The organism is Mesorhizobium sp. ANAO-SY3R2, assembly GCF_042466635.1.
GTDB lineage: Bacteria > Pseudomonadota > Alphaproteobacteria > Rhizobiales > Rhizobiaceae > Aminobacter.
Genome location: NZ_CP159955.1, coordinates 3832501 through 3890171, shown reverse-complemented (window position 1 = coordinate 3890171; position 57671 = coordinate 3832501). Strand labels below are relative to the sequence as shown.

Genomic DNA, 57671 nt, shown 5'->3' with positions numbered 1-57671 from the left:
CGGCGACAGGCGACACGCACCAGATAGCCGCGCTTGGCCAGCGACCGCACGACATGGCGGCCGAGGAAGCCGGACCCGCCGAAAACGGTGACGAGTTGCGGGGTCTGGAGGATTTCGGTCATCGCTGGCTCCGGTGGCGCCTGAAGGGCTCTTTGGTCAGCGTTTCTTAGCCCGTTTCGCGAAAAAGGCAATCATCGAGCGGCCGCCCGGCAGCGGCCCGCGCCGATCTGGCGCGGGCGGGTCGGTCGCCTTGGGAGGCAATGGGGAGGGTGTTCAGAACTCGCGGCCGAGGCGCGCGTCGACCGAGTGGCGGTTGCCGCCGCGAACGGCGAAGAACAGGAAGATCGCCGCCCACAGGATCGACTTTTCCGCGCCCGAATAGCCCTGGCCCATGGTGACCCAGTGGAACCAGACGGTGACCAGAAGCACGATCATGGCGGCGAAGGCAGCCGGACGGGTGAACAGGCCGATGGCGATCAGGATGCCACCGAAGAATTCGGTGCAGGAGAGCATGAACGACCAGAAGGCGCCGGGATAGAAGCCGAGGCTCTCGACCATGCCGGTCGCGCCGAACGGATCGGAAATCTTGCCCAGGCCGTGGGTGACGAGTGCCACGCCGGCGACGACACGCAGGATCGTCTCGGCGGAATCGTGCAGGCTGGCATAGAGCCCGCTGAGCGCGGGGATGAAAAGGCGGCGGCCGGATTTTTCGGTCGTCAGGGGCAAGGGGAAGTCTCCGTTGGCAGGGCGATGCCTGGTTGGTGTTGCAACGCACCAACGCCCGAACGGTTGCCTCGTCGTCAAGTCAACAAGGTTTGATGGAAAGTTGATCGAAAAGGTATTCTTTTGAGAAATTTTGGAACCTGGCCCTGATCGGGACGTTCCCATTCCAGTGCGGCGGTCCCGTCGCGCCCGATTGGAAAGGAGAACAGCGATGAATTGGAACCAGATCGAAGGCCATTGGGAACAGTTCAAGGGCAAGATCCAGAGCCATTGGGGCAAGCTGACCGACGACGACCTCGATGTCATCAAGGGCCAGCGCAAGGAACTCGCCGGCAAGATCCAGGCCCGCTACGGCAAGGCGCAGGAGGAAGCCGAGAAGGAAATCGACACCTGGCTGAAGCACCATTAGAGCGCCGCGCGTCCATTCGGACGCGCAAAGGACGCTCTAACACTTGAATTTGCGCCGACCGAATTCGGATGCGGCGGGCCTGAGAAACTGGCCCACCATAGGAAGCCCCGATCGATGCGGGGCTTCTTGTTCAATATAGCTCGTCGGCTTGATGCCGCGCCGCAAACTCCGCGATGCGAGCGTGGACGGTTGCCGGGACCGTGACGCCTTCGGCTTCGGAGCGGGCGCGGGCGGCGACTTTGATGGCGCCGGGTATGTGGACGCCGAAATCTCGTGACAGCCGGTCGAGCTGCTCCCGCATGCGCTGCTCGAAACCGGGATCGAACAGTTTCGGGTCGAACGCGAGAACGAACAGCCCGGCTCCGGGCGACTGATTTCCCTGGCTGAACGAGGGCGCATCGAGCGACCAGTTGGCGCCCGATACGCCGGCGGCAAGCACCTCGACCATCAGCGCGATGTTGGCGCCGCGCTGCCCCCCGAAGGCGAGCAGTGCGCCCTTCATCGCCTCGCTTGGGTCGGTGGTGGGATTGCCTTGCGCGTCGAGCGCCCAGCCCTCGGGGATCGCCTCGCCCGCCTGTGCTGCCTTGCGGATGTTGACGAAGGCGGTGGCGCTGGACGACTGGTCGATGACAAGTGGCGGGCCGCTAGCGGCCGGGGCGGCAAGCGATATCGGATTGGTGCAATAGACTGGCCTGGTCGAGCCGGAGCCGGCAAGAAGGGCGGGGCCATTGGCGGCGGCGAACGCCACGAGCCCTGCCTCCGCAAGGCGGCCAGTGAAATAGCCGAGCGCGCCGCAGGTGTAGGAATTCCTCTGCGAAAAGATTGTGACGCCGAACAGCCGTGCTGCCTTGGCGATGTCGTCGAAGACGCGGTCGAAGCCGGTGTGGGCGGCACCGCTCTGAGCGTCCGCCAGGTAGATCGCCAGCGCCGGCCGGGTGATCGCCGGCTCTGCCTTGCCGTCGATGCGGCCGGCCTCGAGCGCCTCCAGATAGTCGATATAGTGACAAAGCCCGACGCTCGGCTGGCCGTCGGCCTCGGCCTCGGCGGCGACGGCGGCAAGGGCGATGGCGCGCGCAGTCTCTTCGCTGGCGCCGGCGCCGAGGGCGGCGGCGATGCACAGAGCCCGCGCCTCGTCGAGGCTGAGGGTGACGGTTTCGGCTTCGGTTTCTGTCATGGGCGTCATCCCAGCCTGGCCGGAATCCGCGCCTCCAGCTTGCGGAAGCCAAGCACGAGGATGCCGGTGATGATCAGATAGACGAGCGCCAATAGCAGCAGCGGCTCGTAGACGATGAAGGTGTCCTGCCGCACGCGCGAGGCGACCGCGTAGATATCAACGACGGTGATGGTGGCGACCAGCGGGGTCGACTTGAGCTGCAGCACCGTTTCGCCCGCGAGCGTGGGCAAGGCGCGGTGTATGGCCTGCGGCAGCCAGATGCGGCGGAAGCGCTTCCAGCGGCTCATGCCGAAGGCGCGCGCGGCCTCCAGCTGCCCCTTCGGCACGCCGGCAAAGGCGCCGCGCATGACCTCGCCCTCGTAAGCCGCGAAAGACAGTGTCAGCGCCACCACCGCATAGGGCCAGGCCTGGCGCAGATAGGGCCACAGTTCGGATTGCCTGACCCACGGGTATTGCGGAAACAGCGAGCCAAGACCGAAATACAACAGCCACAGTTGCAGCAGCAGCGGCGTGCCGCGGATGACGGTGCAGAAGGCCTTTGCCGGCCAGGCGAGCCAGAACGGGCCCGCCGCCTGGGCAAGACCGAGCGGGACGGCAAACGTGAAGCCGATCGCGCAGGTGACGACCAGAATCCAGATGGTGCGCCAGAGCCCGGCCAGGATCAGGCTGTAATAGTCGGGCAGCCAACTCCAGCGCATGAACACCGCCGCTGAAACGAAGAGCGCGAGCCCGACGGCGATCAGGCCGATGCGGTGCGGCAGCAGCCAGTCCTGCAGGCGCTGTCGGGTGGTTGGTGCGTCGGCAAGGCTGATGGTCATGAGCCGCCCTCCGCGATCTCAGGCATGCCGCGTCGCGCCCAGCGCTCGATGCGGCCGATGATGACGTTGGAAAACAGCGTCAGCAGCAGATAGAGCACGCCCGCCGCGACAAAGAAGGTGAAATAAGCCTTGGTGGCGCCCGCCGCCTGCCGGGTTTCGAGCGTCAATTCGTTGAAGCCGACCACGGCCAGCAATGCCGTGTCCTTGGTGGCGATGAGCCAGAGATTGGCGAGGCCGGGGATGGCGAAGGGCAGCATCGCCGGAAGCGTGATGCGGCGCAGCATCTTGCCGGGCGCCATGCCATAGGCGCGCGCGGCCTCGATCTGACCCTGCGGGATTGCGAGGATGGCACCGCGGATGACCTCCGTGGCGTAGGCGCCTTGCACGAAGCCGAGCACGATGATGCCCGCCATCAGCCCGTTGATGTCGATGCGGGTGTAGCCGGCTGCTTCAAGCGCGCGATTGATGAGGTCGGTTCCAGCGTAATAGAGCAGCAGGATCAGCACCAGCTCGGGCACGGCACGCACGACGGTGGTGTAGATTTCCATCAGGTCGCGGACGACCGGGCCGCCGTAGAGCTTGCCATAGGCGCCGGCGGTCCCGATCAGTAATCCGAGCCCGAAGGCGCCGATGGCGATCTGCACGGAATTGGCGAGGCCACGCAGCAGATTGCCGCCCCAGCCGGGCGGCGTGGGCGACAGGAGCTCTATCGCGCTCGATTGCAGCAGCGGGCTCAGCAGGGGTTCGATATCAGTGGTCCTTTGGAGTGCCGCGGATGTCGGGTCCCCCTCCCCCCTTGTGGGGTGGGGTTAGGGGTGGGGGTAGCTGCCTGCCTCAAGGAACCGAGATGTGCGGCCAGCGAGCGGCCATGGACCTCCACCCTCTATCCCTCCCCACAAGGGGGAGGGAGGGTGTCGCCGCCGCGTCTCGTGTCCGTCCGCTCGCGGATCCCCTGGTTGGGTTCGGCGCTTCGGTGCCGTGATCAGCCACCATAGATGTCGAAATCGAAGTAACCCTTCGAGATTTCGTCATACTTGCCGCTGGCGCGGATGCCCTTGATGGCCGCGTTGATCTTTTCCCTGAGATCGCTGTCTTCCTTGCGCAGGCCCACGCCTACACCCTTGCCGAGCACCTCCGGATCGTCGGCGACGTTGCCCTTGAGGTCGCAGCATTGCTTGCCCTGGTCGGTGTTCAGGAAATCTATCAGCGCAATCGAATCGGCCTGCACGGCGTCGACGCGGCCGGCTGCGAGGTCGGCATTGGCCTCGTCCTGGGTCTGATAGATCTTGATCTCCGCCGCGGTCGGCCCAAAGTGCTTCTTGGCGTAGGCCTCGTGGATGGTCGAAACCTGGACACCAATGATCTTGCCCTTCAGTCCCTCGGGCGTGGCGTCGAACGTCTCGCCCTTGGGGCCGATGATGCCCGTGGGGGTGTTGTAGTACTTGTCGGAGAAGGCGATGGTCTTTTCGCGCTCGGCGGTGATCGACATCGAGGCGGCAATCAGGTCGATCTTCTTGGTGGTCAGCGCGGGAATGATGCCGTCCCACGAGATCGGCGTGATCTCGCATTCGAGCTTGGCCTCGTCGCAGAGCGCCTTGGCGATCTTGACCTCCCAGCCGTCCCAGTTGCCCGAAGCGTCGGGCGAAGCGAATGGCGGGTAGGGCTCGGCGGCGATGCCGACCTTGAGCGCCTGGGCTTGGGCGCTTCCCGCGCCCAGGCCGAGGACCAGTGCCAGGGCCGCAGTTGTAAGCAGTGCTTTCATGCTGTCACTCCCGTTGTCGTTGTTTGGATGTTCCCCTGATTTCCTCCGCTCGTCGGGACCTAGCCGATGCTGCGGATGAACTGCCTGAGGCGCTCCGACTTCGGGGCGCCGAAAATCTGCTCGGGCGGGCCTTCCTCCTCGACCTGGCCGTTGCAGAGATAGATCACGTGGGTCGCCACCTCGCGGGCGAACTTCATCTCGTGGGTGACCAGCACCATGGTGCGCCCCTCGCGGGCGAGATCGCCGATCACCTTGAGCACCTCGCCGACCAGCTCGGGGTCGAGTGCCGAGGTCGGCTCGTCGAACAGCATGACGCGCGGCTGGACGGCGAGGGCGCGGGCGATTGCGGCGCGCTGCTGCTGGCCGCCGGACAGGAAGGCGGGGTAGACGTCGCGCTTTTCGGCCAGGCCGACCCGCGCCAGCAGCCTTTCTGCCTCGGCGATGGCATCAGTGCGCCTTATGCCCAGCACATGCACCGGCACCTCGATGACGTTTTCCAGCAGCGTCATGTGGGTCCACAAATTGAAGCTCTGGAACACCATGCCGAGCCGCGAGCGGATGTGCTCGATCTGGCGCCGGTCGGCGGGAATGCAGTCGCCGCGGCCGTTCGGCTTCAGGCGGATTTCTGCGCCATTGATGCGGATGACGCCGCTGGTCGGGTTTTCCAGGCAGTTGATGCAGCGCAGCAGCGTCGACTTGCCCGAACCCGAGCCGCCGATAATCGCCACCACCTCGCCGTCGCGCGCCGACAGCGACACGCCCTTGAGCACATGAAGCTGGCCGAACTTCTTGTGCAGGTTCTCGATGTGGATGGCTTCGGCGGCAGTGCCGCTGGCATGGGCGTGAGGCGTGGCTGCATCCACGGCAGCCATCAGCAACGGCCCCGGCGCGTACACGTCTTCCCGTCAGCTGGCGATCGGCTGCTCATGGTGGCGTCGCGATGTTCCCCTGGCGGTGAAGATGATCGTTGGGCCTTGCGGCGTCAACGGGGCCATTTCCCGCTTATTTTTGTGCGCCCATTACGGCACTTGCGACGTTTTTATGCAAGCCTAAGATTGTGCGGCGAGAGGGAGGTGGCATGACGACAACAGGCGAAGCCCTGATCCAGTTGCTCGAGGCGCATGGCATCGACACCGTGTTCGGCATTCCTGGCGTGCATACCATCGAGCTCTATCGCGGGCTGGCGCGGTCGAAGATCCGCCATGTCACCCCACGCCACGAGCAGGGCGCGGGCCTCATGGCCGACGGTTATGCGCGCGCATCGGGGCGGCCGGGTGTCGCCTTCGTCATCACCGGGCCGGGGCTCACCAATACGATCACGGCGATGGCCCAGGCGCGCGCCGATTCGGTGCCGATGCTGGTGATCTCGGGCGTCAACGCCCTGCCTTCGCTGGGCAAGGGGCTCGGCTATCTGCATGAGCTGCCTGACCAGCTCGGCATGATGCAAAAGGTGGCGCTGTCGTCGCGGCGGGTGACCGAGGCATCGGAGCTGCCTGGCGCGATAGCCGAAGCTTTTGAAATTTTCGCGACCCGGCGACCGGGTCCGGTTCACATCGAAATCCCGCTTGACGTGATGCCGCTGCCGGCGGGCGGGCTGAGACCGGTGCCGATCCGCGCCGCAACGCAGGTTCCCGACGAGGCGGCGGTGGCCGAGGCGGTCAAGCTGGTCCAGGCGTCGCAGCGGCCGCTGATCCTGGCGGGTGGTGGGGCCAAGCGGGCCGAGACGGCGCTGCTGGCGGTGGCCGAAGCACTCGATGCCCCTGTCGTCACCACCGCCAACGGGCGCGGCCTGATGCACCTCCATCCGCTCGGCGTGCCGGCGAGCCCCAGTCTCAAGGCTGTGCGGGCGCTGATGGCCGAGGCCGATCTGGTGATCGCCGCCGGCACCGAATTCGGCCCAACCGACTACGACATGTATGGCGACGGCGGCTTCGTGGTGCCGGACAAGTTGATCCGCATCGACATCGATGCCGCACAGCTCGAGCGGCGGCCGGCGACGGTTGCGCTTCAGTGCGATGCGGCCGCCGGGCTCGCGGCTCTGCATGCCGCCATGGCGGGCGAGCAGCGTTCGGGCGAAGGCGCGGCAAGGGCCGGGAGTACGCGCGACGCGGCATGGGAAGAAATCGGACCCGCAATGCAGGCACAGGTGCAGGCGGTCGAGGCGATCCGCGACGCGCTGCCAGGGTCGCTGATCGTCGGCGATTCGACCCAGCCGGTCTATGCCGCCAATCTCTACTACGACCACGACCGGCATGGCGGCTGGTTCAATGCCGCCACCGGCTACGGCGCGCTGGGATATGGCCCGCCGGCGGCGATCGGCGCCGCCCTTGCCATGCCGGATGCGCCGGTGGTGTGCCTGAGCGGCGACGGCGGTTTCCAATTCACGCTGCCAGAGCTTGGCGCGGCGGTGGAGGCCGGGGCGCCGGTGATCTTCATCGTCTGGAACAACAGGGGCTACCGCGAGATCGAGACCTCGATGCTGGACGCTGGCGTCGAGCCGGTCGGCGTGTCGCCGGTTCCACCTGACTTCGGCAGGATCGCCGAGGCCTACGGGCTGGCCCATGAGCGCCTGACGGACGTTTCCGGTCTCGGCGCGGCGCTCGAGCGGGCTAGAGGCAAAATGCGTCCGTACCTGATCGAGATCGTGGTGGCGTAAGCGCTACTGGATCAGGCCGGCTTGGGGGACACCCAAAAGCCGGGCCGGCAGGTAAATCACCAGCGAAGCCGCGCCCTGGATGAACGAGCTGCCATTGGCGAGCAGCGTTTCGGCCGGCGCGCCTTCGCCGCGGTTGCCGATGTCGCTCGTGAGCGCGCCCGTCGAGGCGAGCGCCATCAGCGTCGGCGAGCTGGCGAAGACGCCGTGGCTGCCGCCGTCGACATTGGAGGTGTCGAGGACGACGATGTTTTCTTCCTGCAGTGCTGCAATGTCGGCACCGCTGCCGACGCGTGGATGGCCGCCGGTTAGGCGGCCCGAGACGCTGAGCGCACGGTCGCGGCGCGACACCAGGATGGTGAACGGAGTGGGCAGCTTGTCGATGTCGCGCACCTGGCTCTGGAACACGTCGATGTCGACGTCGGGTGCGGCGAGGATGACGCCGTTGAGGCGGTTGAGATACTGGCCGCGGCCGCTGAGCGCGAGGCTGCGGAACGCTTCCATCACCACATAGCTTCCCATCGAATGGCCGACGAGGATGATCCGCCTGGCTTTGGTACGGGCAGCGATCTCGATGGTGTCGGCCAGCCCGTCGCGGCTGTAGACGGCACTGTCGCGGTCGTAGACGTAGAGCGGCAGCGAGCCGCCCGAGGGCCAGGCATAGTGCAGCGCCACCGCCTTGACGTGGTAGTCGTGGACGATCTGGGCGTTGCGGAAGATGCTGTCGGCGAAGTTGTTGTTGTAGCCGTGGACGAAGATGAAGATTTCCTGCTCGTCCGGCGGGCGCTTGGCCAGTGCTGCGTTGAGGTCGTCGATGAATTTCTGCTTGGTGTCGATCGGCTGGAAGCTGACGGCGACGAAGTTGCGGGCGGGATCGGGCGTGCGGCCGGTGCTTTCGACCTTGCCCACGACATGGGTCTTGGGGATGCCGATCTCGAACTTGGCGAAGTTGAGATGAGGCGATCGCTCCGCCGAGAAGGGGAGCGAAAGATTGTCCGAGCGCGCGCGCATCGTCGCCACATAGATCGGCACGACGGCGGCTGATTCTCCTTCCCTGCCATCAAGGCCAAGCACGGCACGCCCGGCGCAGCCGGAAAGCACCAGCAGCACGAAGAAGAAGGCGAGAAAACGCGGCTTGGTCATGGCTGGGCTCGGCATGCGGGCAGTAGTCGGGCAATTAAAGAGCAGCAATCCGCACCGGCGGCAACTGCCAAGGTGCTGGAACAGCTTGGCGGCGGTGGATTCTGTTTCCGTCTTGCAGCATTGCGGCATCACCTCGCTGCCAGGCGGCCGCGTTGTCGATGAGGTGGACAAGAAAAAGCCCCGCCGGATCGCTCCGGCGGGGCCTTGATTTTAGCTTTGCTGAAGCCGGGGCTTAGTTGCCGCGGTTCTTCAGTGCCGCGCCGAGGATGTCGCCGAGCGAAGCGCCGGAGTCGGTCGAGCCGTACTGGGCAACCGCTTCCTTCTCTTCGGCGATTTCCAGCGCCTTGATGGAGACCTGCAGCTTGCGGGTCTTCTTGTCGAAGGCGATGACGCGGGCGTCGACCTTCTGGCCGACGACGAAGCGCTCGGGGCGCTGCTCGTCACGGTCGCGCGACAGGTCGGCGCGCTTGATGAAGGAGTCGATGCCGCTCTCGATGAGACGAACTTCGAGGCCGCCATCCTTGATGCCGGTGACTTCGCAGGTGACGACGGCGTTCTTGCGCAGCTCGCCCGAGGTCGCGGCTTCGCCGACCGAGTCACGGCCGAGCTGCTTGATGCCGAGCGAAATGCGTTCCTTCTCGATGTCGACGTCGAGCACCTGAGCCTTGACCATGTCGCCACGGTTGTACTCTTCGATGACCTGCTCGCCCGGACGGTTCCAGTCGAGGTCGGACAGGTGAACCATGCCGTCCACATCGCCGTCGAGGCCGATGAACAGGCCGAACTCGGTCTTGTTCTTGACCTCGCCCTCGACCTGCGAACCAACTGGGTGGTTGCGGGCGAAAGCTTCCCACGGGTTCTCGAGCGTCTGCTTGAGGCCGAGCGAGATGCGGCGCTTTGCCGGATCGACCTCGAGCACGACCACGTCGACCTGCTGCGAGGTCGACAGGATCTTGCCCGGGTGCACGTTCTTCTTGGTCCACGACATTTCGGAAACGTGGATGAGGCCTTCGATGCCCGGCTCGAGCTCGACGAACGCACCGTAGTCGGTGATGTTCGTGACGGTGCCGGTGATCTTCTTGCCGATCGGGAACTTGGTGCCGATGTCGGACCACGGATCGCTCTCGAGCTGCTTCATGCCGAGCGAGATGCGGTGGGTTTCCTGGTTGATGCGGATGATCTGCACCTTGACCGTCTGACCGATGTTGAGGATCTCGGTCGGATGGTTGACGCGGCGCCAGGCCATGTCGGTGACGTGCAGCAGGCCGTCGATGCCGCCGAGGTCAACGAACGCACCGTAGTCGGTGATGTTCTTGACCACGCCCTCGACAACCTGACCCTCTTCGAGGTTCTGTACGATTTCCGAACGCTGCTCTGCACGGCTCTCTTCGAGAACGGTGCGGCGCGAAACCACGATGTTGCCGCGACGGCGATCCATCTTGAGGATCTCGAAGGGCTGCGGGTTGTGCATGAGCGGGGTGACGTCGCGGATCGGACGGATGTCGACCTGCGAGCGCGGCAGGAAGGCAACGGCGCCGTCGAGATCGACGGTGAAGCCGCCCTTGACCTGGTTGAAGATGACGCCTTCGACGCGCTCACCCTTGGTGAACTTCTCCTCGAGGCGGACCCAGCTCTCCTCGCGGCGAGCCTTGTCGCGCGACAGCATGGCTTCGCCCAGCGCGTTTTCGATGCGCTCGACATAGACTTCGACGGTGTCGCCGACCTTGAGCTGGCCGTCCTTGGCCTTGGCGCCGAATTCCTTCAGCGGCACGCGACCTTCGACCTTCAGACCGACGTCGATGATCGCCATGTCCTTTTCGATGGCGGTGACGATACCGCGAACGACCTGGCCTTCGCCCGAATGACCGTCCGAGAAGGACTCTTCGAGCAGGCTCGCGAAATCGTCGCGGGAGGGATTAGCTTGTGACATTGGATCTCCTGGAGCGTCCCGGCTTGCGGGAGCGGCGCCGTGGGTTTGTGTTGCGTTAACCTGACTGCATCCCGGGCTGGAAGCCCTTGACCGCGGGAAGCGGCAATCGGCGCAAGAAGAATGCAGACAGGTCGGTTTGGTTGCCTGATTGGTGGGCTCAAGCCTTGTTTTCGTCCGCAAGGACCCGATCGACGATGTCCCGAGCGGCCGAAAACGCCGCTTCTATATCCATTTCCGAAGTGTCGAGCAAGAGCGCGTCGGCGGCGGGCCTGAGTGGCGAATCGGCCCGGCCGGTGTCGCGCTCGTCGCGGCGCTCGATGTCGGCGAGGATGGTGGCAAACTCGGCCGAGCCGCCATTGGCCTCGATCTCGGCCAACCGGCGACCGGCGCGCACCTCGGCGCTGGCCGTCACATAGAGCTTAACCTCGGCGTCGGGGCAGACAACGGTGCCGATGTCGCGGCCGTCGAGTACCGCGCCTTGCGGTGCGCGGGCGAATTCGCGCTGCTTGTCGACCAGGATTTTCCTGACCTCGGGGATGACCGCCACCTTCGATGCTGCCTCGCCGACGGCATGGACCGACAGCACCTTGCGGTCGAGGTGACCGAGTTCGACCAGCCTGGCCGCCTCGATGGCATGGGTGGCATCGTCGAGCGGCCAGCCCTTTTCGATCAGCATATGAGCAACCGCGCGGTAGGTCAGGCCGGTGTCGAGAAGCGCGAGGTGGTAATAATCGGCCAGCCGGCGGGCCAGCGTGCCCTTGCCGGCCCCGGCGGGGCCGTCGATGGCGATGGTGATGCGTTTCTGCATTGTTCGCGCGTTCTAGTCTTTCTCAGATGCTGCGCATGAGGCCGCCATCGACCCTGAGGCTCTGGCCGGTGATGTAGGCGGCGCCATCGGAGGCCAGGAATGAGATGGTCGCGGCGACCTCTTCGGCCTTGCCGTAGCGTCCCATCGGCACGCCGGCGCGGCGCTCGTCGGTCTGCGGCAGGCTGTCGATCCAGCCCGGGAGCACGTTGTTCATGCGGACGTTGTGCGGGGCATACTGGTCGGCGAACAGCTTGGTGTAGGCGTTGAGGCCCGCGCGTGCCACGGCCGAGGTCGGGAACATCGCCGCCGGCTCGCTGACCCAGGCGGTCGAGATGTTGACGATGGCGCCGCCTTTCTGGGCGACCATGATCGGCGCGACGAGACGCGTAGCGCGCACGACATTCATGAAATAGACGTCGAAGCCCTTGTGCCACTGCTCGTCGGTGATCTCCAGCAGCGGCGCGCGTGGCCCATGGCCGGCGCCGTTGACGAGAGCGTCGATGCGGCCCCACTTGTCCATGGTCAGGTCTACGAAGCGCTTGAGGTCCTCGTTCGACTGGTTGGAGCCGGTGAAGCCGAGGCCGCCGAGTTCCTTGCCGAGCGCCTCACCCTTGCCGGAGGAGGACAGGATGGCGACGCTGAAGCCGTCTGCTGCCAGCTTTTTCGCCGCCGCAGCCCCCATGCCGCTGCCGCCGCCGACGATCACCGCCACTTTATTGGTCATGATATTGCTCCTCCGATTGCCCGATCCGCGCCGGAAATCGGTTGCCCGCCGCGGCGCACGCAAGACAGCACGTCAAAGGCCGCAGCCGCAAGCCGTTACGGCTGCCTGTTGCGCAATTAGGCCCGGTTTGCGTCCGCCTGCTCGATGACGGCTCCGAGATCGGCCATCAGCCCCATGAATTCGGGGAAGCTGGTGGCGATCATCGCCTGGTCGTCGACGGTGACCGGCTTTTCCGAAGCCAGCCCCATGACCAGGAAGCTCATGGCGATGCGGTGGTCGAGATGGGTTTTCACCACGCCGCCGCCGAGGCTCTTGCCGCCGGGGGTGCCGCGCACCGAAAGGGTGGCCGCACCCTCGGTGCAGTCGACGCCATTGACTTCCAGGCCGCGGGCGACGGCCGCCAGGCGGTCGGATTCCTTGACGCGGAGCTCTTCCAGGCCCTGCATCAGCGTTTCGCCCTCGGCGAAAGAGGCGGCGACCGCGAGCACCGGATATTCGTCGATCATCGACGGCGCGCGCTCGGCGGGCACGGTAACGCCCTTGAGTTCGGAGCCGCGCACGCGCAGGTCGGCGACATCCTCGCCGCCGGCGTTGCGGCGGTTCAGGATCTCGATCGAGCCACCCATTTCGATCAGCGTGGTGATGACGCCGGTGCGGGTCGGATTCATCAGCACGTTTTCGATTGTGATGTCCGATCCCGGCACGATCAGTGCCGCCACCAGCGGGAAAGCGGCCGAGGACGGATCGCCCGGCACGGCGATGACCTGGCCGGTCAGCTTGCCCTGGCCCTCGATGAAGATGTGGCGCACGCCCTGCTCGTCGGTCTCGACCTCGATGTTGGCGCCAAAGCCCTTGAGCATCTTTTCGGTGTGGTCGCGCGTCATCACGGGTTCGATGACGGTGGTGATGCCTGGTGTGTTGAGGCCGGCGAGCAGCACGGCCGACTTGACCTGAGCGGAGGGCATCGGCACGCGGTAGGTGATGGGGGCTGCCTGGCGCGGTCCGCGCAGGGTCAGCGGCATGCGGTCGCCGGGAGCGGCGTCGATGACCTGTACGCCCATCTGGCGCAGCGGATCGAGCACGCGGCCCATCGGCCGGCCAGACAGCGACGCGTCGCCGATGAAGGTGGTTTCCATGTCGTAGGTGCCGACCAGGCCCATGGTCAGGCGCGAGCCGGTGCCGGCATTGCCGAAATCGAGCGGTGCTGCGGCCTGCAGCAAGGCACCGTTGCCAGTGCCCTTGATGATCCATTCGCCGTCGCGCTTCTCGATATGCGCGCCCATTGCCTTCATCGCCTCGCCGGTGCGCATCACGTCCTCGCCCTCGAGCAGTCCGGTGATGCGGGTTTCGCCCGAGGCCAGCCCGCCGAACATGAAGGAGCGGTGCGAAATCGACTTGTCGCCGGGTACGCGGGCGGTGCCGGACAGGGCGGGAGACTTACGGGCGACGGCCGGCTGCGGCGCGGCATGATGCGACATGATGGATCCTCGTTCGGGATGCCTGACGAAACCGGGCTTTCCCAATGATTGCGGCGGTGTGGTAGCATCGATCGTGGCAGCGGTCATCCCTATTTGGCCGGGCGCCTTGCAGGCTGGGCGGAAACGCCGGGATTTGGCTTTGACAGCGCACCAAACTGCCGCTAAGGGGACCGAAAAGCGAACAAGACGAGGCCTGACGTGGCAAAATCCGAGCTTGGCACAAAGCGTATCGACCCGGAGACGGGCCGTAAGTTCTACGACCTGAACAAGGATCCGATTGTCTCCCCCTACACGGGCAAGAGCTATGCGCGTTCCTATTTCGACGACGGCAAGGCGTCGTCGATCGTCGACGACGAGGACGAGGTCGAGCAGAAGGAGCTCGACGCCGAGGATGAAGGCGCCGATGTCGTATCCTTGGAAGACGCCGACGACGAAGCCAAGGGCGGCGCCGACGACCTGCCGGACCTGGACGACGACGATGTCGACCTGGGCGACGATGACGACGACACCTTCCTGGCCGACGAGGAAGAGGACGACGACGACGTCTCCGACATGATCGGTGTGGGCGACGACGAAGACGAGATCTGACGCGCCTGTGGAAGAAACCGAAAAAAGGTTTCGAACAAGGCTTGCCATAGAGCAAATGCGGCGCTAGAAGCCGCCCAACAAACACGGCGCGGGTCACCAAAATTCGCGCCGACCTCTTCGCCGGAAACGGCGCCGGCTGACTGCCGGGTGTGGGGCCATAGCTCAGTTGGGAGAGCGCTTGAATGGCATTCAAGAGGTCGTCGGTTCGATTCCGATTGGCTCCACCAAATCAGTCTCCAGCAAAGCTGGTTTTTAGTTTTCCGAAGATAGCATCGGTTTTTTCCCTTGGGATGGCGCTAGCTCCGGTTGGCCTGGCCCAGAGACGACGATGTCCGATTCGGGCGCTTCGATTCAGTCGACCGCTCCTGTTCCCATTCACTTTCCGAATCAGGTGATCGCGCGAGGCGCGGTGCCTGCTGAAGTGGCACTTGATTCGTGCGAAGGGCTTCTGGACGCGTGGAATCATGGTTGCGCGGCGCTGCGGTTGTATCTACCGCGAGGGCTACCGGCTTCTACGGCTGCCAATCCCTCATCTGCAGAACGTTGCCGCCGAGCTTGGCAAAGGCGCGCTGGCGGCAAGAGAAGACGATGATCTGCTGATTTGTCGACTGGCGGTGGAGCGCGTCGAACATCCGCTCGATGCGGTCGTCGTCGGAATAGACAAGCGCATCGTCGAGGATGACAGGCGCCGGCCGTCCGTCGCGGGCGAGCAGCCTGGCGAAGGCGAGGCGCGTCAGCACCGAAAGCTGTTCCCGCATGCCCCCGCTGAGGCGCTCGACGTCCTCCTCCTGGCCGTTGCGCAGGATCGTCTGGGGCAGGAGGGTCTTGTCGTCGAAGGTGATCGAAACGTCGTCGAACAACAACCCGAGCAGCGGCCTGAGCTCCGTCATGACGGGTTTCAGATAGAGTTCGCGGGCTTCGGATCGGGCGCTCTCCAGCGCCGAGGACAACCGTTGCAGGACCGCCACCTCCTTGGCGAAGGCCTCCACGCGGGAGGTGGCGGCGGACAGCGCTTCGGCCGTCTCGCGCCATTTCTCCTCGACGGCCTCGTCGGAGAAGGTCCCGATCTGGCCGTTGAGTTCCGCGATCGCCTGCCGCAGAGCATTCGCTTCCTTTTCGGCGGCTTCCTCGACCGAACGCGCCCGCTTCAGCACCGCTCCTGCGGATTCCAGATCGATGGTCGTGGCGCGGAGCTTGGCCGTATGCGCTTCAGCCATGGCACGGCTCGCGTCGATGTCGTCCAGGTTTCTCGCCAGGACACCTTCGCGTTCAATACGCCCCTCTTCCAGACCGAGGATCGCGTCCAACTGCGCGCCTTCGGCCTTGAGCGCGGCAATCGCCGTCTCGGCCTGGACGAAAGCCTCGTCAGCGCTCTTGCGCAGGGGCTCGACCTCGCGCAGGGCGTGCTTTGCTACGGTGCGTCTCTTTTCGGCTTCGGCCAGGGCCGTCCGGACCTGTGCCGGGTCCTCCTTGAGTTCGAGCACCTCGACGCTGACTGCGCTGCGCGCGGCGACCTCTTCGCGCAGCTTCGGCAGGCCGTGCGGCGCCAAGAGCGACAGGCGGCTGCGCAGTTCGCGCAGGTCGGCGTCCATTTGCTGGGCCCTGACCTGTCGCGCCCGTGCCGCTGCGAGATTGTCGACCCCCATCGACGCCAGGAGCGCGCGCCGCTTCTCGTCGGCCTGTCCCAGGCGGTCGTCGGTCCGGGCAGGGCGGTTCGAACGCAGCGTGATCGTGCCTATGCCGGGAATGGCAAGCTGCGCTTGCCCGTCATAGCCGCGCTCCTGCCCGGCCGTAAGCGCAGTCCCGTCCATCAGGATGCGCGTGGCCGTGTCCTGCTCGTAGGCGATCGCGACCGAAGGGCGGGCCGCCTCTTCGATCGCCCGGAGCTTCGCGATCTCGACTTCCAGCGTCTGGAGCTCGTCGATGGCGCTTGGCGGTATCTGCACGAGCGCCCGTTCGGCCTCGCCTTCCTCGATTCGCTGACGGGCTGCCTCCGCCTGCGTTAACCGATCCTTCAATTCGGCGATGCGTTCCGCCGCTTCCCTGGCGTTCATTGCCGCCTGGAGACGATCGAGGAGATTGCGGGTCTCACGCTCCTCGGTCTCAGCTGCATCTGCGGCCGTTGTGGCCTGTTCGATCGCCTCGGCCGCGCCATGGCGTCTGCCGATGGCTTCGCCTCGCCGCTGCTCGGCCTCCCGGAGACTGTCGCGTAGCGCTGCCGATCGCTCCAGGGCTGTTCGAAACGCCTTGAGATCGCGATCGGCGGTATCGCGTCTTTCGACAACAAGCTTGAGTTCGGCTTCCGCGGTTTTCAGCGCCTCGCCCTGGGCCTTCGCGGCATCGAAGGCAGTTTGCGCCCGGTCGATCGCCGTCCGCCGCTCCTGCTTGTCTTCGGCGTTGTCGATTTCGGTGAGACGCTTTTGGGCAGCCGCACGTTTGTCGAGCGCTTCCCGCAAGGAGGCGACTTCGCCCGAAAGCTCCTTCTCTTCGGCATCGAGCTTGTCGCGTTCGCCGATCGCCGTCGCATAGCGCCCGCCGGTCTTCGGTCGACCTGTGGCGGTGACCAATTCGGCAAGTGCCTCTTCCGTGGCGGCCATGATCTCGGCCATGCGCCGCCCGCCGGTGACGGCTTCCACCTCGCCTTGCACGGATTCAAGCAGGCTCGCGCGGACCTGCTTTTCGCTGTCCTCTTCCGACCGGCTGCGCCTTTCGATGCCGGTGATGCCCTGGCGCACCCAGAGCAGCCCGGCAGGACCCGCGGTGCCGCCCCGGATCAGCGAAGAGATGAAGTTCTCCGCCTCGTCGGCCTGGGCAATCAGGCGTCCCGAGGCAAGATCGGTCACCCGCGCCGATCGGCCCCCATAATACTGCTTGGTGATGCGGAAGCTGCCGTCCGCGGTCGAGATGTCGGCCTCGAGCAGCGGGTTGCCGCCGCTGTAGGGGCGCAGCCTCTGCACATCGCCGGGGGTTCCGGAATGCTGCTGGAAGAACAGCGCATGCAATGCTTCGAAGCTCGTCGACTTGCCGAACTCGTTGGCGGCGCAAAGCACGTTGACGCCGTCGCCGATGCCCTCGATGGCGACACCGCGGCCGGCAAAGCGCTTCACGTTGAAGAGACGCAGTGCTGAAATCTTCATGGCGCGACCTTCTGGGCATAGGAGAACAGACGCGCAAGGGCGGCCCGTGCGATCTCGCGATCGACTGCGGCCCGGCTTTCGTCACCGGCCTCGGCGAGCAGGGCGTTCGCGGCCTCGCGAAGGGCGCCGGCTTGATCGATCTGGTCGAGGTCCGCCACTTCGCATTCCGTCGCGAGATCGGTGTCGTCCAAAGTGAGATAGGCGAAGTCCGGGACCGCGTCGTGAATGGCGGCGGAGAGCGCTGTGCGCATTGCCAGGCGGCTGCGTCCCGTCGCCACCACGCGGGCGAGCGTCTGCCGGCGGCGGCTTTCCTCCGGCATCAGCGTATCGAGGGCCTGCAAGGGATCGTCGCCGTCCAGCAGGTGCATCTGCAAAGTGCTCCAGGCGAAGCTGCCGGTTTCCAGCGACGTCACCTCCGGCAGGGCGGTCGGGGCGGCAATGCTGACGAGCAGGGCGGCGCCGGGGCGGTCGTGCTTGAACCGGTCGGGTTCCGGCGTGCCGCTGTAGTGCGTGCGCGGATCGACGGCGACCGCGCCATGCCAGTCTCCGAGCGCAAGATAGTCGAGGCCCGCCTGCCGCGCCCTGTCCGGCGCGATGACATCGGTGACGGCCGCTTCCTCCGAAAAACTCTGGATCGCCCCATGCGCAAGCCCGACACGAATGGTTCCCTCTGGCGTCGATTCTGTGTTGAACCACGCGCTGAGGTCGCGGCCGGGGCGCCGTGTCGTGCAGGGTGCGGGCAGCAGAACGACGTTCGTTGCCAAGGTGATCGGGCGAGGTTCGGTCGCCAGGATGACATTTTCGGGCGCCTCTGCCTTCAATGTCGTCCAGAGCTGCGTCGCCTGCAGCGAATCGTGATTGCCCGGAAGGATCACCCATTGGATCGGCGCATGACGCCGCATCTCGGCGAGCGCCTGCCGGCGGACATCCGGTGCGGGCGTCTCGGTATCGAACGTGTCGCCTGCGAGCAGGACCGTCGTCGCCCCATGCTCGCGCGCATGTTGCGCCAGGCGCGCAATGACCGCGTGCCGCGCTTCGCGCAGCCTGCTCGGCAGGTCGCCGCTGAAATTGCCGAAGCGCTTGCCGAGGTGCAGGTCGCTGGAATGGATGAAGCGGAACATGGCTATCCGGATGACTGACTGGTTGCGATGCGGTCCCTGGGGGGCGATCGCCGCTTCATACACGATTGGATGCGATGGTGCTGGCGCCAATATGCGCCGGCAGCGAGGCACCTAAATGTAGTGGCAGCGGAAGCTCTCCTGTTCAGGGGCGATTTCTTCCGCTTGCCCATGCATTCGTCAATCCATTGCCGGACTGACAGTCGAAACCGGAGAGGTGCACGGCGACGGCTTTGGTGCGAGGGCTTTCGCTCGCACCAAGTTCAATCAATGCCATCGAAGATAGCCGGGGCGCGTCAGTCGCCCAGCAGTTCGGACATGGCGCGCACCGCGGTCGGATAACCGTTAGGCCCCAGCCCGGCGATCACCGCCGTGGCGATCTTGGAGACGAAGGAATTGTGGTAGTAGGCCTCGCGCCGGTGGATGTTGGAGATGTGCAGCTCGATGATCGGGCCGGCCGACATCTTCAGGGCGTCGAGAATGGCGATCGAGGTGAAGGTCAAAGCGGCTGGATTGATGACGATGCCCGCCTTCTCGTCGATCGCCTCGTGGATCCAGTTGATGATTTCGCCTTCGAAATTCGACTGGTGAAAGCGGAGTGGCCGCCCGCTTGCGGCCGCCCGGCACATGGCCTCGACCTCGGCGAGCGTGGTGGTTCCGTAGATCTCCGGCTCGCGCTTGCCGAGCCGGTTGAGATTGGGGCCGTTGAGAACGAAGATCGGCTTGGACAAGTTGCTCTCCATCGAATTCAGCCCTGGTAGCCGAGCAGCCGGGGCAGCCACAGCACCAGCGAGGGGAAGAAGGTGATCAGCCCGAGCGAAGCGATCATCGCCCAGAGGAACGGCAGCACGTCGCGGACGATGTCCCTGAGCGGCACCTCGGCGATGCGCGTCATGATGAACAGAAGCAGGCCGTAGGGCGGCGTCACCAGCCCGAGCATGATGTTGACCACGATCACGACGCCGAGATGCACCATGTCGATGCCGAGTGCTTGCGCGGTCGGAATGAGTACCGGCACGATGACGAGCAGGATGGTCGTCCCTTCCAGAACGCAGCCGAGCAGCAAAAGCAGGATGTTGACGAGGATCAGGAAGCCCGTTGGCGACAGATCCCAGCTGGTAAGGATGACCTTCAGCGAATCGGGGATGTTTTCGACCGTCACGACATAGTTAAACACGAGCGCCCCGGCGATCAGCATGCCGATCGAGGCGGTGGTGCGCGCACTGGCCAGCACCGAGCGGTAGAAATCGGCAAAACTGACGCTGCGATAGAGGATCACCGAAATGATCAGCGCATAGGCTGCGGCAACGGCCGCCGCCTCGGTCGGCGTGGTGATGCCCGAATAGATGCCGCCCAGAAGAACGACGGGCATCATCAGCGACGGGAATGCCCGCCAGGTGATGCCCGGCAGTTCGCGCAGCGGTGTCGGTGCCTCGACCGGGAAATCGTGGCGATTGGCCTGGTAGGCGACGATCGCCATCTGCGATGCCGCCATCAGAAGGCCCGGTATCATGCCGCCCAAAAACAGATAGCCGATCGAGGCGTCCGAGACGAGCGCGTAGATGACCATCGGGATCGATGGCGGAATGATCGGACCGATGACGGCCGTCGCCGCCGTCAGCGCCGCCGCATAGCTTGGCGTGTATTTGCCGTCCTTGGTCATCATCATCTGCATCATCTTGCCGGTGCCGGCGGCATCGGCGATGGCCGAGCCCGACATGCCGGCGAAGATGATGCTTTGGACGATGTTGACATGGGCGAGACCGCCGCGGAAACGGCCAACGAACGCATCACAGAAGCGCAGCAGCCGTTCGGTCATCGAGCCGATGTTCATCAGTTCGGCTGCCAGAATGAACAGCGGCACCGCCAGGATGATGTAGTTGGAATACATGCCGTTGAGGAACTGCTCGGCGGCGGTTCCCATGTCGAGGCCGGCAAGCAGCAGATACAGGATCGAGCCGGCGATCATCGAGTGCCCGATGGGCAGTCCAAGGAATGCAAGGGCGGTGATCGCGACGACGGAAACGGAAAATGGACTTGCGAGGTTCATACGCCCGATCCTGCCTTGATGGGGTCGAACTCCTGTGGCGCCTTGCCGAACATGGCTTGCCAGGAGAGCCAGAGATAGCGGGCGATGATGGCTATGACGAAGACGATATAGATCGAAAACAGCCAGTCCATGCGGATCTTGAGATACGCGGTCTTTTCGACCTTCATGAACATCACATAGTCGAGCACGGCCGGAAACGAGATCGTGTAGAGCGCCAGCAGCGACAATGCCGCGACAAGGAACATGATGCGCCGTACCCGCGGCCTGGCTGCGGCATAAAAGAGGTCGAAGCGGATTTCCTCTTCCTCGCGCACGACGAAGGCCGCACCCCACAGCACCAGCCATATCCATAAGACGACGCTGATCTCATTCGCCCAGCCGATCGGCAGGTTGAGCATGTAGCGGAACACGATCTGCACAAGGAAGGCGGCGAACATGGCGACAAGCATCGCGGCAAGCACGTTTTCCGCACGGCGATAGAGCCAGCCGCCGAGGCTGCGATATGAAGAGGGCAAGGCGATCCTCCCGCGAAAGCTGATTTTTGCCCGGGGAAAGGGCGGTGGGCGGCGGGCTGTGTGCCCGCCGCGATCGCCGGCTCAAAGCGCGTTGATCTTGTCGACCATCCCGGCCGGCCAGTCCTTGGCCAGATCGGAAGCCAGGTACTTTTCCTGCGCGAATTTGCGGAACGCGGCGACGTCGGGCTCATAGACCTTGAGCCCCTTGCCCTTGAACAGTTCCACCAGTTCCTTCTCGCGGGTGAGGTGGGCTTCGGTGCTGAAGTCGATGGCAGCGTCAGCTGCGGCCTGGAACTTGGCCTGCTGCTCGGGGTTCATCGCGTCCCACACCTTGTTCGAGACGACCAGCAGGTCGAAGCCGACGAGATGCGAGGTCAGCACGATCTGCGACATGACTTCGTAGAACTTCATGTTCTCGACGTTGGGCAGCGGGTTGTCCTGGCCGTCGATCGCGCCGGTCTGCAGGCCGGTGTAGACCTCGGCATAGGCCATGGCCGTCGGATTGGCGCCGAGTGCTGTGCCGAGGAACTGCCACGAGTCGCCGCCCGGCATGCGCAGCTTGATGCCAGCCATGTCGGCGGGCGTGGTGATCTTCGTGTCGGGCTTGAGGCCGACCTGGCGGGCGCCGAAATAGGTCGGGCCGAGAACATGGATGCCGAGCTGGTCGGAGGCCATCTTCTTCAGCTCCGCGCCGAGGTCGCTGGCAAAGAACGCCTTGAGGTGGGCCGCGTCGCGGAACAGATAGGCGGCGGTCACGATCGACCAGGCCGGGACCTGCTTGGCAATGTCCTGCGGTGCGATGTTGCCCATCTCGAGGTTGCCGCGCTGCAGGGCGACGAGTTCGGTGCCCTGCTTGAACAGGTTGCCGCCGTAGTAGCCCTCGAAGGTGAAGTTCTCGGCCGTGGCGTCCGAGAACTTCTTCATCATTTGGGCGCGGATGTCCTGCTCCGAAAACACCGCCGAAAAGCGTAGCTTGGGCTTGTCCTGCGCCAGCGCCGGCCACGTCGTGGCCACGGCCGTGGCGGCAAGTGCCGTACCGATCAGAAATTGCCTGCGTGTTGCATTCAGTGTCATGGTTTTCCTCCCTTGAATTCCATCCCGTTGCTCAAGCGCCATCAGAGCGCATTGATTCTTTCAATCATCCCCTCCGGCCATCCCTCGGAGAGTGACGATTCCAGACACTCCTTGTTCGAAACGGCGCGGAAAGCGCCGATATCGGGCGTGCAGGGATCAAGCCCAGCGCCCTTGAAGAGGCATCCCGATGGCCGGGCGCCCCGGTCATGACGCAGCCTTGAAATGGCCGACCATCGCCGCGCGGTCGGGCGCCCTGCCGGTGAACAGCTCGAAGGCGCGAACTGCCTGGTAGACGGCCATGCCGGTTCCGGCGAGCGTGCGGCAGCCCAGCGCACCGGCCTGCTTGAGAAGTTCGGTTTCCTGCGGGAAGTAGATGATCTCGGCGACCCAGTGGCGCGCAGTCAGCAAGCTGGAAGGAAACGGCATGCCGGGATACTTGGCCATCCCCACGGGTGTGGTGTTGACGATGCCGTCTGCGGCCGCCAGCGCGGCGGCGACGTCTGTCTCGGCGCGGACGCGCGTGCCGAAGCGCGCCGTCATCCTGTCTGCCAGCTGGCGCGCCCGCTCTGGGGCGCTGTCGATGATCTGCAATTCGTCGACGCCGAGTTCGATCAGCGCATAGGCGACGGCGGCACCCGCACCGCCGGCGCCGAACTGCACGACGCGGTTCAGCGAACATTGCCCCATCCCGTCGCGAAAACTCTCGGCAAAGCCCCAGCTGTCGGTATTGTGGCCCTGGCGCACGCCGCCTGACAAGACCACCGTGTTGACCGCGCCGATCGCCGATGCCTCGGGCGCCAGTCCGTCAAGATGCTGGATTACGCTCTGCTTGAACGGGTGGGTGACGTTCAGCCCGGCAAAGCCTATCTCCTCGGCCGCCGAAATGATGCCGCCCAGCGCGTCGTCATCCAGGCCGAGCTTGTCGAAATCGATGAGGATGTAGCTGTAGCTCATGCCGAGGCGGGCGCCTTCGCGCTCGTGCATGATCGGCGAACGCGACAACTGGATACCACGCCCCACCAGTCCGATCAGCACGGCGCCCGACGCAACACTTGCATCGCAGGGCCTCGCTACGAGACGCCCGAGCATGTCGACGAACGAATCGTCCGTAAGCTGCAACATTCCCTCCCACCCCGCATGTTCCTGCGGTTCGGCAGCACCTTGGCACCGCTCTTGTCTTTGTACGGGCTTGGCCGGTAAATGGCTTCGCCTGATGTGAAGAACAATGTACGAACTGGTTAGTTTAGTCAACGACCGGAGCCGAGGGGCGCAATGGACAGTGAAATGAAGGCGGGCCCGGCCAGGAGCCGGCGCAAGGCCAGGGGTGAGGCGACGCGCCACCAGGACCCCGAAGGCACCCGCCAGAACATCCTCGAAATCGCCTCCGAGGAGTTCGCGCTGAACGGGCTGTCGGGCGCGCGGATCGACGAGATTGCAGCGCGCACGCGCTCGAGCAAGCGGATGATCTATTATTACTTCGGCGACAAGGAAGGCCTGTACCTCTCCGCGCTGGAGAACGCCTACCGCATGGTCCGCGAGGGCGAGGCCAAGCTCGACATCGAGGGTCTGCCTCCCGTCGAGGCGCTGTCGCGGCTGGTCGAATTCACCTTCGACCACCATCACCAGCATGAAGAATTCATTCGCATGGTGATGATCGAGAACATTCACCACGGCCAGTATCTCGAGCGCTCCGAAGCCATCCGCGAGTTGAACGTCACGGCCATCGACCACATCGCGCGGATCTATGCGCGTGGCGTCGCCGAGGGTGTGTTTCGCGAAGGGATCGACCCGGTCGAACTGCACTGGCAGGTCAGCGCGCTGTGCTTTTTCAACGTTTCCAACCGGGCGACATTCTCCAAGATCTTCGGCCGTGATTTCGGCACCGAAGAGCAATTGGCGCGGCTGCGGCGCAATTCGGTCGACATGGTGGTTCGCTTCGTGATGCGAAACGAGGGGCCGACGCGGGGCTGACTGCGCCACCTTGATACCTGCCGGGCGCTGGCATAGTGTAAACGAACTAGTTCGTACATTATGCGCACCGGGAGGGGGCAGGTGAAGACTTCGATCGCTACGGTCTCGATAAGCGGGGATTTCGCGGAGAAGCTGGCGGCCATCGCCGCGGCGGGGTTCGACGGCATCGAGATTTTCGAGAACGACCTGGTCGCCTTCGACGGTTCGCCTCGCGATGCCGGAAAGATGGCGCGCGATGCCGGACTGGAAGTCACGCTGTTCCAGCCGTTCCGCGATTTCGAGGGTTTACCCGAGCCGCAGCGGGCCCGCGCGTTCGATCGCGCCGAGCGCAAGTTCGACGTCATGCACGAGCTCGGCACCGACCTGATGCTGGTATGTTCGAGCGTCTCGCCCGTCTCGCTGGGCGGCATCGACCGTGCGGCGGCCGATTTTCGCGAACTTGGCGAGCGAGCCGCCAAACGCGGCCTGCGCGTCGGCTACGAGGCGCTGGCCTGGGGCAAGCACGTCAACGACCACCGTGACGCCTGGGAGATCGTGCGCCGGGCCGATCACCCCAACATCGGCCTGATCCTCGATTCATTTCACACGCTGGCGCGCCGTATCGAGGTCTCGTCGATACGTTCGATACCCAAGGACAAGATCTTCATCGTTCAGCTTGCCGATGCGCCGGCGATCGACATGGACCTGCTCTACTGGAGCCGCCATTACCGCAACATGCCGGGCGAGGGCGACCTGCCGGTGCGCGAATTCATGCAGGCGGTTTCCGCCACCGGCTACGACGGCTACCTGTCGCTGGAGATTTTCAACGACGCGTTTCGTGGCGGCTCGGCGAGGTCGATCGCACTCGATGGCAAGCGCTCGCTGGTCAACCTGATGGACCAGGTGCGCCGCGCCGAGCTCGCCCTGCGCGTTTCGATGCCCGAAATGCCCGATCGCATCGCCGTTCACGGCGTCGAGTTCGTCGAATTCGCCGCCGACCGGTCCGGTGCGGACGAGATCGATCAGCTGTTGCAGTGCCTGGGTTTCAGCAAGGTCGGCCGCCACGTCTCCAAGGACGTCTCGCTGTACCGGCAAGGCGGCATCAACATCGTGGTCAACACCCAGAAGGAAGGCTTCGCTCACTCCTCCTTCGTGGTTCACGGCACGTCCGTCTGTGCCATCGGCCTCAAGGTCGAGGATGCGCAGGCGACCGTCGATCGGGCCCGCCAGCTTGGCGCCGAGCCGTTCGAGCAGCCCGTGGGCCAGGGCGAGTTGCGCATCCCGGCCATTCGCGGCGTCGGCGGCAGCGTCATCTACTTCATCGACGACAAGTCGCAGCTGTCCCGGGTTTGGGAGGTCGAATTCCCAGCGGTCGAAGTCGGCGCAGCCCCCCAGGTAGGCGGCCTGACCCGCATCGATCACGTCGGACAGACGATGGACCATGGCGAGATGCTGACCTGGCTGTTGTTCTACACCTCGATCTTCCAGACGCACAAAGCCCCGCTCGTCGACGTCATCGACCCCTCCGGCATCGTGCGCAGCCAGGCCATCGAGAACGGGGACGGCTCGCTGCGGCTCACCCTCAACGGTGCCGAGAACCGGCGCACGCTCGCCGGCCGCTTCATCGCCGAGAATTTCGGCTCGAGCGTGCAGCATCTGGCCTTTGCCTGCGACGACATTTTCGAAACCGCCGCGGCACTCAAGGCGCGCGGCTTTGCGCCGCTGTCGATTTCCGCCAACTACTATGACGACGTCGAGGCCCGTTTCGGCCTTGAGCCCGATCTGGCCGACAGGCTGCGGGACGAAAACATCCTCTATGACCGCGACGAACACAGCGAATATTTCCAGCTCTACGCCCCGACCTGGGGTGAGGGCTTCATCTTCGAGATTGTCGAGCGGCGTGGCGGCTACAGGGGTTACGGCGCCCCCAACGCGCCGTTCCGCATCGCCGCGCAGAAGCGGCAGTTGCGTCCGAAGGGCATGCCGCGACTGTAGTGGTCCAAAGTCACCGCCGGTCCCGACGTGGACGTCACTGTGCCGTGATCGGGCTGCTGATCGGCCCCCGCAGGATAGGCGGCGGGTTCCATTTGCCGGTGAGCGCATTGCTTGCCGGTGCATAGAGCCGCATGGTGAGATTGAACGGGCCCTTGGGGGCGAGAAGCCAGTTGTTCTCGAGCCCCTGGCCCGGCGGCTCGTTTTGGAAATACAGGTCGAGCGAGCCGTCGGCATTGTAGGTGAAGGGCATCCAGCTGCTCAGCGCGTAGCGGTCCAGTTCATTGGCGACCTGGAAACCCTCGTTGTCGTAGAGCGTGATCGACCAGAACGCCATGGCCGGGGGTATCTGGCTCTTGTCGAAGTGAATGCGATAGGTGTTGCCACCCTCGAGCGGCTGGCCTTCGCTATCGGTCAGATTGAGGGGATAGATCGCGTCTTCCGGCAGGTTGGCGCCAAGGCCCTGCTGGGCGATCATGGCCCGCTTGAGATAGTAGTTGCCGTAGACGCCCATCGTGTCGGTGTTCATCGACCAGCCATTTGCCACGCGCGCGAGGCTCGGACCCTTCCACTTCATCAGACTTTGCCCGGCAGTCGGCGCTCCGGCAAAGGCCTTCTGGACCTGCGGGTCCAGCTTGGCAAAGTCCAGGGGCTCGCCTGCCACAAAGCCGAGACGTTCAAGCTGGGCGATGATCGGCGCATCCGTCACATGCGGCGGGATGTCCTTCAGCAGGTCCGCGGCATAGGTGAAATAGTTCTCGCCCGACATCGTGTCGACGATCAGCCGCGGCGGCGTCGTCATGTCGATGTTGGGATCGATCTTGACGGGTGGCGGGGTGTAGTCGGTGCCGAATTTCGACAGCGGCGCGACACGATATCCCGCCTGGATCTTGTGGACCGCGTCGTAGTCCTGGGGGCCGTCGGTCTTGGTGCGACCGATGATCCAGACATAGGGCGTGGGCGCCTCGATGACCTGCGCGCCGTCGGGCAGGCCATCTACTTCCCAACCTTGCGGGGCAATGACGAAGGTGCCGGCACCCGTTCCCGTGGTTCGCCAGCCGGGTGACGCGAACACGTCGCTCCACATGTCGAGCATCGGCATCAGATAGTAGCGGCCATTGGTGTCGGGTACCGACAGCACCATCGGCTCCTCCGTGAGGTCCAGCCACGCAATGGAATACAGCGTGTCGAAATTGGGCCGCACCACGCCCTTGAAGTTGGCCGGCGGATATTCCGGGATGTTGGTGATCGTATTCATCGGTCCCTTGCCGAACTCCTTGCCCGCCTCGACGTTGGTGAACTGCTTTCGCGTCACATCGATGGAGATCAGCGGGTAGAAATAGAGATAGGCCGACATGGCGATGTCGTTGATTTCGCTTTCGGTCAGCGGCGTGTCGGCGAAGGCGAATGCAGGCGCAAACGGCCAAAGGCTTGCCGCCGACAGCGTGAGCTTGATCACCAGGCGACGACTGACCAGAGCAACCACGGTTCTTCTCCTTCGCTTTAAATCTTGCGGTTGAGGTGCGGGGGGACCGACAGTGCCTGCGACGCTAGCGACTTTGACTTAGGCCCGCCCGTAGGTTCGGGTAGCATCTGTATCTAGGCTGTCTTCGTCGTTACGGTTTGGCTGCGATTGCGTCGCCAGGCCGGCATGTGCCTATTGCCGGGGCCGCTGCGAAAACCAAGCGCGAACGAACAGCAGGCCAAGCACCGCATGGATCGCCACCGCCGGCCACAACAGTTTTCCAACCAGCGCACCGTCGAGCCCGAGATAAAGCAGATAGATGGCCGCAAGGACGTTGTAGACGAGCATCGCTGCTGATGTCGCGGTCCTGCCATCTTCCAGCCGGCCGACCCAGGCGCCGATGCCGAGCGCAAGCAGCGCGATCCCGGTGAGACGACCGACGGCCAGCCCGGTCCCCGTCAGCCCCTGGCCAAGAAGCAACTGCACCACCGCATCTGGAATTGCGATCAGAGCGATGCCGGTGACGGCCTCGACAAGGGCGGCGATCGCAAGCAACCATGCGAACGGCATGATCATCCCTGTCCGGTTGACAATCGGCGCACTTGATCGTGTCACGCCGCTCAGCGGGCCTGGTGGGGGCCTGGCGCCGCCCATTCAGCTCTCGAAGGCAAACACCTTGTTCCAGTCGTTCTTCATGTCGACGACGGTCCACTTGTTGACCGCCGCCGCGTCGAGCGCCTTGTCGAGCCGGCCGACGTCGGAGTGGCGGTCATATGCCCATTCGCGCTCGGCATCGGTGTGGTGGACGATGAGGCCGAAGCGCGGACTTTGCCCTACCGTGGTCCACTGAAGCATTTGCAGGTCGCCGTCCGAATTGCCGAAGGCAGCGATCGGGCGCCGGCCAATGAACTGGTGGATGCCAACCGGCTTGCCGCCCTTGTCATCGATGAAGTTGATCTCCGGCAAGCGCATCAGGACCGGAATGCCGTCACGCATCTCGAATTTGGTCTTGCCGCTGGAGCCGAAGACCTGGTCGGGCGGGATGCCATAGATCCTCTCCGTCCACGGCCGCATGAAATCGCTGCCGCCGCCGGAGACGATGAAGGTCTTGAAGTCGTTGGAGCGCATATAGGCCAGCAGCTCCAGCATCGGCACATAGACCATGTCGGTAAAGAGCTGCTTCTTCGCCGGGTTCCTGGCGGTGGCGATCCAGTCCTTGACGATCAGGTTGAACTCTTCGGTGGTCATGCCTGAGTGTGTGGCCATGACGATCTTCATGATCGCCGGTTCGCCGCCGCCGAGCGCGGCCTTGACGTTACCCTTGAGCAGCGAGGCGAAGGGTTCTTCGGCCTGCCATTCGGGATGGTACCTGGCGATCGTCTTGACGCGGTCGAGCGCAAACAGCAACTGGACATAGAGCGGCTTTTCGGCCCACAGCGTTCCATCATTGTCGAAGGTGGCAATGCGCTCGTCGACCGGCACGAAGTCGGGCGAGCCTTCCTTCGCCACCTTCTCAACGAACTTTATGATCGACTGCTTGGTGGCGCCGTCATTCCACGACGGCAAGGGATCGGCGGCCGGAGTCGCGGCGGCTTGAGGGGACGTCCTTGCCGGTGTCGTCTCGACCTTGGCTGAGGAGGCAGTGGCTGCGGCGAATGCCGACACGGCCGAAAGCTTGAGCATTGCGCGTCGTGAAAACCTGGCCATGCGCCTTCTCCCATCGCTTCGATGTGGCGTGTTCGGCGACGTGCGCCCCAGTGGGGGCGCACGCCATTTCATCCAAGCCCCGGAACCGCCCTAGTCGCCCATGTGGCCGGACTTGGTCTTTTCGACCATCGCATTGATCTGCGCCTTCAATGCCGAGAGGTTGAACGACGCCGGGTCCTGCATCGGTGGGAAGTCGATCGCCGTCTGGGCCAGCTTCAAAGCCGCCTTCTGGACAGAGACGAAGCGCCAGAACTCACGGGCGAAGAAGTCGTTGCCGTAGCCGAAGGCGCCGTTCGCTGCGGTTTCGCCCGATATCATCGGGGTGCGTTCGAACGGATCCTGACGGATGTTGATGATCGTTGGCATGTCGGTCGTGGTCTTCTGCCCCGGCCATCCGGCCGGCTGCTGGTAGAAGATGTACTTGAAGTCGTCGAGACGGATTGCGCCCAGTTCCGCGCCGCCGAAGTAGAAGAGTTCATGCCGCGCCGAAGGTCCCGTGCCGGTAAGCAAGGCCATCTGATCGAAGCCGTCCAGATGGTTCTTGTAGGAGGTGCCGCCAAGATCCACGCCCTGCAGCAATTGTTCGGTGATTTTCGGATTGCCGGCAGCGTTCATCAGCGTCGGAAACCAGTCGAGGCCGGAAAAGATGCCGTTCTCGATGGTGCCGGGCTTTACGTGGCCTGGCCAGCGAATGATCGCCGGCACCCGGAAACCGCCTTCGGAGACGGTGCCCTTGGTGGCCCTGAACGGGGTCATGCCGCCATCCGGCCAGGTGAAGACTTCCGCGCCGTTGTCGGTGGTGAAGATGACGATGGTGTTGTCGGCTTCGCCCATATCCTCGACGTGCTTCAGCAGCGCGCCGACGCTGTCATCCAGTTGCGCCATGCCGCCCTCTTCCAGGCCGTAGTTGGTCGTGCTGTTCATCAGCGCCTGGTACTTGGGCGACAGGAACGTCCAGACATGCATCCGCGTGGTGTTGTGCCAGACGAAGAACGGCTTGCCGTCCTTCTTGGCCTTGTCCATGAAGTCGCTCGACGCCTTGACCAGAACCTCGTCGAAGGTCGTCATGTCGTACTTCGCCTTGGGCGAGATGTCGTGCATGTTCTGCACGTTCGACATGTCAGGGAAAGGTGCCAGCGGACCTTCGTCCTCGATTTTCTGCTTGCCGACCGCGCCCCAGCGCGGCATCACCGTGGGATCGTCGGTGTCGGTCGCCCAGCTATGCACGAGATTGCGCGGGCCCACCTTGTCGCGATAGGCCTGATCCTTCGGGAATGAATACCAGTACGGGTCCGACATGGCATCGAGGTGATAGAGGTAGCCGAAGAACTCGTCGAAGCCATGCACCGTCGGCAGGAACTTGTTCAGGTCGCCTAGGTGGTTCTTGCCGAACTGCCCGGTTGCGTAGCCCTGCGCCTTCAGCGCCGTCGCAAGGGTCACTGCCTGTGCCGGAATGCCCACGTCGGCACCGGCCTGCCCCACGGTCGTCAATCCGGTGCGGATCGGCAACTCGCCGGTGATGAAATTGGCGCGGCCGGCGGTGCAGCTGGCTTCGGCATAATAGTCGGTGAACATCATGCCTTCGGAGGCGAGCTTGTCGAGGTTCGGCGTCTTGCCGGACATGACGCCGCGATGGTAGGCGCCGATGTTGAACCAACCGACGTCGTCACCCATGATGAACAGGATGTTTGGTGGCTTCTCCGCAGCATGTGCCGGCGTGAAGAAACTGCCTGCCACTACGAAACTGCCTGCCAATGCAACGCCGAGCGCAAGGGATTTCAGGCTTCCTAGGTTCATGACGGCTATCCTTCTGGTGGTGGACTGCGCGCCGGCTCCGAGTGGCCGGAAGGGGGGGAAGATAATCTCCGTGGCGTGTTTGGCCGAACCGGACGTCGCGCTCGAACCGCGGGGTGTCGGGCGCTACGGGCCGGGGTCCGGACAGGGCACATGCCCAGCCTATGCACGGTAGGCGTTGTGGCGCCTCGATGCCCGTAACATCACGTATGCTCTGGGTAGCGGCTTGCCAAGCGTGTTGCGTCTTGAGATTCCGCCTGCATGTCAGGGCGGTGATGCGCTGGCCTCGATATCCGAAGGGAGCGGCAGGCCGGCCTTGCGAATGCCGGCAATCATCCGGGTCCGATCCTTGCCCCGGATATTGCGCTTTGCGAGCTCGGTTTCGATGTTGGGCAGGAAGTCCGGGCGCTTGCTGACGAACTGTTGTCCTTCCCGGGTGGCTTCGTCCATCATGCCGCTCTGGGCGTAGATGACCGCCGCAACCAGATGAAAGAGCGGCAACGCATCAAGGCTGGCCTGCCGAATTTCGGCAAGAGCCAATACGTCGTTCTCCAGCATGTAGGCGGAGAATGCGAGCATGGCGTGATGGTAGCCCGATGCGCCGGGATTGCGCGCCAGCGCGTCATGCAGCAGCTGGGCTCCGCGCTGCCATTGTCCGCCCAGGGCGAGTCGGGTGCCGAACTCGGCAATTAACTCGGTATCGTTGGGATTGAGGGCGAGCGCCCGGTCTCCCACCTCGGTCGACTCCAACAGCTGATGATTGAAGAACAAGGCCGTCATCAAGGCCTGAAGGGCGCGGATGTTGCGCGCATCGAGCTCGACGGCGCGTTGCGCTGTGGTGAGCGCACGTTCCAAGGCCGCCGGCGTTCCTGGCCTTGGATTGAAGTCAAACCGGTCCTCGTCGAGGTAGGCGATCGACAGCATCGACCATGCGGTGGCATAGGTCGGAAAGCGGACGATAGCGCGCTCCAGGCAGTCGCGGACCGCTAGATGCCGTGCGGCATTCAAGTCGGCGCGATAGGCGTAGAACTGCAGCGTGCAGCGATAGGCGTCGAGATCGTCAGGCGGCGGATTGGCGGCATCCGCCTGGGCAATGACGCCATAGGGCTGGGCGACGACGGTGGCGACCCTGGCGGCAACATCGGACTGAATGGCAAACAGGTCGCGCGTGCGCAAATCCTCGTCGTAGGTCTGCGACCACAAGATCGCGCCGGTAGCGGTTTCGAGCAGGCGCGCTGTGATGCGAACGCGGCCGCCGGAGACCTGCACGCCGCCGGCGAGCAGGTAGCGGGCTGCGGGCTTCTCGCCGGCATTCGATGCAGCGACCTGTGGAGTCAAAGCGTCAGACGTCTCATGGCCGAATACCGTGATCTCCCTGAAGCGCGGCAGCGCGCTCAAAAGTTCCTCGGTCAGCCCGAGCGCGTAGAGCCTCGATTCCCGTCCCTCGCCGAGATCTTCGAATGGCAGGATCGCAAGTGTCGGCCCTTCAGGGCCGAGTGATGTGGAAGACAAAGGTGCCCCGGACATCGGCAGGCCCGACATCCAGTAAGCAACGACCAAGAAGCCTGCGAGGAACAGGGAGGCTGCCGGGAGGAGCCATCTGGCGCGTTGCCGCGACAGCGCGCCAAGGCTCGAAATCGCCGCCATCGCCGTCGTCTCGGCCAAGGCGGCTTCTTCGGGGTTGTCGGCATTCCAGGTGAACAGGGGAACGTATCCGCCTTTGGGAATGTCGATGCGGATTGGATCGTCTTGTCCGGAAACCAGGTAGTAGCGCTCGAGAGCCCGACGCAGGCGGCCGGCCTCGATGCGCACCACGGGATCGTCCTGGGTAAAGGTCTCGTCGCGGCCGAACACTTCGATGGCTATGGTGTAGCCCTTGATCCAGGCGCTGCGCCCGGCCAGGGTTTCCTCGACGACATAGCGCAGGAAGGCGCAGCCACGCGCCGGAACCGCAAACTCAGGACTTGAGAGAATCCGCTCGAGTTGAACGCGAATTTCTTCCTGCGAGGGAGGCGGTCGCACCGCGGGGGCAGCGGCAAGAGCAGCGGTCTGCGCAAATATTCGCATTGCCGACCCTCGCTGCCCAGACTTGCGGCTCCCACCGCAAGCGTAGGCTACCGTAGTCTACTCCTCAAAGATCGAGCGATCCACCAACATGCCGGGACCGTGCGCGTGCCGTGGCCAATTCCAATTACGGAGCATAGCCGAAGCAGCAGGGACGTCGTTGATATGAATCAAAATTTGGCCGCAGCCAGACGGCACTTTCCTGCGCGCGGCAGGATGATCGAAGAATTGGCAGGGCGCGACGAAGAGTTCCACTCTTTGTGCGCCGATCTTGCCGACGCCGAGGCAGAACTGATGCGGTGGGAAAGTTCGGACCATCCGTTGCGTGAGGAGCGGACCGCAGAATACCGCGCCCTGGTCGGAGAACTGGCCGCAGAGATCGAAGCGGCGCTCGATGCCAGTGCCATCATTCCCTTGCATGGCAGGTATCCGAAACCGCCGATCTAGCGCGCATTTGTTGGCCCGCCGGCCATTTCGCGCTGCTTGCCTCAAGGCGCGCCGAGTGCCTTTTCGATGGCCAGCCTCAACCATTCGTCGCGCGACAGGCCATCGGCCTTGGCCGCGTTGTCGACCTGGCCCAGCACTGCCGGGGCGATCGGCAGGTCGACGAGGATGTCGAGCTCCGCCTCGCTTGCCGGGGCATAGACCATGGCCGCCACCGTGGCGGCGAAGCGGCGCATCCGGGCGGTCTTCTCGGCGTCGGTCAGGGTCTTGTCGTTGGCCACCAATGGGCAGTAGGCCCAGACGAGGTGGTCGACGATCAGCGCCGGCGGCATCTTGGCAATGGCCAGGTCGCCGACCAGTTCGGCGAGGCGTTTGCGGGCTTGGACCTGGGTCATGTCAGCGGTCAGCCCGGTCACCGGAGCCATGTTCTTCGGTGCATTGGGCGCTTCCTTGTAGGCGCAGACAAAGCCGGCGGCATGAGCGCCGTCGACCGCCAGCGGTGCTGCGATCGCGAACGCCAGGGAAACGGCGAATAGCTTTTTGCTGGACATCTCTCTTCCTTCCCGTTGCCGATTGAGGAAAGTCAGTCGTGGACCTGCGCTGGCGCGGGCGCTTGCTCACCGGCGTCTTCGGCTTCTCCGGCCGGGGCTGTCTCCTCATAGAGCGGCTGGCGCAGGATGTGAGCGTGACCCCATTCGCGCACCCGCTCCAGCACTACATAGAGCATCGGAATCAGGAAAATACCGATGGCCGATGCCGCGATCATGCCGCCGAAAACCGACGTGCCGACTGCACGCCGGCTGGCCGCTGCGGCGCCGACCGCGATCACCAGCGGGACCAGGCCCAGTATGAAGGCGAAGCTCGTCATCATCACCGGGCGGAAGCGCTGCCGGGCACCGACGACCGCCGCTTCGAGCAATGACATGCCTTGTTCGCGTCGCTCCTTGGCGAACTCGACGATGAGGATGCCGTTCTTGCTGGCGAGGGCAATCAGGACGACGATGCCGATCTGGGCGTAGACGTCGTTGGCCAGTCCCGTCAGCCGCAACGCCAGAAGCGCGCCAACCAGGCCGACGATGACGGACAACAGCACGCCGAGGGGGATTGTCCAGCTTTCGTAGAGCGCGACCAGGAAGAGATAGGCAAACAGTACCGCCAAGCCCAGGATGATGCCGGTCTGGCCGGCTGCCTGCAGTTCCTGCAGCGCGGTGCCGGTCCATTCATAGCTGTAGCCGGCAGGCAGGGTCGCCTTGGACACGGCGGCCATCGCCGCCAATGCGTCGCCGGAGCTGGCCCCCGGGGCGGCGTTACCGTTGATGGTGACGCTTCGGTAGTTGTTGTAGCGCGTGATGAACAGCGGCCCCAGCCGCTGTTCGACCTCAAGCAGCGAGCGCAGCGGTATCATGTCGCCGTGCGATGACTTGACGAAGATGCGGTAGACGTCCTCGATGGTTCTCCGATCCTGCTGCTCGCCCTGGACCAGGACCTGCCATGTCCGTCCGAACAGATTGAAGTTGTTGACGAAATATCCTCCGAGCGTCGATTGCAGGGAGTTGAAAATGGTAATCGGGGATACGCCAAGGCTAAGCGCCTTGTTGCGATCGATATCCAGATAGAGTTGCGGCGTGTCGGTCGAAAACGTGGTGTACACACGAGACAGCTTCGGGTTCTGATTGGCGGCGATGATCAGCGCGCGGGCGACCGAGGCCAGTTCCTGGGGCGAGCGCCCCTGCTGGTCCTCGAGCTGATACTGGAACCCGCCCGACGAACCGAGGCCGATGATCGGCGGCAGGTTGATGGGGATCACATTGGCTGTGCGCATTGATGCTGTGCGCCGGGCCACTTCACCGATCACATCGAAGACGGTGATCCTTTCCTTGATCCGCTCGTCGAAGGGCTTCAGTGCGACGATCAGGAGGCCGGCATTCGATTCCGACAGCCCGTCGATGAAGCTGAAACCGGTGACGCTGGTAATGTCGGCAACGCCGGGGATGTCGCGCACCATGTTCTCGACATCGGCCACGGCAACTGCGGTGCGGCTTTGCGAGGCTGCCGCGGGCAGGTTGATCTGCACGAAGAACAGCCCCTGGTCCTCTTCGGGCAGGAAGCCGGTCGGGGTGATCTTGTTGAGCACATAGGCCGCGCCTCCGAAGGCGGCGACGAGCAGGACCGACAGAAAGGCGACCCGCACCAACCGACGCACGATGAAGGCATAGCCGTCGCTGATTTTCTCGATGCCCAGCGACAGCTTGTTCATGACGCGGCCATAGAGGCTGTTGCCATGGCCATGTTCCTGCTTGAGCAGGACCCCGCACAATGCCGGGCTCAGCGTCAGCGCGTTGATCGCCGAGATCAGCATGGCCACCGAAACGGTGACCGCAAACTGCTTGTAGAGTTCGCCGGTGATGCCGGGAATGAAGCCCACCGGCACGAACACCGAAAGCAGCACCAGCGTGATCGCAATGATCGGCGCGGTGATCTCGGCCATGGCCTGTTTGGTCGCCTCCTTCGGCGGCAGACCGGTCTCGGCCATGACACGCTCGACATTCTCCACCACGACGATGGCATCGTCGACCACGATGCCAATGGCCAGGATCATGGCGAACAGCGAGACGGTGTTTGCCGAAAAACCCAACACCAGCAGCACGGCGAAGGTGCCGACCAGCGAAACCGGCACGGCGATAGTCGGGATCAGGGTCGCGCGGATGTTGCCGAGGAAGATGAACACGACGATGACGACCAGCACAAAAGCCTCGATCAGCGTCTTGATCACTTCATGGATCGTCGAGGAAACGAAGACAGTGGTGTCGTAGGTGATCTTGTAGTCGAGTCCGGCCGGAAAATTCTGCTTCAGCGCCGCCATGGCCTCACGCACGCCAGCGGCGGCGGCGACGGCGTTGGACCCCGGCGACTGATAGACGGCAATGACGGACGCCGGCTTGCCGTTCAGCCGGCCGATCGTGTCATACGACTGGCCGGCGAGTTCGACGCGCGCGACCTCGCCGAGACGCACGAGCGAGCCGTCGGGATTGGCCCGTACCACGATCTGCTCGAATTCCTTGACGTCGGTCAGCCGCCCCTGTGTCGTCAGGTTGAGCTGCACCTGCTGATTGTCCGACATCGGTGGAGCGCCGAGGCGACCGACGGCGGCCTGTACGTTCTGGCTCGAGACGGCGTTGATGATGTCGGTGGGGGTGAGACGGAGGCTGCTCAACACGTCGGTCTTGAACCATATGCGCATGCTGTAGTTCAGCGTGCCGAAGGATTGCGCGAGGCCGACGCCGGTAACGCGGGCCAGCCTGTCGATGACGTTTATGACGCCGTAGTTGTTGAGGAACAGCTCGTCGTAGCGCCCGTCCGGCGAGTAGAGCGTGATGATCTGCAGGAAGGACGAGGACTGTTTCTTGACGGTCACGCCGAGCCGGGTCACCTCCTCGGGCAGGCTAGTTTCGGCCAGCCTCACGCGATTTTGCACGTTGACGGTGTTGAGGTTCGGATCGGTGCCGACGGCGAAGGTCACGGTCAGCGTGTAGGAACCGTCGCTTCCGCTGATCGAGCTCATGTAGATCATGTCGTCGACGCCGTTGACCTGCGCTTCGATCGGCTGTGCGAGGCTCGCCTCCACCACTTCCGCGCTTGCTCCCGGATAGCGCGCCGTCACCGAAACCTGCGGCGGCACGATGTCGGGGAACTGCGCCACCGGAATGCGCGTGAGTGCGATCAGTCCCGCAAGCGTGATGACGATGGCGATCACGATGGCAAGGCGCGGCCGGTCGACGAAGACGGACGACAGCATCGCTCAATTCCCCGTCGGTTGCTGATGGTCGGAAGCGGGCGGCGACATTGCCTCGGGCGCCACCAGCTGGCCCGGGCGAATGCGCTGCAGCCCTTCGGTGACCACCATGTCGCCGGCCTTGAGCCCCGACTGGACGACGACGTTGCTGCCGAAGGTCTGTCCTTGCGTGATCTGCCGCTGTACGACCTTGTTGTCCGCGCCGACCGTGAACACGAAGTTGCCGCTCTGGTCGGTCAGCACCGCCTTCTGCGGCACCAGCAGCGCCTCGACCGGACTTTTGCTCTCGGTGAAGACCTGGACGAACTGGCCATCCAGCAAGGTGTTCTTCGGGTTGGGAAACTTGGCACGGATTGTCACGGTATCGGTTGCGGGGTCGACCTTGATGCCGGTGAAGTCGATGGTGCCGACTTCAGGATAGGGCAGGTTGCTGGCAAGCCTGAGGTGCACCGCAATGTTTGAGGTGGTCGCACTGGCGCGGTTGCCACCGGTGACTTCGAGTATGGTCCTGTCGCTGACCGGAAAGGTCACATAGATCGGATCCTGGCTGACGATCGTCGCCAGCGGTCCGCTGGTGGGACTGACCAGCGCGCCGACGCTGTAGTTGGACGTTCCTATACGGCCGCCGAAGGGCGCGCGGATTTCGGTGTAGCCGAGGTTGATTTCCGCCTGTTGAAGGGACGCCCTGGCCTGCTGGACCACGGCCTCGGCCTGCTTCTGGGCGGCGACGCGATCGTCGAGCGTTGCTTGGGAAATCGTCCGCTCTTTGACCAGCACCTCGGCGCGTTTGGCCTGGATGGCCAGGTTGTCGGCATCAACTTGCGCCTTTTCGAGATTGGCCTGGGCGGAGTCGACGACGGCCTGGAAATTGTCCTTCTCAAGCACGAACAGCAGATCGCCGCTCTTTACCGCCTGGCCTTCCGTGAACAGGCGCTTGTTGAGGAAGCTTGTCACGCGCGCGATCAGGTTGACGTTGTCGATCGCCTGGACGCGGCCGACGAAGGTCAGGCCGGGATTTGTCGGCTGCTCGGTCACTTCGATGACGGTGACGGGGACCGGCGGCGGCGCCGCGCTCTCGGCCGTCTTGGCCTTTTCGTCGCCGCAGGAGGTCAGCAGCGCGAGTGCGGCCACGCTGGCGACGATGCGGGTCCAGCCAGGTGAGCGCAACGAGGCACGACCGGTCCGAGGCGCGGCGGGTGCGCATATCGGATGACGTTTCTTCGACAAGATGACCATGGGTGGTCTCCCCCGATGCGCAGCGCCGGGCCGCTGAAACGGCCTGGGAAAACGTCGTTGCCGGTCTAGGGAGGCTGCCACTCGGTGGTTGTCGCAACCACGACAGGTGCGGCCCCGAAAGCCAAGGCGGCGATCGCGGCCCTTGCTCCGTCCGCCTCAAGACCTCGATCAGGGGCGATGAACTGGTGGTCTGCCGCCATATGAGATTCCCGGATTGCCGTTGCGAGTAGGCGTTCAACTCCAGCATCTGCGCGAAGGTCTGGGCTCGCCTTCGCCGCTGTTGCGGGCAGTTCAGGTGGCGGCGGGCGTTTCACCCGGGTCGGCGGTGGCCACATGCGCGGAGATGGCGTCGCGCAGGGCTTGCTCCGCCTTCTCATCGAGCGATGTGCGCATGACAGTGCCGCCGATCCCCTTGAGATCGGCCAGGACCTTGTCCGTGGTCATCTTGCGGATGAGCAGGAACAACCCGGCGGTGCCCGGCAGCAAGGCGCTGGCCGCATCCTTCATGAAGTTGTCGTCGATGCCGACGTCGGTGAGCTTGCCGCCGAGCGCTCCGGACGCTGCGCCAACCGCCGCGCCGACAAGCGGCATGAGGAAAATGAAGCCGATCAGCGTGCCCCATAGCGCTCCCGAAGCGGCGCCCATGGCGGTCGAATTGATGAGCTGATTGAGCTTGATCCGGCCATCAGCATCCTTGACGACAACCACGGCGTCCCCGATTTCGATCAGATACTCCCGTTGCAGACCAAGCACTCGCTGGCGAACTTCCTCGGCCTTTTTCTCGTCAGGGAAAGCGATGAAAACGAGGTCACTCATGGGAACCACTCCTTTAGCCAAAGCGGCGTCGAGCCAAGAATTGCTTTGTCAAACTGGCATGCCATGCTGTGCGCGCGCGGAAGGTCTTTTGCCCCGCTTCCAGTCTAACTAGGACCCGGCCCTGTGTTGTCAAATATCCCGGCGGAACAAAATCTTGCGGCGAGGGTGGCACAGGCATTGGGTCTGCCGGTGAGCGCTGGCAGGTTGCGGACCCTTGCCGATCCCTTGGGTGACGGGACGAAGACAAGGCACTGGTTGCTGCGACCACCGCGCTACAGGTGACCGCTGTCATGGATGACGCCTGGAGTTTTACTCCAAGGATGTCATACGACTGAAATAGAACTCCGACATGGTCCCGCCAACTCAAGGAACGGGCCATGACCGCGAACGTAACAATCACCTCCATCGAAAAGCACTACGGCGCGACCAGGACTCTGAAGGGTGTTTCGGTCGATGTCGCAGCCGGCGAGTTTCTGACGCTGGTCGGGCCGTCGGGATGCGGCAAGTCCACCTTGCTTCGCATCCTTGCCGGCCTGGTACCGCAGGATGGCGGCTCGATTTCGATTGATGGCGCGCCCGTCGATCACCTGCCGCCCAAGGCGCGCGACGTCTCGATGGTGTTCCAGAGCTATGCGCTCTATCCGCATATGAGCGTGCGCCAGAACATCGCGACGCCGCTCAACATCCGCCATCTGAGTGGACTTTCCCGCATGCCGCTGGTTGGCAAGCTGGTGCCGGGGCAGGCGCAGGCCCGCGCCGACATCGCCCAGGCCATCGAGCAGGTGGCCGCGCAGGTCGAGATCGAGCCATTGCTCGACCGCCGCCCGGCGCAGCTTTCGGGCGGCCAGCGCCAGCGCGTGGCACTGGCTCGCGCGATGGTGCGCCAGCCGCGCGTGTTCCTGATGGACGAACCGCTGTCCAATCTCGATGCCCGCCTGCGTGTCCACATGCGCGGCGAGTTGACCGAATTGCATCGTCGTCTCGGAGCGACGTTCATCTATGTGACGCATGATCAGGTCGAAGCCATGACCATGTCCTCCCGCGTCGCGCTGATGATGGAAGGCGAGATCGTCCAGGTCGCCACCCCGCACGAGATCTATTCCAACCCGACCGACGTGCGTGTCGCCCGTTTCATCGGCAGCCCCGAAATCAACCTGCTGCAAGGCAAGGCGGACACGCAAGGGCGCGTCATCGTAGGCGGCCGCCAGACCGGGTTGCGCACCCATGTCGAGGGGCAGGTCACGGTCGGTTTGCGGCCGGAAATCCTCAGCATCGACGACGCCTCGGCCGACATTGCGATCAAGGTGCGCCTGCTCCGCAGCGAACGGCTCGGCCATGACGTGCTGCTGCACGCCCGCAACGAGGAGGGCGAGCAGGGCAATCTCATCCTCCGCATCTCGTCTGCCGAGATGGAGGCGTTGCAGATGAGCGGCCGCCTCAACGACGTAATCACAATCGGCGCGCGCGCCAGCGCAGCACTGCTGTTCGGCTCCGACGGCAAAAGGGTGCCGTCTCTCCGCCCCGCCCCCGTCGCCCCGTCGAGAGCGCCTTCTCCAGCGCGTGAACTGCTGTCGGCCTGATCATGACCATGTCGCTTGCACAAACCCAAGGCGCGCCATTGGCGCGCAGCCGTCGCCTCGGCGCGGAAATTTCACCGTCGGTCGCCTATTGGTTCGCCCTGCCGTCGGTCGCCCTGCTGGTCGGCACGCTGCTTTTGCCGATCGTCGTGATGATCGCCATGAGCTTCACCGACTACGAACTCGGCGCGCTGGATTTTTCCTTCATCGGCGTCGAAAACTACGTCGCGCTCGCCAATGACAAGACCTTCTGGCGCTCGCTCGGCAACACGCTTTACTACGTGGCGCTTGTCGTCCCGACCTCTGTCATCATCGGCCTGGTCCTGGCCGTCATGGTCCAGGGGCTCAGGCGCGGACGCGGTTTCTACCAGGTCGCATTTTTCCTGCCGGTCACCTCGACGCTGATCGCCATGGCGACCGTGTGGAAATACCTGCTGCACGGTACGATCGGTCCGGTCAACCACTTGCTGACGGCGATCGGCCTGCCGAGCCTGGAGTTCTTCGGCACGCCGTCGCTGGTCATGCCGGCCCTGGCCATCATCGGCATCTGGTCGCTGGCCGGCTTCAACATGGTGCTCTTCACTTCTGGCCTCACGGCCATCCCCGAGGAGCTCTACGAGGCGGCCTCCGTCGACGGCATCGACAGCCCGGTCGAGCGCTTCTTCACGGTCACCATGCCGATGCTGGGCCCGACCACCATGTTCGTCATCATCACCACCTCGATCACCGCCTTCAAGGTGTTCGACACGGTCGCCGTCCTGACCAAGGGCGGGCCGCAGGGGGCGAGCGACGTGCTGCTCTACACCAACTATCTCGAGGGCTTCCAATACATGCGCATCGGCGTTGCCTCGGCCATCACCGTCGTCTTCCTCGGCATCATCCTGCTGCTGTCGCTGGTTCAGGCCAAGGTGCTCGAGCGGAAGGTTCATTACTGATGTCGCGCTCCGCCTCCCTTCTCGCCCGGTCGGGGTTCACTCCCGGTCAGATCGCCATGCATGGCTTCCTGCTGGCCTGCGCGTTCGCCATGCTGTTTCCCTTCTACTGGATGCTGCTGACCGCCTTCCGTCCCTCGCAGGAAGTGTTCTCACCGACGTTCCATTGGCTGCCGCAGACCTTCGTCGGCTTCGACAACTTCCGCGAGGCCTTCAACAAGGCACCGCTGCTGCGCTTCATGGCCAACGGCGTGGTGATCTGCGCCGGCATCCTTGCCGTGCAACTGCTGACGGCCATTCCCTGCGCCTACGCGCTGGCGAAGTATGAGTTTCGCGGCCGCAACCTGCTGTTTGCGCTGGTGCTGTTCGCACTGTGCGTACCGGTCCAGGTTCCCGCCCTGCCGCTCTACATGGGCCTCGCCTTCACCGGCACGCTCGACAGCTATTTCTCACTGATGCTGCCGTTCTTCCTGTCGGTCTTCGCGATCTTCCTGTTCCGCCAGGTGCTGCGCTCGTTCCCGGACGACATCATCCACGCCGCACGGCTCGATGGCATGGGCGAGATGGAAATCCTCTGGCGGGTCGTCGTGCCGAGCGCGCGCCCGGCAATCGCAGCCTTCGCGGTCTTCTCGATCACCGCCCACTGGAACGACCTCTATTGGCCGCTGATCGTGGTGACCAGCCCGGAGCTCGCCCCTCCGCCGCTCGGCATGATGTATTTCAACGACTCCGATCTCGGCTCCAGCTTCGGCGCCCTGATGGCCGCGGCAACGCTTCTGACTGCGCCGCTGACGATCCTCTTCCTGTTTGCCCAGCGCAGCTTCGTTCGCGGCGTCACCATGACCGGCGTGAAGTGAAGCCCAGCCTTCGCTAGGGATCGGGATGGCCCGGTCCTTGCGCATGTTCCGGCCGCAAGGAGACAGGCTCAATGCCTTCTCGATGCGGTCCATCCATCCCCAAGCAACTCCCAAGGAGACGAAAATGAAATCCCTGATGCAGGCCACTTTGGTCGGCGCAGCCGCGATGCTCGGCGCATCGGCCGCTCATGCCGACCCGATCACCATCGAAGTCACCCACTTCAATGCGTCGCACAATGTCTTCCATGAACAGGTCGCCGAGGCGTTCATGAAGAAGCACCCCGACATCCAGATCAAGTTCCGCAATTCCCTGCCGAGCTACGACGAGCAGCATCAGTCGTTGCTGCGCGAATCGATGACCAACAACCTGCCTGATGTCTATCACTCCGGCTTCCACCTGCTGCCAGAGGTCGTCCACCAGCTCGAGAAGCGCGGCCAGGTCATCGCGCTCGACGACTACATGGCCAAGGAAGGCGAAGCATGGGTCGCCGCCAACTACGAGCCTTCGATCCTCAATCTCGGCAAGGTCGACGGCAAGCAGTACGGCATCGGCTTCAACGCCTCGACGCCGATCGTTTTCTTCAACGCCGATCTGGTCAAGCAGGCCGGCGGCGATCCCGAGAACTTCCCGACCAACTGGGCCGACATGATGGCGCTGGGCGCCAAGATCAAGGCGCTCGGCGGCGGCGTCGATGGCTTTGCCTATGACATCCATGCCTGGCCGGACGACTGGCTGTGGCGTTCGCTCATCCTCGAGCAGGGCGAGCAGATCATGAATGACGACAACAAGACTGTCGCCTTCGACAACGGCTCGGGCCTGCGCGCCCTCAAGCTTGCCCGCCAGTTCGTCACCGATGCAGGCATGGTCATGCGCGATTTCGAGCAGTCGCGTCAGCAGTTTGCCGCCGGCAAGCTCGGCATCATCTTCGCCTCGCCGAACAGCGCCCGCGGCTTCTCCGACTTGATCGGCGACCGTTTCGCGCTGGCGTCCTCGACCTTCCCGGTTTCGAACCTGGAAAAGGGCGTCGTGCCAACCGGCGGCAACGGCATGATGATCCTCGCCAAGGACAAGGCCAAGCAGGACGCGGCCTGGGAATACATCAAGTTCGCAACCAGCGCCGAAGGCCAGACGATCGCCGTCCTCGGTTCCGGCTACATGCCGACCAACAAGGCAGCGCTCGCGCCTGACTATCTCGGCAAGTTCTATGACGAGCATCCGAACTGGTACACCAGCATCAAGCAGATCTCGCGCGCGGCGCCCTGGGGCGGGTATCCCGGCACCAACGGCGTGAAGATCTGGCGCATGCAGCGCGACATCATCGGCACGGTGATGAGCGGCGAGACGACGCCCGAGGACGCGCTGGCGAAGATCGTCGAAGAAACCAACACGCTCATCGCCAAGTAATCCGGGCCAAGTAATCCGGCATCCCCATAACCTGCGCCGCGCGTGGCACCACGCGCGGCCACTTTTCTAGGCTAGCTCCTTGATAGATCTTGTAATCTTCGACTGTGACGGTGTGCTCGTCGACAGCGAAATCCTCGCCGCGCAGGTAACATCGGACACGCTACACAGCCTCGGCTTGACGATGTCCGCCGAAGAAGCGCTCGTCGCCCTGGTTGGCCTCGACGAAGCGGCGGCACGCCGCAAGCTTGAGGAAATCCATGGCGCGGATTTGCCGGCCGCCTTCGAGGCGGAAATGGCGACCCGGCTCGATCACGCCTTCAACACCCAATTGCAGCCCATTGCCGGCATCGCCGACCTGCTCGAGGGCCTCAGACTGCCCTTTTGCGTGGCCTCCAACAGCACGCACGAGCGCCTGCGCCGGACTTTTGCCGTGACCGGGCTCGCGCCGCTGGTCGAGGGCCGTGTGTTCAGCGCCGACGACGTGAAGCGCGGCAAGCCTGCGCCCGATCTGTTCCTGCTCGCGGCTAAGACAATGGGCGGTTTCGACCCGTCGCGCTGCCTCGTCATCGAAGACAGCCTCACGGGCGTCACCGCTGCCCGCGCCGCCGGCATGCATGTCATCGGCTTCTGCGGCGGCGGCCATATCCTGCCCGGCCATGACCAGCGGCTGCGCGCCCTGGGCGCCGATCCGATCCTGACCCACCACCACCAGATTGCCGCCCATCCCTGGCTGGCAGACCCCCTGCCGGCGGTCGCCACCGCCTGAAATCACTCCCCCACACAAAGGGCATTCAAATGAGCAGCATCGCTCCCTTTTCCACCGCCGGCCGCTTCCTGCGCGGCAACATCCACACCCACACCACCCGCTCCGATGGCGCGCTGTCGGTCGAGGACGTCGTCGCGGCCTATCGCAAGTCGGGCTATGATTTCTTGTCGGTCACCGACCATTTCCTGAAGGATTTCGATTTCCCGATCACCGATACGCGCACCTTCAGCGACGACGACTTCACCATGCTGCTCGGCGCCGAGGTCCATGCGCCGCGCACCGAGGTCAGCGACATCTGGCATCTGGTCGCCGTCGGCCTGCCGCTCGATTTCGCACCGACCTCGCCGGCAGAAACCGGCCCTGAGTTGGCGCGCCGCGCCAACGCCGCCGGCGCCTTCGTCGGCATCGCCCATCCGGGCTGGTACAGCCTGTCGCTTGCCGACGCCGAGACGCTGGTGGATGCCGCTCATTCGGTGGAGATCTACAATCACGGCTGCCAGGTCATGCATGACAAGGGCCACGGCGCCTACCTGCTCGACGGCCTGCTCGACAAGGGCTACCGCCTGTCGACCTATGCCTGCGACGACGCGCATTTCAAGGCGGCCGATTTCGGCGGCGGCTGGATCGAGCTCAAGGCCGAGACCAACAGCCCCGAGCATATCCTGGAAGCGCTGAAGGCTGGGCAGTTCTATTCGACGCAGGGCCCGCGCATCGACGACATCGACGTCACCGAGGATCGCGTCGAAGTCCGCTGCTCGCCGGCTTCGCGCGTGCTGGTCGCCGGACAGGGCTATCTGATGAGCCACAGCAGCGGCATTGCGATGACCCGCACCAGCGTGTCGCTGGCGCCGCTCAAGAAGAGCCCATGGCTGCGCGTGATCGTCATCGACGACACCGGCCGCAGCGCCTGGTCGAACCCGATCTGGAAATAGGATGGCGGACCGGAGCACGCCGGCATTTTGCCGCCGGCGTGCTCCAGATGCCGTTTCGCAAGCATGGCCTAGCCAAAGCGAAAGCTTGCATCAGGACACGATAGGGGCAACGTGGGAGATCAGACCTTGCAGGCAAGATGACGGGATGGTTCCAGGTGAGTGAGACGACGTTCCATCGCATGCTTTTCGCAGTGGCCATCCTTGGCCTGGTTGCCGGCAGTGTCGCGCGTTTCGGCCTGGCCTCTCCCGTCGAGGCCGACTGGATCTGGGCGGCGGCGACAGCACCGGTCGTCCTCGGGCTCGGCATCGCCATTGTGCGTGACTTTTTCGTGGGCCGCGTCGGCGTCGATGCGATCGCCTTTGTCTCGATGTCGGCGGCACTTGCGCTGGGCCAGCCCCTCGCCGGTGTCGTCGTCGCCATCATGTATTCGGGCGGCAACATGCTGGAGGATTACGCCCGGGGCCGTGCCGAGCGCGATCTCAAGGCGCTGACCGACCGCACGCCACGCATCGCGCACCGGCGCCAGGGCGGCGAGACGAGGGACATTCCGGTCGAGGACATCGCGATCGGCGATGAACTGTTGGTGCGGGCAGGCGAGGTCCTGCCCGTCGACGGAAGGGTTTTGGGCGCGACCGCGCTGATTGACGAATCCGCGGTTACCGGCGAGCCGCTGCCGGTCAAGCGTGCCGCGGGCGAACTGGCGCGCAGCGGCACGGTCAATGTCGGCGAAACCTTCACAATGCGGGCGAGTGCGGCGGCCTCCGAGAGCACCTATGCCGGCATCATCAGGATGGTCCGCGCCGCCCAGACGGCCAAGGCGCCGTTCATTCGCATGGCCGACCGCTTCGCGCTTCTGCTGTTGCCGGCAACGCTGCTCGTGGCGGCCGCGGCATGGCTCTATTCGGGCGATCCGATCCGGGCGCTTGCCGTGCTCGTCGTGGCGACGCCCTGTCCGCTGATCCTCGCTGCACCCGTCGCCCTCATCGGCGGCGTGTCGCGGGCGGCCCGCATGGGTGTGCTGATGAAGGGCGGCGCGCCGCTTGAGGCGCTGGCCCAGGTCCGTACCGCTATCTTCGACAAGACCGGCACGCTGACCGAGGGCGGCGCCAAGCTGATCGCTGTCGAGACGGGCAACGGCGTGGGAGCCGACGAGGCGCTGCGGCTGGTGGCTTCGCTGGAGCAGGCCTCGCACCATGTCCTCGCCGCCGCACTGGTCGAGACCGCCCGCGCCAAAGGCCTGGCGCTCGCTCACCCGGAAAAGGTCAAGGAAACCAGGGGATCCGGCCTGCAGGGCGTCGTCGAAGGCAAGCTCGTCCGCGCCGGTTCGCGGTCGCTGGTCACGGGCGATACCCACCTGCCGGCATGGGCGCAGCAACTCGTCGCGCAATATCAGGGCCAGCCCGTCCTGACGGTCTTTGTCAGTGTCGACGACGTGCTGGCGGCGATCCTCGTCATGGGCGACGGGATCCGCTGGGATACGCCGCGGGCCATCGCCCGGCTGCGCGCCGCCGGTGTCACAAGGGCCATCATGGTGACCGGCGACGACCACAAGGCGGCGGACGCCGTCGGCGCGGCGCTCGACCTCGACGCCATCCTTGCCGATTGCAGCCCCGCGCAGAAGGTCGAGGCCGTAAACGCCGAAAAGGCGCGCGCGCCGACGATGATGGTCGGCGACGGCATCAACGACGCGCCCGCCCTGGCCGCGGCTACCGTGGGCGTGGCGATGGGCGCGCGCGGCGCGACGGCTTCCTCGGAAGCCGCCGATGTCGTCGTCCTCGCCGACAGGCTGGATCTGGTCGCCGACGCGGTCCTCGTCGCCCACCGCGCGCGGTCGATCGCACTGCAGAGCGTCGTGGTTGGACTGGCGCTGTCGGGCATCGCCATGGTTTTTGCGGCGTTCGGCTACATCCCGCCGGTCGCAGGCGCATTGCTGCAGGAAGTGATCGACGTTGCCGTCATCCTCAATGCGCTGCGGGCCAGGGGCGACGGATGGGGTGCCGTGCCGCTGGGCAAGGTCTCTTCCAGTGATGCCATTGCAGATGGCGTCGCCCGGGGTTGAAATGGTAGCGGCCGACGAGCCGTCGGCATCGATTGGAGCAGAAGATGACCCGCATGCACAAGGAAAGCCATCTCGTATCGCGTATCGGCTGGCTGCGCGCCGCCGTCCTTGGCGCCAATGACGGCATCGTCTCGACCGCCAGCCTGATCGTCGGCGTCGCCTCCGCCTCGGCGGCGACGTCGGAGGTGCTGGTTGCCGGTGTCGCAGGTTTGGTTGCAGGCGCAATGTCGATGGCGGCGGGCGAGTATGTCTCGGTCAGTTCGCAGGCCGACACCGAGAATGCCGACCTTGCCCGCGAGCGCGCGGAACTGGCAAGCCAGCCCGCGTTCGAGCGGGAGGAACTGGCGCAGATCTATGTCAAGCGCGGGCTCGAAGTCGGCCTGGCGCGTCAGGTGGCAGACCAGTTGATGGCGAAGGACGCCCTCGGCGCGCACGCCCATGACGAACTCGGCATTTCGGAGATCACCGCGGCACGGCCGATCCAGGCGGCACTGACATCGGCGGCGACCTTCTCGGTCGGGGCAGCGCTGCCGCTGCTGATGGTGCTGGTGTCCCCCGCCTCGATGCTGGTCTGGACCGTTTCGGCGGCCTCGCTGGTGTTCCTCGCTCTGCTCGGTGCGGTCGGTGCCAGGGCGGGCGGCGCCAACGTCATGAAGGCGACGGCGCGCGTCACCTTCTGGGGCGCCTTCGCCATGGCGCTGACGGCGGGGATCGGCGCGCTGGTCGGCACCGCGGTGTGACCACTGGCGCAGACCGCATTCAGGAGGCGGTGGGCCAGCGCCAGTCGCTGATATCAGGCGAATATGGCAAAGGACGCGGTCTGCGAAAGATGCGCGACAACCTCGATGAGTCGGACGCATTGTTGTTGATGCGGCGCCAGGCGCTACGAGCGACCTGATCGCCACCACGGTCATGGCCGGACCACCACTGCAGCATCGTCGCAAGGCCGGGGCGTCCGGCCGTAAACGCGCGGTCGACATATTGACATAAAGATGTCTTTATGTGAGGTGGCGCCATTGTCGCCGAAAGGACGTTAGATGTCGCAAAATACCTCCTCACTCGATGCCCTGTTCGGGGCCGTGTCCGCCAAGGCGGACGGTTCGGAGGTGCTTGCCGCGCTGCAGGCCGCGGCCCGCGAGCGCATCCTCGTGCTCGACGGCGCCATGGGCACGCAGATCCAGGGCCTCGGCTTCGGCGAGGACCATTTCCGCGGCGACCGTTTTGCCGGCTGCGCCTGCCACCAGCAGGGCAACAACGATCTCTTGATCCTCAGCCAGCCCAAGGCGATCGAGGAGATCCACTACCAGTACGCCAAGGCCGGCGCCGACATCATCGAGACCAACACCTTCTCGTCGACCTCGATCGCCCAGGCCGACTACGGCATGGAAGAGATGGTCTACGAGCTCAACCGCGACGGCGCGCGGCTGGTGCGTCGCGCCGCCATCCGTGCCCAGCAGGAGGACGGTCGCCGCCGCTTCGTCGCCGGCGCGCTCGGGCCGACCAACCGCACCGCCTCGATCTCGCCCGACGTCAACAATCCCGGCTATCGCGCCGTCACCTTTGACGATTTGCGGCTCGCCTATGGCGAGCAGCTGCGCGGCCTGATCGACGGCGGTTCCGACATCATCCTGATCGAGACGATCTTCGATACGCTGAACGCCAAGGCGGCGATCTTTGCTTGCGAGGAGATCTTCACTGAGAAGGGCGTGCGCCTGCCGATCATGATCTCGGGCACCATCACCGACCTCTCCGGTCGCACCTTGACCGGCCAGACCCCGACCGCCTTCTGGCACTCGATGCGCCATGCAAAACCCTTCACCATCGGTCTCAACTGCGCGCTGGGTGCGGCGGCCATGCGCCCGCATCTGGCCGAACTGTCGGATGTTGCCGACACCTTCACCTGCGCCTATCCCAATGCCGGCCTGCCCAACGCCTTCGGCAAATATGACGAGAGCCCGGACTTCATGGCCGCCCAGGTCGAGGAATTCGCGCGCGAAGGGCTGATCAACGTTGCCGGCGGCTGCTGCGGCTCGACGCCCGACCACATCCGCGCCATTGCCGAGGCGGTGGCCAGGCATGCGCCGCGCCAGGTGACAAAGCGCGCGCCGCAGATGCGGCTGTCGGGGCTCGAGCCCTTCACGCTCACGCCCGAAATCCCCTTCGTCAATGTCGGCGAACGCACCAACGTCACCGGCTCGGCCAAGTTCCGCAAGCTGATCACAGCAGGCGACTTTGCTGCGGCTCTCGATGTCGCCCGCGACCAGGTCGCCAATGGCGCCCAGATCATCGACGTCAACATGGACGAGGGCCTGATCGATTCGAAGAAGGCGATGGTCGAGTATCTCAACCTGATCGCCTCCGAACCCGACATTGCCCGCGTACCCGTCATGATCGACAGCTCCAAATGGGAGGTGATCGAGGCCGGCCTGAAATGCGTGCAGGGCAAGCCGATCGTCAATTCGATCTCGATGAAGGAGGGCGAGGAAGCCTTCCTGCATCACGCCCGCCTCTGCCGGGCTTATGGTGCGGCGGTGGTCGTCATGGCCTTCGACGAAAAGGGCCAGGCCGACACCAAGGCGCGCAAGGTCGAGATCTGCACCCGTGCCTACAAGCTCCTGACCGAACAGGCCGGCTTCGAGCCCGAAGACATCATCTTCGATCCGAACATCTTCGCCATCGCCACCGGCATCGAGGAGCACGACAATTACGGTGTCGACTTCATCGAGGCGACGCGGGAAATCATTGCCACCCTGCCGCATGTCCATGTCTCGGGCGGCGTGTCGAACCTGTCGTTCTCGTTCCGCGGCAACGAGCCGGTGCGCGAGGCCATGCACGCGGTGTTCCTCTACCACGCCATCCAGGCGGGCATGGACATGGGCATCGTCAATGCCGGCCAGCTGGCGGTCTATGAAAGCATCGACCCCGAATTGCGTGAGGCTTGCGAGGACGTCGTCCTGAACCGCAAGCCGAAGGCCGGCGGCACCGCGACCGAGCGGATGCTGGAGCTTGCCGAGCGCTACAGGGGCGCCGCCGGCAAGGAAGCCAGGGAGAAGGATCTCGCCTGGCGCGAATGGCCGGTCGCAAAGCGGCTGGAGCATGCGCTGGTCAACGGCATCACCGAGTTCATCGAAGCCGACACGGAAGAGGCGCGGCAGAACGCCGAGCGCCCGCTGCATGTCATCGAAGGCCCGCTGATGGCCGGCATGAATGTCGTCGGCGACCTGTTCGGCGCCGGCAAGATGTTCCTGCCGCAGGTGGTCAAGTCCGCCCGTGTCATGAAGCAGGCCGTCGCGGTTCTTCTGCCCTACATGGAGGCCGAAAAGGCCGCCAATGGCGGCGGCGAGCGCCAGAGCGCGGGCAAAATCCTGATGGCGACGGTGAAGGGCGACGTCCACGACATCGGCAAGAACATCGTTGGCGTCGTGCTCGCCTGCAACAATTACGAGATCATCGATCTCGGCGTCATGGTCCCGGCGACCAAGATCCTGCAGACGGCGAAAGAGCTGAATGTCGACATCATCGGCCTGTCTGGCCTGATCACGCCGTCGCTTGACGAGATGGTGCATGTCGCCGCCGAGATGGAGCGCGAGGGTTTTGACATTCCGCTGCTGATCGGCGGCGCCACCACCAGCCGCGTGCATACGGCGGTGAAGGTCCATCCGCGCTACGAACGCGGGCAGGCGGTCTATGTCACCGACGCCAGCCGCGCGGTCGGCGTGGTTTCCAGTCTTTTGTCGCCGGAAGCCAAGGGCGGCTACATCGAGGCGACAAGGGCGGAATACAAGAAGGTTGCCGAGGCGCATGAGCGTTCCGAGCGCGAGAAGCAGCGCCTGCCGTTGGCCCGCGCCCGCGCCAATGCGCAGAAGGTCGACTGGACCGGCTACACGCCGCCGAAGCCGTCCTTCCTCGGCACGAAAGTGTTCGAGAGCTGGGACCTTGCCGAGCTCGCCCGCTATATCGACTGGACGCCCTTCTTCCAGACCTGGGAGCTCAAGGGCCGCTACCCCAAGATCCTCGAGGACGAGAAGCAAGGTGCGGCGGCGCGCCAGCTCTTCGACGACGCCCAGGCGATGCTGAAGAAGATCATCGATGAAAAATGGTTCGCGCCGAAGGCGGTGATCGGCTTCTGGCCGGCCAATGTCGTCGGCGACGACATCAGGCTGTTCACCGGCGAGGACCGCAGCGAGGAACTCGCGACCTTCTTCACCCTGCGCCAGCAACTGACCAAGCGCGACGGCAGGCCCAACGTAGCGCTGTCCGACTTCGTCGCCCCTGTCGACAGCGGCAAGGCCGACTATGTCGGCGGCTTCGTCGTCACCGCAGGCATCGAGGAAGTGGCCATCGCCGAACGCTTCGAACGCGCCAACGACGACTACTCGTCGATCATGGTCAAGGCGCTGGCCGATCGCTTCGCCGAGGCCTTCGCCGAGTGTATGCACCAGCGCGTCCGCAAGGAGTTCTGGGGCTATGCGCCGGACGAGGATTTTTCGGGCGACGAGCTGATCGGCGAGGCCTATCACGGCATCCGCCCGGCGCCCGGCTATCCGGCCCAGCCCGACCATACCGAGAAGACGACGCTATTCCGACTGCTTGACGCCGAAAAGAACGCCGGCGTAGCGCTGACCGAAAGCATGGCCATGTGGCCGGGCTCTTCGGTCTCGGGGCTCTATCTGGCGCATCCCGAAAGCTACTATTTCGGCGTCGCCAAGGTCGAGCGCGACCAGGTCGAGGACTATGCCCAGCGCAAGGGGATGTCGGTGGCCGAAGCCGAGCGCTGGCTCGGGCCGATCCTCAACTACGTGCCCGGTTCATTCGCCGAGGCCGCCGAGTAACCAAACCGCAAGTCGTGCCGCGCGATGACCTCGTGCGGTGCGGCCGTTCAGCCGCGATGCCAGCGCAGCGACATGCAGGACAGGCCGGCGTCGATCTTGCCGATCTCGGTGGTCTTCAGCGGCACCACCTGGTAGCCGAGCCCGTCGAGCAGTTCGATGGTTCTAGGGAAATCCGCACCCACCATCACCACGTCGTTGACGCGCAGCGCATTAGCGGCCGCCTCCTCGCCCTCCGGAACGATTACCCGGCGATATCTACCGAAAACGCCCGAGCGGGCGAGGCGATCCGTCGACAGCATGGTCTCGCCGTCGAGCAGCGAACAATCGCTCTTGAAATGCAGCACACCCTTCGGCGTCTGCACGATCTCGCCCTTGCGACCAAGCTTTTCCAGACTGGCGATCAGCCCCTCGGCACCGGCACGGTCGGTGCGGGCCGACAGGCCGATCATCACGCTTTTCGGCGTCGTCAGCACGTCGCCGCCGTCGGCGAAGCCGGGGAAGGGCAGGTCGAGCACCGTCTCGAATATTTTTCTCAGTGTCGGCGCGATTTCGGCAGTTTCCTTCAGACGGCTTTCAGCGCCGGGACGCAGCAGGATGGCGCCTTCGGAAAAGACCAGCGCCGGGTCCTCTACGAAAATCGAGTCGGGGAAGTCTTCCAGCGCCGGCAGCACGGTGACGTCGATGCCAGCTGCCCGCAGGGCCGCGACATAGGCCGCATGCTCGGCCACCACCCCTTGATAGCTGGGATTGCCGTGGTCGTCGGCGCGCAGGCCATCGACCACCGAGCGGGCCGGCTTGCGCACGATCGCCGCATTGAACTCGTACACCGCTGGCCTGGATGACATGTCGTGTCCGTCGCGTGGGTTGTTGGGTTCAGCGCCCTTGGTAGCCCGGACGGGAAAAACTGTCGATATCGGCTGCTTGGGCCAGTTGCCTACTGCCCCTGCGCCCGACGGAACTCGCTCGGCGACTGGCCGGCGACGCGGCGGAAATCGCGGCTGAAATGATAGGGGTCGGCGTAGCCCAGGTTGAGCGCCACGGCGGCGATCTTGACGTTGGGCGCGATCAGCAGGCGCTTGGCGAGGTTCATGCGCTCGTGGCGGACCCAGTCCATCGGCGTGGTGCCGGTCTTTTCCTTGAACTGCCGATGCAATTGCGAGGCGCTGAGGCCGGCCACGGCGGCCAGCTCCTCGATCCGCCAGTTGCGGGCGATATCAGTGCGTAGTGCGCGCATCACCCGCTGCACCGGCTCGCCCCGTTCCTCGCCGCTCGCCTGTTCGCCGCGCTCGGCCACCAGCATCTCGACCAGCCGGGCGACGATGGCGCTCGAACGAGCGTCGGTCGTCTGGCCGCGCCGGGCGAGGTTGTCGATGGCGCGTTCGAAACCGTCGGCCCAGCCGTCGCCGGCGGCGGCGAAGATCGGGCTGCCGGCCACCCGCAGGAAAGCGAAGACGGCTTCGAGCCCGTGGCCCTCGATGCTCATCCACAGATAGTGCCAATGATCGGCGTCGGGATGGCAGCCATGGGCATATTGCATCGACGTGTCGAGCCACGCGACGGTACGGGGCCGCGCCACGAAGCGGGCGCCGGCGACCTCGATCAGGCCGAGGCCGGACAGCGTGCAGATCAGCGTATGGTGGTGGAACCGGCGGCTGACGAAGCCGTCGGCATGGTAAAAGCGGGTGCGCCCCGCCACCAGGATCTTGTAGGGATAGGCATCCGCATGCCGTCCCGGCGTATGGAAGAAGATCTCGTTGCCATCGGTTTGCGTGGTCATTTTTGCACAGGCATTGTTCTCGAGAGGCTCGTCTCCTTGTATCCGCAGGCAAAGCCGGATGCGAGTTTTATCCAGCACGGTGCGATCAGGATGCATTCATTTTGCCAGCCCGGCCATTAGGCTAAATGCAGCCAGCCGCGCATGCGGCCGGATTTCAGTCGATTGGAGCGTTGGATGGTGACCGCTACCCCACAGGCAGGCGTTGAGGACGTGGCTTTCGAACCGCTTTCGGCGGCGTTTGCCCAAAACCCCTATCCGGCCTATGCCGCGCTGCGCGACAAGGGCACGCCCCAGTTCTTCGCCGATTTCGACATGTGGCTGGTCACCCGCTTCGACGACGTCGCCGCCATCGCGCGCGATATCTCGATGGTCCGCTCGCCCGAGTTCTTCATGTCGGCTGAGGAGGTCCATGAGCAGAAGCGCCTGCAGAACTGGCTCGACATGCCGCACCATGAGCGCTTCGTGCAGTTTTCCATGCTCGACAGCGACGGCGAAGTGCATGACCGGCTGCGCAAGCAGGTGTTTCGCGAGTTCACGCCCGCCTTCATCGCCCGCCAGCGCACAATGATCCAGAGCTTCGTCGACAAACTTATCGACAGCCTGATCGACAAGGGCGAGATCGATTTCGTCGAGGACCTCGCCGCCCAGGTGCCCGGACACATCATCGGCCGCGTGCTTGGCGTGCCGGACGAGGACTGCCCGCAGCTGCGCGGCTGGTCGGAAAAGGTCGTGCAGTTCTTCGACATCAACCGCACCGACGAGCGCAAGGCGCTGGCCGAACAGGCGACCACCGAATTCTATCACTATCTTAAGAAGCTGATGGCCGAGCGCCGCAAGGCCCCGCAGGAAGACCTGATCACCCGGCTGATGGTGGCGCAGGATGCCGGCCACCTCAACGAGGACGAACTGGTCTCCACCTGCATGCTGATCCTGATGGCCGGCCACGGCTCGACCATCGATGTGCTCGGCTCGGGTATGCACGCGCTGTTGCGCTTTCCCGACCAGATGGCGCGACTGAAGGCCGACCCTGGCCTGATCCATACGGCGATCCAGGAGATGTTCCGCTTCGAGTCGCCGCTACCCTTCTTCCACCGCTATTCGACCACCGACTGCGTGGTCGGCAGCCAAGCGTTCCCGCGCGGCACCAAGTTCGGCCTGCTCTATGGCGCGGCCAACCGCGACCCGGCAGCTTTCGGCGACAATGCTGACAGCTTCGACGTCGGCCGCAACCCGAACCGGCACCTCGCCTTCGGCGGCGGCGCCCATTTTTGCCTCGGCAACCATCTGGCCCGGCTCGACATGGAGGTGATCTTCACCACGCTCATCAAGCGCCTGTCGTCGATCGAGCTGGTCGATGCCGAACCGCAATACAAGCGCGGCCTTTCCGTGCGCGGCCCCAAGACGCTGCGCCTGGCGCTGACGCCAGCCTGACCTGACTTTCCCGGAGATTTTTGCATATGTACCGCGTAACCTTCATCGACGCCGACGGCCAGGCGACCGAACTCACTGCTACCGATGGCCAGAGCGTCATGGCGGTGGCCGTCGCCAACGGCATCGACCAGATCCTCGCCGAATGCGGCGGCTCCTGCGCCTGCGGCACCTGCCATTGCTACGTCGACGAAAGCTGGACCGAACGGCTTTCACCCCCCGACGATTCCGAGCAGGGCATGATCGAATGCCTGATGAATCCGACAGAACGCAGCCGGCTGACCTGCCAGCTCAAGATGTCGGCAGCCCTCGACGGGCTGGTCGTGCATCTGCCGCGCGAGCAGTACTGAGTCTATTTGCACGCCGCGATCCAGTCGCCGACGATTTCGACATCGGCGACGTCGAGGCCATGGCCGGAGGCGATTGCGCGGGCGTCGACGGCGGCTCCCGCATCGCGCAACAGGACGGCAAGGTCAGGGCCGAAGCTGCTGAACATGTCGGCGTCGCCCGCAACCAGCAGCGCCTCGACATCCGACAGGTCCGCCGCCGGCAGCTCCTCGAGCGGCATGGCAGCCCTCAGCAGCACGGCGCGGCGGACCAGATGCGGATGCAGCAGCATCGTCGCCGCCAGCATGTTGGCGCCGTTGGAATGGCCGAGGAACACGGTGCGTTCGAGGTCAAGCCGATAGGCCTCGGCCGCTCCCTCGATGAAGCCGGCGAACGCCTCGGCTTCCGAGCCGATGTCGGCCTGGTCGAACTTGTTGGCCGAAAACCGGCGGAACCAGCGCGGCGTGCCCTCCTCGGTCGCGCGGCCGCGCAGCGCAAGCAGCGTGGCATTCGGCGCCGCCTTTGCGGCGAAGGGCAAAAGACTGGTCTCGTTGCCGCCCGAGCCATGCAGCAGCACGATCGTACTGCCATCAGGATCCTCGGGCGTGTAGAAGCGATGGACGAAGGGCAGGTCGCGATAGATCACGCGCTCCTCGCCCGGCCAGGAAAACTGCGGCAGCATCACCTTTAGCTCATCGAATTTGTCGGCGCGTTCCGGCGGCACGAACAGATGCGTGCCGAGCTCGTCTGCCGGCTCGTCCACTGTCATGCCGGGGGCGTCGGTGGCGAACTCGATCAGCACCCCGCCGGGCTCGCGTATATATAGAGAGTAGAAATAGTTGCGGTCGTGCACATTGGTGGTCGACGAGTTGCCTTTGGCGAGTTCGGCGTGCAAGGCCTCGACCTCGGCGATATCTCGGGCGCGGAAGGCGATGTGGTCGATGGTGCCGGTACCCGCAGCACTCGACCAGAAACCCCTGGCGTCGCGGATGTCGATGACGTCGCCGCTGTCGGACACCAGCCTCCGCATGAACTCGCTGCCCAGTGCCGGACGATAGCCGAAATGGCGGGCGAGAAAACGCTCGGTCAGTTCCGGCACCTCGCTCATGATGGTGGCGCCGCGGATACGGCGGATGGCGTGTTCCTGTGGGACGGATGATGCGCCCCAGTCCGTCGGTGCGGGAAAGCCGGCCACGCCGACGAGCTTGACGATCACGCCGTCGGGATCCTTGAGCCTGAGCGTCGGTTCGCCCATTTCCTCTGAAGGCCCCGAGACCTCGACATGATGTGACAGCGCCCGCGTAAGCCAGAAGCCGATGCTTGACGGCTCGATGGCCAGCGCGATCTCGCTCGGCTGGCCATGGCCGACGCGGCCCACAGCACCGTCCTCCCAGACAAGGAAGGTGATCAGCG

At 64.5% G+C, this 57671-nt stretch carries 48 protein-coding genes and 1 tRNA gene (2 of these 49 only partly in view); 18 read left to right on the top strand and 31 right to left on the bottom strand.

Annotation, left to right across the window (positions count from 1 at the left end):
* Nucleotides 1-122: the 5' portion of a complex I NDUFA9 subunit family protein gene (locus ABSY17_RS23470; protein WP_378946223.1), read on the bottom strand. It extends 853 nt beyond the left edge of the window; the window shows 122 of its 975 coding nt (coding positions 1-122); its start codon is at nt 120-122; its stop codon lies off the left edge, out of view.
* Nucleotides 123-273: 151 nt separating this feature from the next.
* On the bottom strand, nt 274-726 hold the full coding sequence (locus tag ABSY17_RS23465) for a DoxX family protein (protein WP_378946221.1): 453 nt from the start codon (nt 724-726) through the stop codon (nt 274-276).
* Between the two features lie 208 nt (nt 727-934).
* On the opposite strand from ABSY17_RS23465, the gene ABSY17_RS23460 reads away from it, so the two are divergent.
* Nucleotides 935-1132: a CsbD family protein gene (locus ABSY17_RS23460; RefSeq protein WP_378946218.1), complete on the top strand. Its 198-nt coding sequence runs from the start codon at nt 935-937 to the stop codon at nt 1130-1132.
* Between the two features lie 130 nt (nt 1133-1262).
* On the opposite strand, the gene ABSY17_RS23455 is transcribed toward ABSY17_RS23460, so the two are convergent.
* The 5 genes from ABSY17_RS23455 to ABSY17_RS23435 form a co-directional block, all read right to left on the bottom strand.
* A complete protein-coding gene (locus ABSY17_RS23455; RefSeq protein WP_378946216.1) occupies nt 1263-2306 on the bottom strand; it encodes an Ldh family oxidoreductase in 1044 nt (347 codons plus the stop codon).
* Between the two features lie 5 nt (nt 2307-2311).
* The gene (locus ABSY17_RS23450; RefSeq protein ID WP_378946213.1) at nt 2312-3124 is read right to left on the bottom strand and encodes an ABC transporter permease; all 813 of its coding nucleotides are present in this window, start codon (nt 3122-3124) and stop codon (nt 2312-2314) included.
* Complete coding sequence (locus ABSY17_RS23445; RefSeq protein WP_378952986.1) at nt 3121-3789, bottom strand: ABC transporter permease; 669 nt, start codon at nt 3787-3789, stop codon at nt 3121-3123. The genes ABSY17_RS23450 and ABSY17_RS23445 overlap by 4 nt, the downstream gene beginning before the upstream one ends.
* 317 nt (nt 3790-4106) lie before the next feature.
* On the bottom strand, nt 4107-4886 hold the full coding sequence (locus tag ABSY17_RS23440; RefSeq protein ID WP_378946211.1) for a transporter substrate-binding domain-containing protein: 780 nt from the start codon (nt 4884-4886) through the stop codon (nt 4107-4109).
* 59 nt (nt 4887-4945) lie between these two features.
* On the bottom strand, nt 4946-5758 hold the full coding sequence (locus ABSY17_RS23435) for an ABC transporter ATP-binding protein (RefSeq protein ID WP_378946208.1): 813 nt from the start codon (nt 5756-5758) through the stop codon (nt 4946-4948).
* 206 nt (nt 5759-5964) lie between these two features.
* Between ABSY17_RS23435 and ABSY17_RS23430 the strand changes: the two genes are divergently transcribed.
* Nucleotides 5965-7542, top strand: coding sequence for a 5-guanidino-2-oxopentanoate decarboxylase (locus ABSY17_RS23430; protein WP_378946206.1), 1578 nt, complete (start codon nt 5965-5967; stop codon nt 7540-7542).
* Between the two features lie 3 nt (nt 7543-7545).
* Here ABSY17_RS23430 and ABSY17_RS23425 read toward each other — a convergent pair whose 3' ends face one another.
* From ABSY17_RS23425 to aroA, 5 genes are all read right to left on the bottom strand, one after another.
* Entirely contained in the window at nt 7546-8682 is a 1137-nt protein-coding gene (locus ABSY17_RS23425; protein WP_378946203.1) for an alpha/beta hydrolase, read from the bottom strand.
* Nucleotides 8683-8914: 232 nt separating this feature from the next.
* Nucleotides 8915-10612, bottom strand: a complete 1698-nt coding sequence (gene rpsA, locus ABSY17_RS23420) for a 30S ribosomal protein S1 (RefSeq protein ID WP_378946200.1) — start codon at nt 10610-10612, stop codon at nt 8915-8917.
* 157 nt (nt 10613-10769) lie between these two features.
* Entirely contained in the window at nt 10770-11420 is a 651-nt protein-coding gene (gene cmk, locus ABSY17_RS23415) for a (d)CMP kinase (protein ID WP_378946197.1), read from the bottom strand.
* A 22-nt stretch (nt 11421-11442) separates the two neighbouring features.
* Complete coding sequence (locus ABSY17_RS23410) at nt 11443-12147, bottom strand: SDR family oxidoreductase (protein WP_378952984.1); 705 nt, start codon at nt 12145-12147, stop codon at nt 11443-11445.
* 113 nt (nt 12148-12260) lie between these two features.
* Nucleotides 12261-13622: a 3-phosphoshikimate 1-carboxyvinyltransferase gene (gene aroA / locus ABSY17_RS23405; protein ID WP_378946195.1), complete on the bottom strand. Its 1362-nt coding sequence runs from the start codon at nt 13620-13622 to the stop codon at nt 12261-12263.
* Between the two features lie 198 nt (nt 13623-13820).
* Here aroA and ABSY17_RS23400 point away from each other — a divergent pair, with 198 nt between their 5' ends.
* Both ABSY17_RS23400 and ABSY17_RS23395 read left to right on the top strand, forming a co-directional pair.
* Entirely contained in the window at nt 13821-14210 is a 390-nt protein-coding gene (locus ABSY17_RS23400) for a TIGR02300 family protein (RefSeq protein ID WP_378946192.1), read from the top strand.
* 151 nt (nt 14211-14361) lie between these two features.
* Nucleotides 14362-14437, top strand: a tRNA-Ala gene (locus ABSY17_RS23395).
* Between the two features lie 285 nt (nt 14438-14722).
* On the opposite strand, the gene ABSY17_RS23390 is transcribed toward ABSY17_RS23395, so the two are convergent.
* The 7 genes from ABSY17_RS23390 to ABSY17_RS23360 all read right to left on the bottom strand — a co-directional run bounded on the left by ABSY17_RS23390 (nt 14723) and on the right by ABSY17_RS23360 (nt 23226).
* Nucleotides 14723-17347: an AAA family ATPase gene (locus tag ABSY17_RS23390; protein ID WP_378946189.1), complete on the bottom strand. Its 2625-nt coding sequence runs from the start codon at nt 17345-17347 to the stop codon at nt 14723-14725.
* Nucleotides 17344-18468: an exonuclease SbcCD subunit D gene (locus tag ABSY17_RS23385; RefSeq protein WP_378946186.1), complete on the bottom strand. Its 1125-nt coding sequence runs from the start codon at nt 18466-18468 to the stop codon at nt 17344-17346. The genes ABSY17_RS23390 and ABSY17_RS23385 overlap by 4 nt, the downstream gene beginning before the upstream one ends.
* Before the next feature lie 293 nt (nt 18469-18761).
* Complete coding sequence (locus ABSY17_RS23380; protein ID WP_378946183.1) at nt 18762-19196, bottom strand: type II 3-dehydroquinate dehydratase; 435 nt, start codon at nt 19194-19196, stop codon at nt 18762-18764.
* 17 nt (nt 19197-19213) lie between these two features.
* The gene (locus tag ABSY17_RS23375; RefSeq protein ID WP_378946180.1) at nt 19214-20515 is read right to left on the bottom strand and encodes a TRAP transporter large permease; all 1302 of its coding nucleotides are present in this window, start codon (nt 20513-20515) and stop codon (nt 19214-19216) included.
* Nucleotides 20512-21030, bottom strand: a complete 519-nt coding sequence (locus ABSY17_RS23370; RefSeq protein WP_378946177.1) for a TRAP transporter small permease — start codon at nt 21028-21030, stop codon at nt 20512-20514. Before ABSY17_RS23370 ends, ABSY17_RS23375 begins: the two co-directional genes overlap by 4 nt.
* 81 nt (nt 21031-21111) lie before the next feature.
* Nucleotides 21112-22104 (bottom strand): TRAP transporter substrate-binding protein DctP, encoded by a 993-nt coding sequence (gene dctP, locus ABSY17_RS23365; protein ID WP_378946175.1) that lies wholly within the window; start codon nt 22102-22104, stop codon nt 21112-21114.
* Between the two features lie 204 nt (nt 22105-22308).
* The gene (locus ABSY17_RS23360; protein ID WP_378946172.1) at nt 22309-23226 is read right to left on the bottom strand and encodes a shikimate dehydrogenase; all 918 of its coding nucleotides are present in this window, start codon (nt 23224-23226) and stop codon (nt 22309-22311) included.
* A 150-nt stretch (nt 23227-23376) separates the two neighbouring features.
* On the opposite strand from ABSY17_RS23360, the gene ABSY17_RS23355 reads away from it, so the two are divergent.
* The gene (locus ABSY17_RS23355; protein WP_378946169.1) at nt 23377-24075 is read left to right on the top strand and encodes a TetR/AcrR family transcriptional regulator; all 699 of its coding nucleotides are present in this window, start codon (nt 23377-23379) and stop codon (nt 24073-24075) included.
* 81 nt (nt 24076-24156) lie between these two features.
* Entirely contained in the window at nt 24157-26049 is a 1893-nt protein-coding gene (locus tag ABSY17_RS23350) for a bifunctional sugar phosphate isomerase/epimerase/4-hydroxyphenylpyruvate dioxygenase family protein (RefSeq protein ID WP_378946166.1), read from the top strand.
* Nucleotides 26050-26083: 34 nt separating this feature from the next.
* On the opposite strand, the gene ABSY17_RS23345 is transcribed toward ABSY17_RS23350, so the two are convergent.
* The 5 genes from ABSY17_RS23345 to ABSY17_RS23325 all read right to left on the bottom strand — a co-directional run bounded on the left by ABSY17_RS23345 (nt 26084) and on the right by ABSY17_RS23325 (nt 33079).
* Nucleotides 26084-27532 (bottom strand): DUF1254 domain-containing protein, encoded by a 1449-nt coding sequence (locus ABSY17_RS23345; protein ID WP_378946164.1) that lies wholly within the window; start codon nt 27530-27532, stop codon nt 26084-26086.
* A 171-nt stretch (nt 27533-27703) separates the two neighbouring features.
* Complete coding sequence (locus tag ABSY17_RS23340; protein WP_378946161.1) at nt 27704-28081, bottom strand: hypothetical protein; 378 nt, start codon at nt 28079-28081, stop codon at nt 27704-27706.
* Nucleotides 28082-28165: 84 nt separating this feature from the next.
* Nucleotides 28166-29218 carry an HAD family hydrolase gene (locus tag ABSY17_RS23335; RefSeq protein ID WP_378946155.1) on the bottom strand — a complete coding sequence of 351 codons (1053 nt, stop codon included), beginning with the start codon at nt 29216-29218 and terminating at the stop codon, nt 28166-28168.
* Between the two features lie 90 nt (nt 29219-29308).
* A complete protein-coding gene (locus ABSY17_RS23330) occupies nt 29309-31015 on the bottom strand; it encodes an arylsulfatase (RefSeq protein WP_378946152.1) in 1707 nt (568 codons plus the stop codon).
* Between the two features lie 261 nt (nt 31016-31276).
* Nucleotides 31277-33079, bottom strand: coding sequence for an adenylate cyclase (locus ABSY17_RS23325; protein ID WP_378946149.1), 1803 nt, complete (start codon nt 33077-33079; stop codon nt 31277-31279).
* A 213-nt stretch (nt 33080-33292) separates the two neighbouring features.
* On the opposite strand from ABSY17_RS23325, the gene ABSY17_RS23320 reads away from it, so the two are divergent.
* Nucleotides 33293-33523, top strand: a complete 231-nt coding sequence (locus tag ABSY17_RS23320; protein ID WP_378946147.1) for a hypothetical protein — start codon at nt 33293-33295, stop codon at nt 33521-33523.
* 41 nt (nt 33524-33564) lie between these two features.
* Here ABSY17_RS23320 and ABSY17_RS23315 read toward each other — a convergent pair whose 3' ends face one another.
* The 4 genes from ABSY17_RS23315 to ABSY17_RS23300 form a co-directional block, all read right to left on the bottom strand.
* Nucleotides 33565-34071, bottom strand: a complete 507-nt coding sequence (locus ABSY17_RS23315; protein ID WP_378946145.1) for a glutelin — start codon at nt 34069-34071, stop codon at nt 33565-33567.
* A gap of 32 nt (nt 34072-34103) precedes the next feature.
* On the bottom strand, nt 34104-37316 hold the full coding sequence (locus ABSY17_RS23310) for an efflux RND transporter permease subunit (protein WP_378946142.1): 3213 nt from the start codon (nt 37314-37316) through the stop codon (nt 34104-34106).
* A gap of 3 nt (nt 37317-37319) precedes the next feature.
* Entirely contained in the window at nt 37320-38549 is a 1230-nt protein-coding gene (locus ABSY17_RS23305) for an efflux RND transporter periplasmic adaptor subunit (protein ID WP_378946140.1), read from the bottom strand.
* A gap of 291 nt (nt 38550-38840) precedes the next feature.
* Nucleotides 38841-39365: a DUF1269 domain-containing protein gene (locus ABSY17_RS23300; protein WP_378946137.1), complete on the bottom strand. Its 525-nt coding sequence runs from the start codon at nt 39363-39365 to the stop codon at nt 38841-38843.
* 377 nt (nt 39366-39742) lie between these two features.
* On the opposite strand from ABSY17_RS23300, the gene ABSY17_RS23295 reads away from it, so the two are divergent.
* From ABSY17_RS23295 to metH, 9 genes are all read left to right on the top strand, one after another.
* A complete protein-coding gene (locus ABSY17_RS23295; protein WP_378946134.1) occupies nt 39743-40945 on the top strand; it encodes an ABC transporter ATP-binding protein in 1203 nt (400 codons plus the stop codon).
* An 8-nt stretch (nt 40946-40953) separates the two neighbouring features.
* The gene (locus ABSY17_RS23290) at nt 40954-41877 is read left to right on the top strand and encodes a carbohydrate ABC transporter permease (protein WP_378946132.1); all 924 of its coding nucleotides are present in this window, start codon (nt 40954-40956) and stop codon (nt 41875-41877) included.
* A complete protein-coding gene (locus ABSY17_RS23285) occupies nt 41877-42731 on the top strand; it encodes a carbohydrate ABC transporter permease (RefSeq protein ID WP_378946129.1) in 855 nt (284 codons plus the stop codon). Before ABSY17_RS23290 ends, ABSY17_RS23285 begins: the two co-directional genes overlap by 1 nt.
* 124 nt (nt 42732-42855) lie before the next feature.
* Nucleotides 42856-44136 carry an ABC transporter substrate-binding protein gene (locus tag ABSY17_RS23280; protein WP_378946126.1) on the top strand — a complete coding sequence of 427 codons (1281 nt, stop codon included), beginning with the start codon at nt 42856-42858 and terminating at the stop codon, nt 44134-44136.
* A gap of 112 nt (nt 44137-44248) precedes the next feature.
* Nucleotides 44249-44902, top strand: a complete 654-nt coding sequence (locus tag ABSY17_RS23275; RefSeq protein ID WP_378946123.1) for an HAD family hydrolase — start codon at nt 44249-44251, stop codon at nt 44900-44902.
* 29 nt (nt 44903-44931) lie between these two features.
* Entirely contained in the window at nt 44932-45834 is a 903-nt protein-coding gene (locus ABSY17_RS23270) for a CehA/McbA family metallohydrolase (protein ID WP_378946120.1), read from the top strand.
* A gap of 179 nt (nt 45835-46013) precedes the next feature.
* Nucleotides 46014-47894: a heavy metal translocating P-type ATPase gene (locus ABSY17_RS23265; RefSeq protein ID WP_378952981.1), complete on the top strand. Its 1881-nt coding sequence runs from the start codon at nt 46014-46016 to the stop codon at nt 47892-47894.
* 44 nt (nt 47895-47938) lie between these two features.
* On the top strand, nt 47939-48634 hold the full coding sequence (locus ABSY17_RS23260; protein WP_378946118.1) for a VIT family protein: 696 nt from the start codon (nt 47939-47941) through the stop codon (nt 48632-48634).
* Between the two features lie 297 nt (nt 48635-48931).
* Nucleotides 48932-52726, top strand: coding sequence for a methionine synthase (gene metH / locus ABSY17_RS23255; protein WP_378946115.1), 3795 nt, complete (start codon nt 48932-48934; stop codon nt 52724-52726).
* A gap of 47 nt (nt 52727-52773) precedes the next feature.
* Here the strand turns inward: metH and ABSY17_RS23250 are convergent, their stop codons facing one another.
* Together ABSY17_RS23250 and ABSY17_RS23245 are read right to left on the bottom strand one after the other, a co-directional pair.
* Nucleotides 52774-53571, bottom strand: a complete 798-nt coding sequence (locus ABSY17_RS23250) for an arginine deiminase family protein (RefSeq protein ID WP_378946112.1) — start codon at nt 53569-53571, stop codon at nt 52774-52776.
* Nucleotides 53572-53660: 89 nt separating this feature from the next.
* Complete coding sequence (locus ABSY17_RS23245) at nt 53661-54503, bottom strand: AraC family transcriptional regulator (RefSeq protein WP_378946110.1); 843 nt, start codon at nt 54501-54503, stop codon at nt 53661-53663.
* 174 nt (nt 54504-54677) lie between these two features.
* Here ABSY17_RS23245 and ABSY17_RS23240 point away from each other — a divergent pair, with 174 nt between their 5' ends.
* Both ABSY17_RS23240 and ABSY17_RS23235 read left to right on the top strand, forming a co-directional pair.
* A complete protein-coding gene (locus tag ABSY17_RS23240; protein WP_378946107.1) occupies nt 54678-55934 on the top strand; it encodes a cytochrome P450 in 1257 nt (418 codons plus the stop codon).
* Nucleotides 55935-55960: 26 nt separating this feature from the next.
* Entirely contained in the window at nt 55961-56281 is a 321-nt protein-coding gene (locus ABSY17_RS23235) for a 2Fe-2S iron-sulfur cluster-binding protein (RefSeq protein ID WP_378946105.1), read from the top strand.
* 2 nt (nt 56282-56283) lie between these two features.
* Here the strand turns inward: ABSY17_RS23235 and ABSY17_RS23230 are convergent, their stop codons facing one another.
* Nucleotides 56284-57671: the 3' portion of a VOC family protein gene (locus ABSY17_RS23230; protein WP_378946102.1), read on the bottom strand. It continues 166 nt past the right edge of the window; the window shows 1388 of its 1554 coding nt (coding positions 167-1554); the start codon falls outside the window, past its right edge — the gene reads right to left on this strand; the stop codon is at nt 56284-56286.

Bases quoted from the DNA above. Each gene is read 5' to 3' on its own strand.
- ABSY17_RS23320 (WP_378946147.1), top strand. From the start codon at position 33,293: ATGATCGAAGAATTGGCAGGGCGCGACGAAGAGTTCCACTCTTTGTGC.
- ABSY17_RS23450 (WP_378946213.1), bottom strand. From the start codon at position 3,124: ATGACCATCAGCCTTGCCGACGCACCAACCACCCGACAGCGCCTGCAG.
- ABSY17_RS23330 (WP_378946152.1), bottom strand. From the start codon at position 31,015: ATGAACCTAGGAAGCCTGAAATCCCTTGCGCTCGGCGTTGCATTGGCA.
- ABSY17_RS23250 (WP_378946112.1), bottom strand. From the start codon at position 53,571: ATGTCATCCAGGCCAGCGGTGTACGAGTTCAATGCGGCGATCGTGCGC.
- ABSY17_RS23290 (WP_378946132.1), top strand. From the start codon at position 40,954: ATGTCGCTTGCACAAACCCAAGGCGCGCCATTGGCGCGCAGCCGTCGC.
- ABSY17_RS23315 (WP_378946145.1), bottom strand. From the start codon at position 34,071: ATGTCCAGCAAAAAGCTATTCGCCGTTTCCCTGGCGTTCGCGATCGCA.
- ABSY17_RS23375 (WP_378946180.1), bottom strand. From the start codon at position 20,515: ATGAACCTCGCAAGTCCATTTTCCGTTTCCGTCGTCGCGATCACCGCC.
- ABSY17_RS23335 (WP_378946155.1), bottom strand. From the start codon at position 29,218: ATGGCCAGGTTTTCACGACGCGCAATGCTCAAGCTTTCGGCCGTGTCG.
- metH (WP_378946115.1), top strand. From the start codon at position 48,932: ATGTCGCAAAATACCTCCTCACTCGATGCCCTGTTCGGGGCCGTGTCC.
- ABSY17_RS23310 (WP_378946142.1), bottom strand. From the start codon at position 37,316: ATGCTGTCGTCCGTCTTCGTCGACCGGCCGCGCCTTGCCATCGTGATC.
- cmk (WP_378946197.1), bottom strand. From the start codon at position 11,420: ATGCAGAAACGCATCACCATCGCCATCGACGGCCCCGCCGGGGCCGGC.
- ABSY17_RS23325 (WP_378946149.1), bottom strand. From the start codon at position 33,079: ATGCGAATATTTGCGCAGACCGCTGCTCTTGCCGCTGCCCCCGCGGTG.
- ABSY17_RS23355 (WP_378946169.1), top strand. From the start codon at position 23,377: ATGGACAGTGAAATGAAGGCGGGCCCGGCCAGGAGCCGGCGCAAGGCC.
- ABSY17_RS23235 (WP_378946105.1), top strand. From the start codon at position 55,961: ATGTACCGCGTAACCTTCATCGACGCCGACGGCCAGGCGACCGAACTC.
- ABSY17_RS23305 (WP_378946140.1), bottom strand. From the start codon at position 38,549: ATGGTCATCTTGTCGAAGAAACGTCATCCGATATGCGCACCCGCCGCG.
- ABSY17_RS23440 (WP_378946211.1), bottom strand. From the start codon at position 4,886: ATGAAAGCACTGCTTACAACTGCGGCCCTGGCACTGGTCCTCGGCCTG.
- ABSY17_RS23280 (WP_378946126.1), top strand. From the start codon at position 42,856: ATGAAATCCCTGATGCAGGCCACTTTGGTCGGCGCAGCCGCGATGCTC.
- ABSY17_RS23435 (WP_378946208.1), bottom strand. From the start codon at position 5,758: ATGGCTGCCGTGGATGCAGCCACGCCTCACGCCCATGCCAGCGGCACT.
- ABSY17_RS23295 (WP_378946134.1), top strand. From the start codon at position 39,743: ATGACCGCGAACGTAACAATCACCTCCATCGAAAAGCACTACGGCGCG.
- ABSY17_RS23385 (WP_378946186.1), bottom strand. From the start codon at position 18,468: ATGTTCCGCTTCATCCATTCCAGCGACCTGCACCTCGGCAAGCGCTTC.
- aroA (WP_378946195.1), bottom strand. From the start codon at position 13,622: ATGTCGCATCATGCCGCGCCGCAGCCGGCCGTCGCCCGTAAGTCTCCC.
- dctP (WP_378946175.1), bottom strand. From the start codon at position 22,104: ATGACACTGAATGCAACACGCAGGCAATTTCTGATCGGTACGGCACTT.
- ABSY17_RS23390 (WP_378946189.1), bottom strand. From the start codon at position 17,347: ATGAAGATTTCAGCACTGCGTCTCTTCAACGTGAAGCGCTTTGCCGGC.
- ABSY17_RS23425 (WP_378946203.1), bottom strand. From the start codon at position 8,682: ATGACCAAGCCGCGTTTTCTCGCCTTCTTCTTCGTGCTGCTGGTGCTT.
- rpsA (WP_378946200.1), bottom strand. From the start codon at position 10,612: ATGTCACAAGCTAATCCCTCCCGCGACGATTTCGCGAGCCTGCTCGAA.
- ABSY17_RS23265 (WP_378952981.1), top strand. From the start codon at position 46,014: ATGCTTTTCGCAGTGGCCATCCTTGGCCTGGTTGCCGGCAGTGTCGCG.
- ABSY17_RS23340 (WP_378946161.1), bottom strand. From the start codon at position 28,081: ATGCCGTTCGCATGGTTGCTTGCGATCGCCGCCCTTGTCGAGGCCGTC.
- ABSY17_RS23285 (WP_378946129.1), top strand. From the start codon at position 41,877: ATGTCGCGCTCCGCCTCCCTTCTCGCCCGGTCGGGGTTCACTCCCGGT.
- ABSY17_RS23300 (WP_378946137.1), bottom strand. From the start codon at position 39,365: ATGAGTGACCTCGTTTTCATCGCTTTCCCTGACGAGAAAAAGGCCGAG.
- ABSY17_RS23240 (WP_378946107.1), top strand. From the start codon at position 54,678: ATGGTGACCGCTACCCCACAGGCAGGCGTTGAGGACGTGGCTTTCGAA.
- ABSY17_RS23460 (WP_378946218.1), top strand. From the start codon at position 935: ATGAATTGGAACCAGATCGAAGGCCATTGGGAACAGTTCAAGGGCAAG.
- ABSY17_RS23455 (WP_378946216.1), bottom strand. From the start codon at position 2,306: ATGACAGAAACCGAAGCCGAAACCGTCACCCTCAGCCTCGACGAGGCG.
- ABSY17_RS23360 (WP_378946172.1), bottom strand. From the start codon at position 23,226: ATGTTGCAGCTTACGGACGATTCGTTCGTCGACATGCTCGGGCGTCTC.
- ABSY17_RS23270 (WP_378946120.1), top strand. From the start codon at position 44,932: ATGAGCAGCATCGCTCCCTTTTCCACCGCCGGCCGCTTCCTGCGCGGC.
- ABSY17_RS23260 (WP_378946118.1), top strand. From the start codon at position 47,939: ATGACCCGCATGCACAAGGAAAGCCATCTCGTATCGCGTATCGGCTGG.
- ABSY17_RS23245 (WP_378946110.1), bottom strand. From the start codon at position 54,503: ATGACCACGCAAACCGATGGCAACGAGATCTTCTTCCATACGCCGGGA.
- ABSY17_RS23430 (WP_378946206.1), top strand. From the start codon at position 5,965: ATGACGACAACAGGCGAAGCCCTGATCCAGTTGCTCGAGGCGCATGGC.